Raw genomic sequence first — 57,671 nt, 5'->3', positions numbered from 1 at the left:
AAAATGTCCGACAGCACAGCAAAACGCTCACCTTCTTTGACCAGTCCCATGGCGATGCCTGCAACAGGGGCTTTTAGGGGTACGCCTGCATCCATCAAAGATAACGACGCACCGCAGACAGACGCCATAGATGATGAACCATTTGACTCGGTGATTTCAGAGACCACACGAATGGTATATGGGAAGCGTTCAGCGGCTGGAAGCATAGCCTGAACGCCACGGCGTGCTAAGCGACCATGTCCAATTTCACGGCGTTTTGGTGCACCTTCACGACCTGTCTCACCCACTGAATAATGTGGGAAATTATAGTGTAGCATAAAATGGTCTTGCTTCGTGCCTGCCAGCGTATCCACAAGGTTCACATCCCGTGTTGTACCCAAAGTGGTTACAACCAACGCTTGAGTTTCACCACGAGTAAATAGTGCCGAGCCGTGTGTATAAGGCAACACGCCCACTTGAATATCCAAGGCACGCACGGTTTCTAGGTCTCGTCCGTCAATACGAGGCTTGCCTGATAAGATATTATCACGCACGGTACGATATTTTAGGGTTTCAAACAGCTCTTTGATTTGGGCAACCTTGTCGGCATAGTCATCGCTTGTCTCATCGCCTGCCAGTGCCAAAGCTTCTGCGGCAAGCTCATCTAAGCGTGCGTAGCGGTCTTGTTTGACGGTAATCGTGTAGGCTTCACTGACCTTAGCGGTGAACTGCTCTTTTAATTGGGTGTTTAGCTCTTCATTGATGGCAGGGGCGACAAATTCTTGCTTGGCATTACCTACCGCTTGGGCGAATGTATTGATATTATCAATCACCACCTGCTGCTGACCATGCCCATAAAGCACCGCCCCCAGCATTTGGTCTTCTGACAGCTCTTTAGCTTCAGACTCAACCATCAGTACCGCTGATTTGGTACCTGCCACGACCAAATCCAAATCACTTTGCTTCATCTCAGCCAAAGTTGGGTTGAGTACATACTCACCATTGATAAAGCCAACACGAGCAGCACCGATAGGACCATTAAATGGTGCTGGTGAAATTGCTAACGCTGCTGATGCCCCAATCATCGCTGCAATGTCAGCATCTTGGGTTTTATCTGATGAAATGACTGTTGCTGTTACCTGAATTTCGTTAAAGTAACCCTCTGGAAATAGCGGACGGATTGGGCGATCAATCAAGCGAGAAGTCAGCGTCTCAAACTCTGACGCACGACCTTCACGCTTGCCATAACCGCCTGGGATTTTTCCCGAAGCGTACATTTTTTCTTGATAATTCACCGTCAAAGGAAAAAAGTTTTGACCAGCAATGGCTTCAGGACGCACGACCACAGCAACCAAGACAGACACCCCGCCCATATGCACAAGCACACTATTGGCTTGGCGAGCAATGCGACCTGTTTCTAAAACAACTTGTTGGTTGCCATATTGAAATTCTTGACGAATGGGATTAAACATAAATTGATCCTTTTATATAATAGGCATTGATTGGCATAATCTAAAGCCCTAAGGCATAACATCGTTTCATGTCATGCCTTAGAGTTCTAAATTCATGCTCAATGCGATTGATGATTTAAATAATGAATAAACAAATAATTAATAAAAAACGGCACGCAAAAGCACGCCGTTTTCGGTATCGTATACAGGTTAAAAACCCAATGCCACAAGGACAAATTAACGGCGTAGACCCAATGAACCGATTAAGTCAGTATAGCGGTTCAAATCTTTACCTTTTAGGTAGTCCAATAGCTTACGGCGTTGGTTTACCATACGGATTAGACCACGGCGGCTGTGATGGTCGGCTTTGTGTGCTTTGAAGTGATCTTGCAAGTCATTAATACGAGCGGTCAATAAAGCCACTTGCACCTCTGGGCTACCAGTATCATTCTCGCCACGCTGATATTTTGCAATTACCGCTTCACGATCTTTATTAGTTAACATCATTCATTCCTTACTAAGCAATGCAAATAAATTCAGGCAAGCATCGCATTGCTAAAGCTTACCTACGCCATTTGGCATCTAAAAATAAATTATAACAGTTTTTTAAACCGCTGTCAGCTGTTTTACTGATTTTTATCACTTTTTACAAAAAACCCGTCGGTGTGGAGTGCCGGCGGGTTTGGTTTAAGTAAGTTTAAAATCAACGATTTTGCTTAGAAGTTATAGCGAAGACCTACTTTTGCACCATATTGATGAACTTTAGTTTCTTCAAATTTACCCAAGTAATTATATTCCACGCCAGCATCAACGGCAAGCTGCGGATTGATGGCGTACTGTGCGCCAGCCAAAACACCAAAACCAACTTTGGTTTTCTTTTCACTATCGTAATAGGTTTCTTGAGTAATGCTAAGCGGAGCTGTTGTTGTAACAACCTCTGAGTCTTCAACTTTTACTTGATTAATTCCCAAGCGACCGCCCACATAAGGTGTGAATCCAGATACTGTCTCAGAATCATAGATAGCAGACAAACCCAAAGAATGTGCTTTTAGTTCACCCCAGTAGACTTCTTTCTTAACAGCTCCATTAGGCAATTCCGTAACATCAGTACCAGACCCTTTGATTTTACCAAAATTAGTATAATCTAAAGCGTAACGAACCATACCTGTATCTTTACCCACAGCCACGGTATAGCTGACATCATCATCTTTGATCTTTTCGTCATCAAATTTGAAGTTCAGTTTAGAATAACCGACATCACCCTGAACATAATAACCGTTATTAACCAAAACATTGGCTGCAGCGGCAGTTGAAAGACCTGCCAAAACTGTTGCTAAAATTAATTTTTTCATTATCTGACCTTTTTATTACAAAGTAAGCTTATTTAAGCAAAGTTATTATACGATTTAAATAGTACATGTGTCAATGCGTATTGTCATAAAACAGTCACAATGTTACAAAAATTTTGCCAAAGTAGCGAAATCTTTAAACCGTTCACCATACCAAAAACTGATGCGTAATGACTGATTATGCGACCAATTTTTTAGGCTGTAATCGTCCGCTTTTGGATACTTCTGCCAGCCCAATAAATACATCTTGGGCATACAGTCGCACCAGCAACACATCATCAAACCCAAGCAAACTATCTAGACGGTCTTTGACATTTAATCGTTGCCCCATTTTTAGTCGCTCAGCTTCCAAACCATCAATGCTTAAAATGGGTATATGCGTCATCAAAGCATCCACAGGTAATAGTCGATTGATTTTATCAGGCAATGATAACTGGCTTAACACATCAAGACCGACCGCATCAGCCACATCAAAACCGCTTGTGGCCGTGCGACGCAAATCCGTTAAATGCCCCACACAGTCCAAATGCTCTGCCACACTTTCGCCCAGCACACGCACATAAGTCCCCTTTGAGCAAGAGACAATCAGTTTAATTGTGGTATTATCCAGTTTTGTGAGTGTCAAATCATGTATGATAATAGGTCTGGCATCACGCTCGACCACCTCGCCTAATCGTGCATATTCATACAGTTTTTTACCATCTTTTTTTAAGGCGGAATACATAGGCGGCACTTGCATTTGTTTGCCCATTAAAGCATTGGCAATCCCATTAAGTGTTTGCTGATTAAAGCTTGGTACATCAGTGCGTTGTATCACCTGACCATATCTATCAGCAGTATCTGTTTTCACGCCTAAGCTTAACAGTGCGACATAACTTTTATCTGCATTAAGCCCATACTGTGCAAATTTGGTTGCCTCACCAAAACATATCGGCAAAAGTCCTGTTGCCATAGGGTCAAGCGTGCCTGTATGACCTGCTTTTTTAGAATCATGCAACTCGGATTGATATAAATACTTAGCTTTTGCCAAAGCACTGTGCGAGCTGATATCAGCAGGCTTATCTAATAATAAAATGCCTGAAATCACCACTTTTTTGGTCGATTGATTCATCATTATTTATCATCATCCAACTGATGCTCTTCATCCAAATAGTTTTTTTCACTTTCTTGGGTTTTTTGCATGGCTTGACCAACCAAGCTCATCATGCGATTACCATGAGCGGTCACCTCATCATAATGAAATCTTAAGCGTGGTGTGGTGCGTGTTTTCATAGTGCGTGCCAGCTCAGTTCGCAAAAATCCAGCAGCAGTATTAAGTACTTTTAAGCTTTGAGCATGTGCCTCACTATTCATACCACCATCTTGACTTGGCTCTAAAATGGTTACATAAACATCAGCATAGCCCAAATCAGGGCTAACCTTCACACCAGAAATGGTCACAAATCCTGTCAGGCGTGGGTCATTAATCTCATCTCGGATTAAAATGGCTAAAGTACGCTGAATTTGGTCAGCAAGTCGCTGTAATCGTTGATTCATAAGTCCTCTAAATAGATATGTTATTAAAATATTGTTAAAAATTTAAATTTCATGATAGTAGTATAGCCCATTTTTTTAATAAAACCAATGAATTGCATTTGTGCTGATTTATCCTATTATCTGCTTTTATATTTGATTATCTTACTTATTAAACATACTCGTTAAAAGTAGCACTGATTTTAAAATCAAAGGCATGATAAAACAGTGAATTCCACCAATCAGCTTGCCCACAGTCACCGATAATCAACACAATTTTCAAAAAATCATGAAATTTACTTAAAGTTACATTGGGTTACTTTGGTTTATAAATAGTTAATTGAACCATAATAATTATTGACAAAAAACGCTTAGTACAAAATTTTAAATTCTTTATACTAAAAGTATCGCTAGACATCAAGAAGTAGCTAACAGATAAATAGATAAATCATTTTATCGTTTTGATGATATTAGGTTACCTCGATAGTTTAAATTTGTATCTTAAATTTAAGCGGTATATAAAAAGATTAAAAATCCTGATTGAGCCATCAATCAGATCAACAAAACAAAGGGAGAAGTATGATGAGTAAGTTAGTACGATTGTATGACATTGAAGCCACCAACCGTGAAGTATTGGGAGATGACTATTATAACCCAATCGGCAAAACTGCTTATGGCATCGGTCAAGAAAAACTTGGTAAAGTACAAGATGTATTGGTTGAGGTAGACACAGGTAAGATTCGCTACCTAGTGGTTGATGCTGGTGGTTGGTTCTTCTCAAAAGAGGTTTTGGTTCCAGCAGGATTGTCTCGCATTGTTGGCGATGAGGTATATTTTGACAGTCTGACCAAAGAGCAAGTAGAAGCAATGGAAGGCTATGATCAAAATTATAGCTATACCTATGAAGAACAATATAATAAAGACCGTGAATTTTATGCAGCAGAGACACTGCCTGCAGAAAGCCGTCTTGAGTTAGATGAAAGCCATTATCATGCTCCAAATACGCTAGAGCTGTTAGAAGAACGCTTAACAGTCAATAAAGATCGTATCGTAGCAGGCATTGTTAGCCTTGGTAAGCATGTGGTTACCGAAGAACGCCGTGTTGAGGTGGATTTAGAAGAAGAGCATGCTCACATTGAGCGTACCGCTGTAGATCGCCCAACAGATCGCCGTATTAATGATTCGGGTGCAGACACCATCAGCGTTGAGCTAGAAGCTGAGCGAGCCAATGTGACCAAACAAACTTATGTCACCGAAGAGGTCACCTTAGGCAAAACTTCAGAAACTCGCACAGAGACCATTTTAGAAACCATTCAGCGTGAAGAGCTTAATGTTGATGATTTAGGCAATGTGGTTGATAAAAATGGCAATGTGGTCAACTATGAAGGCATTACCGCTGATGAAGTACGCCGTGCTCGTGGTCTATAATCTGACCCAACCCAAACTTTGACTTGAATGAGTAAATCGCATCAGTCAAACATCCAAAAAGTCAGGGCAATGCTCTGGCTTTTTTTAAATTTAATCAATACTTAAAAGCTGGCTTTGGTTAATCCAAACCAAATCTCAAAGAAATTTTTAAAGACCTAAAAATTTTAAGGAAATAATATAATGAAAACACCACATACAATTGATGATACTCAAACCTTAGAGCTTTTGGAAGAAAGGGCTGAAGTTCAAAAACAGCGTGTTAATACAGGTAAGGTGATTTTATCCAAAAAGATACACACACGCACCGTTAATATTCCCATCACCTTAACTGAAGAGCATCTTGTCATCACCTATCAACAAGATGATACTTCTTTGGCAGGTCACGAAAGACCATCAAATGATGATGACTTGGTCAATATTATTGACAACACAAAAGCCACACACGCTAAAATTACCATCAACGGTCAGGTGTGTTCATTAACACCAGATACACCAATTGAGATGTTGTTGTATTGTGAGACTGCGACAGTCACAAAAACAGCTCACGCCATTGAAGATATTCACCTAAACACCCAAACCATTCAGCGTGAGCATGTTTTTACCACCAAACTACAAAAAGAAGTGCTGGATATACAAGAAGGTGAAAATTTAGTGATTCAAAATGATGACCTAGATTATACCAAATAATTCATTTGGTAGATTTATCAGATAAAAGTTTGTTTCGTGCATGCAGCGGTATATCATAGATTCTATCAATAAAAAAGATTGGTGCATTAACACCAATCTTTTTGAACTATCAGACCAATAATTTATTAAAAATTCAATTAAAATTTATTAAATCAAATCAATAATTAAATGGAGTGACTAAATGCTAACTTTTGGGCGTATCATTTGCATGATTTTAAACAATACACCCAAACGCCATCATCACAATTATAGCTCTCGTTTCACTTCATGGATCTCAAAGACCTCAATCTTATCACCCACGGCAACCTCATAGCCCTTGACCGCAAGACCACATTCCATACCTGCTTTTACCTCATTGACATCGTCTTTGTAGCGACGCAAAGATTGCAAATGGCCTGTAAAGATGACTTTATCATCACGCAAGACTCGGATTGGCTTATTGCGATAAATGGTACCTTCTTGAACCATACAGCCTGCTGCTGCACCAAATTTACTTGAGCGAAAGACATCACGAACCTCGGCGATACCTAAAATCTGCTCACGATGCTCTGGTGCAAGCATGCCACTCATTGCCGCTTTGACATCATCAATAAGACCGTAGATAACGCTATAATAACGAATATCTATGCCCGCTTCATCTGCCTTGCGTTTACCTGCATTATCAGCACGGACATTAAAGCCAAGCAATACCGCTTCACTTGATTCTGCCAAGATAACATCAGATTCGGTAATCGCACCAACGCCTGAGCTAATCACACGCACTTTAACTTCATCAGTTGAAAGCTCATCTAATGCATTTAATAACGCTTCTAATGAACCACGGACATCTGTTTTTAAGATGATATTTAAAGTTGCAACTTCTGCCGATCCCATGCTTTCAAATAAGGTATCAAGTCGCATTTTATTTTGACGATCAAGCGTGCGTTCACGCTCCCGTGCTGCCCGAAAATCAGCAACTTCACGGGCTTTTTTCTCATCAGATACCACTAAAAATTCACTGCCTGCTGCGGGTGCTTCTGGTAGACCCAAAATCTCAACAGGAATCGAAGGGCCTGCGGTCTTGATGCGCTGACCATTTTCATCGGTCATGGCACGAACCTTACCATAGTATTCGCCCGCCAAAACCAAATCACCTTGATTGAGCGTACCGCGCTTGACCAACAAGCTTGCCACAGCACCTCGTCCTTTATCCAAGCGTGACTCGATGACCACACCTTGGGCCGCACCATCAACTGGCGCTTCAAGCTCCATCAGCTCAGCTTGGATGCTGATGACTTCTAAGAGCTCATCAATGCCCATGCCTGATTTGGCAGAGACTTTGACCATAGGTGTATCGCCGCCCCACTCTTCTGGGATCACTTCTTTGACTGATAGCTCATTGATCACACGGTCAGGATCGGCGGTATCTTTATCCATCTTGTTAATCGCAACAATCAGGGGCGTACCTGCCGCACGCGCATGGTCAATGGCTTCTTCAGTTTGTGGCATCATGCCATCATCTGCCGCAACGACTAGCACCACGATATCTGTCGCCTGTGCACCGCGCGAACGCATGGCAGTAAAGGCGGCGTGACCTGGCGTATCCAAGAAAGTAATAACGCCGCGGTCTGTAGTGACATGATACGCACCGATATGCTGCGTAATGCCGCCCGCTTCACCGCTGGCAACCTTGGTGGCACGAATTTTATCCAATAGCGACGTCTTACCATGGTCAACATGACCCATGATAGTTACCACAGGTGGGCGTGTTTGTACATTACCTGATTTTTCATCAACCGCCACTTGCAAATCATCTTCAAGCTGGGTATCGCTGACTGGAATGAAATTATGTCCAAATTCCTCAATCACCAGTGCGGCTGTCATCTGATCGATAGTGTCAGACTCACGTACCATCTCGCCCATTTTCATCAATGATTTGATGACTTCACGCACTTTGACTGCCATTTTTTGAGCCAAATCAGACAAAACGATACTCTCGCCTACCTCGACATTATGGACAATTTTTTCAACAGGCATCTCAAACTTATGCTTATTGGCTTGAGACGATTTCAAACCTTTTGAGCGAGTTTTGATTTCACGCTCTTCTTGCTGACCTTTGCGACCTTTTTTGGCGCCTCTGCCAGCAGTACCTGCCGCGCCTCGTTTGATTTCGCGGCGCTCTTTTTCAAATGATTCTTCTAGAGCAGCGCCCACCAAGCCATCAGCCAGCGGCGCATCATCTTTGGTGCGAACAATGGCGGCAGTAGCACCATCATCAGTCTCGCTATAGCGAGATGCCATTTGTTTCATCTGCTCTAGCGTGCGTTTTTGGGCTTCTTCAGCAGCCTTACGGCGTGTTTCTGCCTCCATCTGACGCAAGCGCTCTTCTTCAGCCTCACGTGCTTCGCGCGCTTTTTTATCAGCGGCAGATTCTTGCTTAACTGGCTTGATGGTCTTTTTCTTCTCGGTTTTTTCTACTTTGTCAGCAGGCTTGGCATCTTCTGGCTTTTTCACCTTTTTGATGACGACTGTGGCGTTAGCTTCACTATTTTTTGCAGGCTCGCTGCTTGCACGCATCGCAGCCAAAGTTGCTGCTTGACGCTCGGCGGCTTCTTGCTTGCTACGCTCGGCGGCTTGTTTTTCTTCAGCGGCTTTTAGGCGTGCTTCTTCGGCAGCCTTGGCTTGAGCGGCGATTTCTGCTTCGATCTTAGCAGGATCTGGTTTTTCGTAGACTACTTTTTTTGTGCGCACGACATTGACCGTTTTTGCTTTGCCTGACGTTCCTGTGACTTGAGCGGTTGAAGTGGTTTTAGATTTTAGGCTGATGCGAGATTTTGGCTGCTCGCCGTGGCTTTGCTTTAAAAAAGCCACTAATTTATCTTGCTCGGTATCGGTGACAAGATCGTCTTCACCGCGACTTGGTAGACCAGCATCAGCAAGCTGTTTTAGGATGGTTTCAGTTGTTGTGTTTGAAATTTGTGCAAGTTGTTTAACTGTTTTTGCCATTCATATCACCTAGTTGTTTTGGTTTGGCAAGTGGGCTTGGCATCGCTGCCAAACATTGCCCACTTTGTGTATTGTCTGCCAAACCTTTAGGCTTGGCAAAATTATTTTAATGGCTGCACGCTCATTGCTGTGCGCCTACGACTGCTGCGCCCATGATTACTCGAACCATGATTGGCGCGCTGCCATAATGAATTTACCAGCGCTTTGGCTATCCAAGCCTTCGATATCTTCGATATCAAAAATGGCTTGCTCTGCCAAATCATCCAGCGTAATGATATCGCGCTCGGCCAATTTATAAGCAATCGCAGGCGTCATGTCTTCTAAAGCCAAAAGTTCTGCGCTTGGTTCTTTGATATTTTGCTGTTTGGCAATCTCATCACTGATGATCACTTCTTTGGCGCGCTCTTGGATGGCGGCGATGGTTTCATCATCCAAGCCATCAATGTCATAGAACTCTTCTACTGGTGCGTATGCCACGGTTTCGATGTCGGCAAAACCCACTTCCGCCAACACTTCCGCCAAATCGTGATCAAGCTCCAAGCGCTCATAAAACAGGTCAATCACTGCTTGATTTTCAGAAGCTTGGCGTTCGCTGTATTCAGACTCCAAAATCATGTTCAGCTTATAGCCAGTCAGTTCAGAAGCCAAGCGAACATTTTGACCTTGAGAGCCAATAGCACGTGCTAATTGATCATTGGTCGCAAAAATCACTTCAGCAGTTTTGGCATCTTCATCAAGCACAAGACCACTGACATCAGCAGGCTCAAGCGCACTGATGATATATTGTGCTGGATCTTCATTCCAAACAATCACATCAATGCGTTCACCATCTAGCTCCTGTTGTACTGCTTGAATACGCGTACCACGCATACCAATACACGCACCCACAGGATCAATACGGTGATCATTGGTTTTTACCGAAATTTTAGCGCGTAAACCAGGTAAGCGAGCCACATCACGAATCTCAATAATCTGCTCACTAATCTCTGGCACTTCTTTATTCATCAAAGCAATCAGCATCTCATTATTAGTGCGTGAAAGCATCAGCTGTGGGCTACGACCATCACGATTGACCTGAGATAAGATGGCAGAAACTCGGCTTTTAACACGCAATGTCTCACGCGGCAATGTCTGATCTTTTGCCAAATAACCTTCACCACCTTCACCCAAATCCACAATATAAGCATCACGGCTTTGTTTTTTAATTTCGCCACTGATTAAATCACCAATACGCGACTCAAACGCATCAGCCACCAAAGCTCTTTCAGCTTCACGGATTTTTTGGATGATCACTTGTTTGGCTTGCGTGGCAGCGATACGACCAAATTCAATCGACTCAATTTGTTCTTCTTTGACATCGCCAATTTGCCATTCGTTTTCGTCCAAATCACTGATCGCAAGCTGACACGCTGGCATCTCATGATCTTCATCAGCAACCACTGTCCAATAACGAAATGTATCATAATTGCCCGTTTTGCGATCAATATGTACACGGATGGCAACTTCAGGCTGCTCGGTATAGACTTTTTTCTTGGTTGAGACGACAAGCGCTTGCTCAATCGCCTCAAAAATATCTTCAGGATTTAGTCCTTTTTCGTTACTGACGGTCTCAACCACAGTCAAAATTTCACGACTCATCTGTAGATCCTTTGGGTTCATTGATATTGATTAATTTTTATGCAATGATTGCACCATTTCACCATGCAATCTCATATGACAGGCACAAGACCAAATAAATCAGTCTTCGTACACCAAATGTGCTTTATCCACGCTATCAAATGCAATATTAAATTCAAGCTTATCTTCGGTGACAACTGTCATAGTGTCTTCGCCCACATTCATCAAGCGGCCCACTACTTTGCGGCGTTTTGTATCACCGCTACCAATGGCATGAATCAGACGTAGATTAATTATCTCGCCCACATATGCCGCTACCTGCTCACGCGTAAATAAAGGACGATCAAAACCCGGACTTGACACCTCTAGGACATATTCGCCCGCAATTGGATCGTGAACATCTAAGACACCAGAAACCTGATGATTAACCGCTGAACAATCCTCAATGGTCACATGCTCGCCTGCCGCTCGATTTTCGGGCAGTGATTCAATATAAATACGCAGTAATGATTTACGACCTTGAGGCATAAATTCAATGCCCCACAAATCAACACCGCAGGCAGCCACCGCAGGGGCAATCAATTCGGTCAGCTCAGCAATTTTGCTTGATGGTTTCATGATTGAATGATAATTCCTAAAATAATATTTACAAAACGGCGGTACTTATCACAACAGTCTATAAAGCACTATTATAACATCGTATAACCCATCATGAGTGATAAGCGTTATTTTAGTGATGAATTTGTTTTAGATACAAAAAAACCCACATAACACAAGGTTGGTGGGCAATCATAATACCAGCCGACAGCTTAATTTAATATATTAAGCTACCTAAGATTGCAATTTGGCAACGCTTAGGATTTTAAAAAATGGTAGCGGGGGCTGGATTTGAACCAACGACCTTCGGGTTATGAGCCCGACGAGCTACCAGACTGCTCCACCCCGCATCAATTTAGAATACCTATTATATAGAATATTTTTTTAATGTCAAGCGATTTTTAAAAATTTTTAGCTAAGTAATCTGGCTACCAGTCAAGTCTATGAGTTATTTATATCTATCGGCAGTGATTGATGCCTAATTCAAGCAAAAAATCCCTAAAGATAAGCCAGAAATTGAATTTGGTGCGATCGGAGGGACTTGAACCCTCACGCCGTGAAGCACTACCCCCTCAAGATAGCGTGTCTACCAATTCCACCACGATCGCAAAATAAAATATCGGAGTATTCTACCCAAAAAATCTGTCAATTGCAAGCAAAATCATTACTTAGTTGGCGGGGGTATTCGGTGTCTCGCTGACAACGGCTGGCACATCCAAGCGTAACTGATCTTCGGCTTGTTTTTGGGCGAAGTGAGCCAGTGCAAGGCTTGTTGCAAAAAAGATTGTCGCAAGCACTGCGGTTGTGCGTGTTAGAAAGTTTGCCGACCCTGCCGCACCAAAAACTGTACCTGCTGCACCTGAGCCAAAAGATGCACCTGCATCGGCACCTTTACCATGTTGAATCAAAATAAAACCCACCATGACAATGGCAATAATAATATGAATGGCTAAAAGAATTGTAAGCATAAATTTCCCAATCGTATGGTATGCAAAAATAAAACAAGCTACGATGCTGACTCAAATGCAGCAATAATCTGTGTAAAGGTATCTAATTTTAAAGAAGCACCTCCGACCAATGCCCCATCAACACCTTCAGCTTGAGCAAATTCAGCAGCATTTTGCTCATTCACCGAGCCACCATAAAGCACACTGACGCCTTCAAAGTGATACGATGCTAAGACTGACTTAATATGTGCATGAGTTGCGATGACTTCTTGAGTGGTGGGTGTCAGACCTGTGCCAATCGCCCAAATAGGTTCATAAGCAATGATAAGCTTGCCCCGTGGCACACGAAAGGTTTGTAATACTGATAACTGATCATCAAGTACTGATAAGGTCTGATTGGCTTGATATTGCTCTTTGGTCTCACCAATACAAAACACAACGCTCAAATCTGCAGCAAATGCGTGCTTCATTTTCTCAACCAATAAGCTGTGATCTTCACGATAATAGTTGCGACGCTCAGAATGCCCAATAATGACAAAGCCTACGCCCAAATCACTCAGCTGCTCAGCAGACACATCGCCCGTATACGCCCCCGTACTTTGGGTATACGCACAAATATCTTGAGCACCCACCCAAATTGGCGTACCTGCCAAGACATCTGCCACAGTCGATACATGGGTAAAACTTGGTGTACAGCCAACCCTGACCGCATCACAAGCTATACCGCTCAAGCCCTGTGCCAGCTCATGTGCCGCCGACTTGGTTGCTGGGTTTAATTTCCAATTGCCGATGACGCATCTTTGTACATTCATAGTCGTTATCCCTATAAAGCTTTAAAGTTCAGACAGTCGATGAGCAAATACACCCAAACGAACCTGCTATTATAGCCCAACTTGGTCAATTTCCCTAAAAGTTTTTAAAATTTTATCAACCAATCTGCCATTAAAATCACCTTAGCGCACTCACCAAAAGGACACAAGGCTCATCGGTGAATTGATGGCAAATTTAGCGTAATTTTAAGGTCATCAGTCCAAGCACCACCAAAATAATACACACAATATAAAAACGCGCGACTACTTTGGTTTCTTTGAGTCCAAGCTCTTCAAAATGATGATGTAAAGGTGCCATCAAAAAAATGCGTTGTTTACGCAGACGATAAGAACCAACCTGTAAAATCACCGATACTGCTTCAGCCACAAAGATACCGCCCATGATCGCAAATGCCAACTCTTGGCGAGTCATCACAGCAATGGTACCAAGCATACCCCCAAGACTCAATGCACCTACATCGCCCATAAATACATCAGCAGGTGCCGCATTATACCAAAGAAAGCCCAAGCCTGCACCAATCATGGCAGCACATACAATGGTAACCTCAGCATTATAAGCAATATAAGGTACATGCATATAATCAGCAAAATGTGGCGAGCCAGAAATATAAGCAAAAACGCCCAAGCCTGCTGCGACCAAAACTACGGGTAAAATCACCAATCCATCCAAACCATCTGTCAGGTTCACCGCATTAGATGAGCCTGCCAACACAAAATAAGTCGCAATAATAAATCCCAAACCCAATGGAATCGCTGAAAACGGAATCACAATGTCTTTAAACAGTGGGATTAGCATGTCTTGCATGGCGATCATGGTATTGGTATCTTGCTGTGTGGCGATGTAATACATGGAACAGCCAGCAAATAGCGAGCCGACCGATAGCCAAAAATATTTTTTGCGAGCAATCAGTCCTTGGGGGTTTTTGTGCTTGATTTTTAGCCAATCATCTGCCCAGCCAACTGCACCAAAAATGACCATGACCACCATTAAAATCCAAACATAAGGATTGCCTAAATCCGCCCATGCCAAGGTAGCAATACCAATCGCCACCAAAATCAGCACCCCGCCCATCGTAGGCGTGCCTTGTTTGGCAAGGTGAGTTTTTGGTCCATCATCACGCACGGCTTGACCGTATTTTAAGGTACGCAGATAATGAATCACAGGCTTACCACCAATGATAACAATAAGCAGCGATGTAATCACCGCAAGCAGTGCCCGCAAAGTCAATGAACCGATGGCAATGTCTGTTTGCTGTAATAGCCAATACAACATGAAGCATCCTTAATTTGTTAATGGTTACAAGCGGTCAAATCAGCAATCAGGCTCTCCATTGCCATGCCACGAGACCCTTTAAATAACACGGTGGCAGAACCATGTGATAATAATTGACGCAAATCCTTTAAAAGACTTGGCTTATCTGTATAATGTCTGGCAATGGATTTTTGTTCATTGATGGCAGTGGCAGTATGTGCCATGTGATTACCCAAAGTCAATACATGATCAATCTCAAGTAAAGCCAACCGATGCCCCAGTTTGGTATGCTCATCATCTGCCGCATCTCCCAGCTCAAAGATATCACCAAGCACCAATATCTTAGTGTCCAATTCAGCTTCAAGCACTTTTGCTGCAGCGAGCATGGAAGTTGGGTTGGCATTATAAGTATCATCAATAATGTGATATCCATCCATTGACAGACGCATCAAACGACCCTTTGGGGGTGTCGCACGCAGAAGCCCTTTGGCGATTTGTTCAAGTGGTACGCCCAGTGCAAAAGTCGCCGAAGCTGCCGCCAACGCATTCGCCACATTATGCTCACCAATGAACGGTAAATGAACAGGCAAGCTGTCAATTTGATCAATATCAATATTGGTATTTAGAGTAAATGTGCTGTGCGTGGCAAAAGTTTCGATATCATCAGCAAATAAATCCCCCATCATCAGCACCGAGCTGATCCCTTCGGCTTTAAGCATAGCTTGATCCGTCACTTCAAGCCCCGCTTGCTCAATCGGCACGGCACGCTCACCAAATGATAAATGCAGCTTTGTAAATTTAGACGCTTGTTTTAAAAGCTCTGGATAAAAGTCATCTGAAAAAGGTAAAATTGCCACACCCTGACTCGTCAGTGCCGAATAAATCTCTGATTTAGCACACGCAATATTAGCCCGCCCACCAAACTCGCCCAAGTGCGCTGTACCGATATTTAATATCAATGCCACATCAGGACGCACCATTGACGCTGTATAGGCAATCTCACCCAAATGATTTGCCCCAAGCTCTATCACCAAAAAACGATGCTCATCAGTCAGCTCAAGCAACATCATCGGCACGCCAAGATCATTATTTAAATTACCACGAGTGATGAGCGTCGGTGCAATTTGGCTTAAAATAGCACCAATCATCTCTTTGGTCGTCGTCTTACCGCTTGAGCCGGTCAAGGCAATGACCGTCAAATCAGGGTGCGCCTCTCGCCGAAACCTGCCCAAATCCCCCAAAGCAAGCTTAGTATCTGCCACCAAAAGCTGCGGCATATCACATTTAACAACACGCTCAACAATCGCTGCAGATGCACCTTGCTGATACGCATTTTTTATAAAATCATGCGCATCAAATCGCTCGCCTTTGATCGCCAAAAACACATCGCCTGCTTGGATTTGGCGTGTATCAGTCACAATACGATGGGCGTAAATCTCAGCCTTATCATTGTGATGCCACTGCCCCTGTGTGGCTTGTTTTAGGTTATCTTGGTGCCAAACATACACACTTGAATTTGTCATGCGATCGCCTTTTATCACTTTTTATTTTTGATATTTTTGTAAAAACTCGCCCAATACTGCCAAATCATCAAAATCATAACGCACGCCTTGGATTTCTTGATAAGTTTCATGCCCCTTACCTGCAATCACAACGATATCAGTTTTGCCTGCGGTTTTAACCGCCAATTCGATGGCATTTTTTCGATCAGGCTCGATGATGATTTTATAATGATCCTCACAAGACAGCCCTTTTTGCATATCTGCTAAGATGGCAGATGGCGATTCAGAACGCGGATTATCAGCAGTCAAAATCACTTGATCTGCATACGCCAAACCTGCCTGGGTCATCTGCGGACGCTTGCCTCGATCGCGATCACCGCCGCACCCAAAGACTGCAATCAGCCGGCCTGTACAGTGGCGACGCAGGCTTGATAAGACCTGCTTGAGTGCGTCGGGCGTGTGTGCATAATCAACAATAAAAGCACCCGTCTGAGATGACGCGCGCTGCATACGCCCTCTTGCGCCTTGTAATTGAGTAATCAAATTTGGCAAATCTGCTGTCCTTGCAGGGTTTAAAGCCGTAAATGCTGCCATACTGGCAAGCAAATTATCCACATTAAATAGCCCAAGCAAAGGACTTATAGCCGTCATCTCACCTTGGGGTGTTTGTACCTCAATCTCAACACAATCAAGGCTTGGGCGTACTGCTTTGGCATAAAAATCAGCGTTTGGCTTTTGTTGGCTATATCCAATCATCTGAAAATCTGCAGCCTCATAATCAAATAAAGTAGACTCATCGTCTAAATTCACCACACCAAATCTTAGTGTTGGGAACAATGATTGATCAAAAAGCTTGGCTTTAGCATCACGATAAGACGTCATATCAGCATGATAATCCAAATGATCTCGGGATAAATTGGTATAAACAGCACCGATAATTGGTATGCCTTGTAAGCGATACTGATCAAGCCCATGTGAGCTTGCCTCAAGTGCAATCATTTGTACGCCTTCTTGTGCCATTTGATGGATAAATGTATGTGTCAATAGCACATCGCCTGTGGTGTTGGCGGACTGCATCAGTTGACCCAGTCGCCCATTACCTGCCGTCCCCATCACAGCAGAGCTGATGCCAGACGCTTGACAAAGCTGTGCGATCAGCTGACTGACCGTGGTTTTGCCATTGGTGCCTGTTACCGCAATAATCTTGGGCAATGCCACGGCATGATGTAGCTGAAGGTGAGCAGCAATCAAATCACCCAAATAGGTGCGAATATTTGGCACACTAATGATAGGAATTTGTATGTCATCTAAATCCAGCCCCGCCAAATCAAACTCACTGATGACAAATGCCGCACTGTCTTTGACCGACATAAGATAACGATTGGCATTATTTAGGTTTGTTTGAGCATCTTGACTGCTACTTTTTAAAAGTACAAAACCATCATCTACGCCAATCTTACGACTATCCAAGCAAAATTGGTCAAATTGACACTCCAAAATGGGCGCAAATAACGACTCAAGTGCCGTCAAACCCAGTTCCGCCGTCACGGTATGGGGAGTAGCAACCGCTTTTTGGATCACTTCACGAAAACTTATTGGCGTCATCACATATCCTCAATCAGCTAAATGGGTCGGTCAATTCAGGGCGCCGAAACCCGTAACGGCTTATCATAAGGCACATTATATAAGCGTAGCGCCTCTTTCATCACTTGGTGGAATACCGGTGCTGATACTTGTCCTGCATACGATTGGCGGCGCGGATCTTCAACCAAGATCGCCACCGCAAAGCGCGGATCTGACGCAGGTGCCAAGCCCACAAAGATCGCACGATGCTGATCGGTATAATAACCACCTTGTGGGTTGGTACGCCGACTGGTACCTGTTTTACCAGCCACACGATAGCCATTAATGGCGGCGGCTTGACCTGTGCCACCTGGTCCTGTCACAAGCTCCATCATACGCACAATGGCTTCGGCATGACCTGCACTAATAACCTGAGTGGGTTTGGGTATTGTTTGATCTTTGACAAGTTTTAACGGCTGCATCAGCCCCTGATTGCCAAGTGCTGCATAAGCTTGGGTCAACTGTGCTAATGTGACTTGCTGACCATAGCCATAACTTAGTGTTGCACGGCGTGACAGCTCACGCTCTTTTGGAATGCTAACTCGTCCCGATGCCTCAGCAGGGAAATCCAGTGCCGTCTTACTACCAAAGCCAAATTTAAGCTGTGTATTAGCGATGGCGTCAGTCGGTAGATTTAACGCAATTTTTGTTGAGGCAACATTACTGGATTTTTGGATCAGCTTATCTAGCGTGATGACGCCATAATTACCGCCGTCGCGGATCGTATATCCGCCCACCGACACGCTGCCTGGACTGGTATCGATGACAGAATTGGTGGTGTATTTGCCCGATTCAAGCGCGGCTGCCACTGTGAACGGCTTCATCACCGAGCCTGGCTCAAACACATCAAACACAGGACGGTTTCTTTCGTTAGCGCCATCGCGTTCGGACAAATTATTAGAATTAAACGATGGCCATGATCCCATCGCCAGCACTTCGCCCGTCTTGACATCCACCACCATGCCTGAGCTTGAACGCGCCGACTGCAAGCGCCCAACCTGCTCAAGCTCTTTATAAAGCACATATTGTAAGCGCGAGTCAATCGTTAGGCGAATGTTTTCGCCTTCGATGAGCGGTTCGATTTGCTCAATCTCTTGAATTGGCTGCCTGCCAGTACCGCGCAAAATCCGCACCACGCCATCTTTACCTGCCAAGCGCTCGTTATATTTGGCCTCGATGCCTGCGCGCCCAATATAGCCGCCTTGAGCTTTGTCACTTGACTGAGCCATATAGCCCAAAAGCTGTGCGTTCGGCTCGGCTTGTAAATAATAGCGCTGAAAATACTGCTCACGACCAATGGCGAACAGTCCCAAATCCGTGACAGACTTGGCGACTTCGGGTGAGACACGGTTTAATAGCACTAAGCGGCGTGAGCTTGCGCCTTTTGGCAAAGCGTCTTTGACTTTTTGGCTGTTAGACGTATCAAGTGTATGATCGATGCCGACGGCTGCTTCGAGTTTTTCAAGCGGGTAATTTGCCGCTGCTGCCAGTCTGACCAAGTCCATTTCTTTGAGCTTTTCAAGCGCTTTTTGTTTGACGGCGTCGCTTTTGGTGGTTTTGATTTCTTTGTCTAAGCGATAGTATTCCTCAGCATAGGCATAAGGATCAAAAAAGACCGTATACAGTGGGGCGTTGGCAGCCAAAGGCGCGCCCTCGCGATCTGTGATCACGCCGCGATAAGCAGGCTCGGTGCGTTTGCCTGTGATCAGCTCATCGCCTTTATCAATAAAAAACTGCGGATTGATGATCTGCAAATAAAATGCGCGCGCAAAAATCGCCACAAAGATGCACAGCATCAGCCCCCCAATGATCAAATATCGCCAAGCATCCTGCTTGCCACCAGCCAAATTAGCGCCAGATTTTTTGATGCGTTTTTTGGTCAAAATCCCAAAAGTCTTGGCAGAAGTCTTTGGACGGCGTAAAGGAGCTGTCACCGTCGCTGAGCCAGTTTTTGGATTTTTTCTTTGTTTGGTCATGCTTTACTCGCTATCTTGGCTTGGCTCAGGGTCAGGCTTAGTGCCTGGTGTGATGACGCGGCGGCTTTCATTGGTCGGAAAAAACATCCCAAGCTCACTGACGGCGCGCTGAGCGACTTGCGGCGTGGCACTGAAGGTCTGCTGCTCAATCATCAACCTTTGCTCTTCAATTTTTAGCTCATTTAATTCACGACTGCGTTTTTGTAATTCAATGTAGGTTTCATGTCGCTCTTGGGTTTGGGTGACGATACCCAAAGCGGTTGCAAAAATCATCACAACCAAAACCGCCAACACCAAACGCAAAACCCAAGTCATGCTTGAGTTGAGTGTTGTTATCAAAGGAGTGTTGCTCATGAAAATCGCCGCCTGTCAAAATAAAATGTATCAATCTTCGTCTTGTACTTTGTCTTGTGCCAAAGCGACATCACTACGCTCAGCGCCGCGCAGCCAAGCGCTGCGAGCTCTTGGGTTGGCTTTGACCTCCTGATCGCTGGGTCCGACGCGCTTTGGCTTACCAAAATATTTTGGACGCTTAGGGATGATCGGCAAATGTGCGTCTTCTTCATACTGCCCACGGCTGTGGCGCTGCAAAAACTGCTTAATCAAACGATCTTCAAGCGAATGAAAGCTGATCACCGCAAGCATGCCACCTGCTTTTAGAGCCCCGATGCTTTGCGCCAAAAACGCTTCCACATCCCCAAGCTCATTATTAATAAAAATGCGCATCGCTTGAAAACTTTGGGTAGCAGGATGTTTGCCTTTTTGCCATGCAGGGTGCGCCTGTTTGATGACTTCTGCCAATTGTAGCGTGGACGTATAACTTTCCATCGCTTTGATCGCCCGAGCGATTTTTCGTGAATGTCGCTCCTCGCCATACTGATATAACACATCAGCCAGCTCATCTGCCGAGACGCGCTGCAGCCACTCAGATACCGGCTCACCTCGCGTGGTATCCATGCGCATATCCACCGCGCCATCTCGCATAAAACTAAATCCGCGCGCGCCATCGTCCAGCTGCGGGCTTGAGACGCCCAAATCCGCCATCAGACCATCGACCTGATCGATACCGAGCGCCTGTAGATTGTTTGTTAAATTAGCAAAGCTGTCATGCACGACTTTGATGCGCGCATCTTGAGCCGCCAAAGCTTCAGCGGCAGCGATCGCCTGCGGGTCTTTATCAAAGACCACCAAGGTAGCTTCAGGCGCCAAATATTCAAGTAAAAGCCGACTGTGCCCACCGCGCCCAAACGTTGCGTCCACATACACGCCTGAAACTTTTGCAGTCAAATCCTCCAACCGTTTGACGCCAAGCACCATCGCAACCGTTTCATGTAACAAAACCGTCGTATGGCTAAATTCAGCAGAAGTGGAAGGGGTGTTTGACATGGCGCTCACTGTGGTTATTTAGCAAAAATGATAACTGCATTAGAATATTTGCTCATGATATCTGGTCACCGAACAAAATATCATCAGATGGGAACATAACCTTACTATTTTAGCAGTAAATCAAAGGCTTTTGGGAAGTTTGTCAAGGTTTTTTGTGTGCTTTTGTTGCATATCTCACCGTTTTGACGATATTTTTGACAATTCCATGAAGCTTGACATCATCGTCTACCAAAAATTGTGGCAATTTGTTATCATAGCATAAACCAATTATCACCCCCATTGACACCTTTAGAGAAAATTATGACACGATCTGTACGCACCCGAATCGCACCAAGCCCAACTGGCTTTCCTCATGTGGGCACCGCTTATATCGCCTTATTTAATTTAGCCTTCGCCAAATCCATGGGCGGAGAGTTTATCCTACGCATTGAAGATACCGACCAAGCTCGCTCCACCGAACAATCTGAAAAAATGATTTTGGATGCACTAAAGTGGGTTGGGCTATCTTGGGCAGAAGGTCCAGATGTGGGCGGTCCACACGCGCCCTATCGTCAGTCTGAGCGCTCCGATATTTATAAAAAATATGCCGAAAAGCTTCTAGATGATGGTCATGCGTTTCGCTGCTTTTGTACACCCGAAGAGCTTGACGCCATGCGAGAAGCACAGATGGCAGCAGGCTTGCCGGTCAGATATGACGGACGCTATGCCAATTTATCCCGAGAAGAATCAGATGCGTTGGTCGCCCAAGGCAAACCGTATGTGATTCGTATGCGCGTCCCTTCTGAAGGTGTGTGCGTTATCCATGATATGCTGCGCGGTGAAGTCATCATCCCTTGGGAGCAGGTGGACATGCAAGTACTCCTAAAAACAGATGGCTTGCCAACTTATCACCTTGCCAATGTGGTTGATGATCATTTGATGGAGATCACTCATGTGCTGCGCGGTGAAGAGTGGTTGCCTTCGGCGCCCAAGCATCAGCTGTTATATGAGTATTTTGGCTGGCAAATGCCAGAGCTTTGCCATATGCCGCTACTGAGAAACCCTGATAAATCTAAGCTGTCCAAGCGCAAAAACCCAACTTCAATCACCTACTACCGCGATGCTGGTGTACTGCCAGAAGCATTGATGAATTATCTGGGTCGCATGGGCTACAGCTTGCCAAATGAGCAAGAAAAATTCACTCTAGATGAGATGATTGAAAGCTTTGACATTCAGCGCGTATCGCTAGGTGGGCCGGTATTTGATATCGAAAAGTTGTATTGGCTAAACGGCGAATACCTGCGCGCTATGAGCGTTGATGATCTCAAGGCGAAGATTTTGACTTGGGCAAGCGATGATGACAAGCTCACCGCCATCGCTCGCGCCATTCAGCCGCGCATTAATCTGCTATCCGATGCGGTCAATTGGGCAGGTTTTTATTTCCAAAATCTGCCTGCCATCACAGCCGAAGATTTTGTGCATAAAAGCCTAGATCATGAGCAGCTATTGGAAATTCTATACTTGGCAACTTGGCAACTAGAAAGCCTGCCCGTTTGGAGCGAAGAGAACATTTACCAAACCCTAAAAGGCTTGGCGGCGCATTTTGACATCAAATTAAAAGACTTTATGCAGCCGTTCTTTGTGGCGATCGCAGGCTCAACTTCAAGCACGCCCGTCATGAATTCCATGTACATCATCGGCGCAGATATGACTTTGGCGCGTCTGCGTCATGCGTGTGAGGTGCTCGGCGGACTTGGCAAGAAAAAGCTCAAAAAATTAGAAGAGAAAAATCAATCTTTGCCAGATTTTTTAGCCTAAACGCTTAAGCCTGTGCCGTAGCAATGATTTGACCGATTTTATGCCGCAGCACAGGCGGCGATATTTTTTGAAAATTTTTCAAAAAAAATGCTTGACGGCTAAAATTTATTCTGTATAATACGCTGTCATTAGCACGGGGCTATAGCTCAGTTGGTAGAGCACTTGCATGGCATGCAAGGGGTCAGCGGTTCGACTCCGCTTAGCTCCACCAAATTTCTGACGTCAAGAACATCAGAAAGTGTTAATACAAGAATGTAAGCACCTAGGCATTTTCTTACATTCTATTTTGCAAAAGCAAAACCCTTTGCGTCCCATTCGTCTAGAGGCCTAGGACACCGCCCTTTCACGGCGGTAACAGGGGTTCGAATCCCCTATGGGATGCCAATCTTTTTCTTGAAAAAGAAGCAAATAGCCAGTCTGATCGCATGACTGGCTTTTTTGTTGATCTATTTTTGCTTTATAATTTTGCTTAAAGCACTGTTTATATTAAACTATGGCAAATTTTCACACACATCTCACCGCTGGGGTTGTTGGCAGCGCCATCATCGCAGCGGCTGGTTTTTATTTTGAGCTATATGGCTTGACGACCGCCGTGCTTTGTCTGGCTGTTGGGACATTGGGTAGCCTGCTGCCTGACATTGATCTTGATCACTCAAAGCCTGCCTCTCAAGGCTTTTTGATCGCCTCATTGGTCATCTCAACGTTGATCACCATTTTATATGCCAATCGCTATCACGCCGACAAGCTTTTGATTGATTCTTTGATTTTGTGGGCAGGTGCATTTTTGCTGTTGCGTCTTGGGCTGTTTGAGACGTTTAGCCGCTTGACGGTGCATCGTGGCATGGTGCATTCGGTGCCTTATATGGCTATCTTTGCGCTCATGGTAGTTTGTGGGGCGTTTTATGGGCTCAAATTGACGGCATTTGTCAGCTGGCTGTTTGGCGCTGTGCTGTTCATTGGCGCGCTGATTCATTTGATCTTGGATGAAATTTATAGCGTCAATATTTACGGCTTAAAGCTCAAAAAATCCTCAGGCACCGCCTTTAAATTTTTTGAAATGAAAAAACCTGTGGGCTATGCGTGCTTGTATATGACCATCTTGGCGCTGATTTATCTGGCGCCGCCATCAACTGACTTTGTGCGAGTGCTGATGCGCGTGGGCAGCACTTGGTGATCGGTGCCCACATTGCCTAACTTATGAACCAGATGCTCGTCAGCGCTTAGAGTTTTTGCGCCCTGTACGAAAAACAAAGGCATCTTGATAAAAACCTGGATCGGCATTATCCCAAAAATGCGGCACACCTAAGATGGGTAAAGGGTGTAGCTGCCTTGGGGTCACACCTGCCACCAAAAAGTCATTGAGTTGTTCACAAAGCATCTCGTCAATATGATTTAACTGCTCAAGCTGCGATAGCCCAAAAAACGCCTGCGGCACATGTAAGATGAGCGTGTGAGCACATAAAGATTTATAAGGCGATATCAGCTGTTCAAGCAGCGCATGCCCAAAGATGAACACTTTGGCATGCGTATCTTTCGATGCCAGATGATCCCAATATTGGCGCGTCTTGACCAAGCAGTTTTGCCAATCAAATGCCGCCAAAGCACTGCCAATCTGCGCGCCGATGGCATCTTGGCTCACCACCACGATGGCACCATTTTCATCAAAAACGGTGATGGTATCACGCACACGGCTACGACCATTGCCACTGTTTTGATCGTCATCATAGGCGATGTGCTTGGCATTAAGTAGCGCCTTTGACTTGGCAAATACCGACCATACACACGCCCCAAACCAGTCATGCAGATTATCACGCGTGGGGATTTTGGTGGTCTGGTGGATATATGCTTCGTACGCCGTGCCGTGTGGCAGATCGTCTTGAGCGGTGAATTGAAGCGGCGTATTTGTGCCATGCAAATATGGCACAATGCCGTTTGAAGAAAAATACTCGTTGAGCCATGCCGACAGATGACCGCCTTGATAACTCTTGGCAAATGCTGTATGGATCTCACGATAAGGCGCAAGATGGGGCGCTGCTTGGTTGATTTGTTGAAAACTTTGCCAAAAACCCGAATCAGCTTGAGCAATGTCTTGGGCGTCTTTCACACACTGGCTCCCACACTGCGCGCGAGCGCCACACCTTCTTCAATGCTTAGATAAGTTTTTTTGCTTGGGGTGTCTTTGAAAACCACTTCACCATCTTGAAAAACCAGACACTCATCCACCGCCATCTGCTGCCATTTTTCATTATCAGTGAGAGGAATGGTCACTAAAATCGTCACTTTGTCCTTATCGGTGGTCACATCGCTAAAATTCACCGTCATCTCACCATCTGACAGCTTAGCTTCGCCAAATGGCGCTTTGCGTGTCAAATAAAATAGCAAGCTGCCTGCATACGCCAATTGCCAATTGCCATTAGAAATCAGGCAGTTAAACAGCCCATTTGCCGCCAAATATCGGCACTGCGCCGTCAAAAACGCAAACAACATCTCATCAGTTGGGCGGGTTTTAAAGGTTGCTTTTAGGCGGTTTAAGAGATAACAAAATGCAAGCTCGCTGTCTGTGGTGCCGACAGGCGCATAGTGCTCTGCATTGCCATTATTCATAAGCCTTTGGGTACGACGAATAAAGCCATCGCTCATCTGCCCATTATGGGCAAATGCCCACTGCTCGCCCCAAACTTCACGTACAAATGGATGAATATTGGCAAGCCCATGACCGCCTGTGGTTGCCTTGCGAATATGGGCAATCACATTCATCGCTTCAATGGGATAATGATTCACCAAATCCGCCACAGGCGATAAATGGCTTGGCTTATCATCATGAAACTGACGAAGTCCAATATCGCCTGACGCCGTCCGCTCAAAAAACGCAATCCCAAAGCCATCTTCGTGATGGTCGGTAAGTCCGCCGCGCTTTCTAAATCCTGCAAAGCTAAAGCCAATGTCAGTGGGCGTATTACAGTTCATTCCAAGCAGTTGACACATGAGAATCTCTTCATAAATCGATGATAAAATAAGTCGGCATTATAGCACAAGCCACAAAATCACAGGCAAGCTTAGCATCGCAAGCAGCGTCTGCATACTGATGATGTTGGCCATCAGCAAGTGATTACCGCCCAAAGCTTGGGTCAGTGAATACGCCGTCGGTGCGGTGGGTAGCGCAAAAAACAGCGTGATAATTTGCCGATCAATCCCATCAAGCCCCACCAAAGCCCATACGCAAGCAGTGGCACACCAATCAAGCGAATCAGGCTATTTGCCACAATGATGCTAAATTCGCCTGCATTTAATCTAAACTGAAGCGCCGCCCCAATGCACAAAAGCCCCAAAGGCAAGCTTGCCGATGCCAATTGACGCAAAAACTGCTCAATCCCCACCACCAAATTGAGCGGCGAGACATTAAAAGCCATCGCCAATATACAAGCGATAATCAATGGATTTTTGAGCAAATTCATCATCAGCACACGCACATCAAAGCCTTGTTTGAGCGTGAGCGAAATCACTGAGATGACATTAATCAGTGGAATAAACAGCGCAATGATGAGCGAAAATAGCACCATCCTAAGCTCATCAAATAGTGATGCCACCAGCGCCAAACCCACATAAGTATTAAAACGAATGGCGCTTTGAATATAGACGCCAATATGATCGCTGTGAATTTTAAACACCACATAAGCGATAAAAATAGCAGCACTCACCCCAAGCAGCACCGAGAGCACCACTGTAATCGCCAGCGAAAATTGAGCCAAATCCATCTGCGCAGTTGCAAGATTTAAAAATAGCAGCGTAGGAAAGAGCACATAATAATTCAGCTTATCTAACTGCTGCCAAGTTTTTAGACTCAAAAACTTGCGCGTATTCATCAGATAGCCTGTCGCAATGCACAAGCTAAGTGGTATCAGACTGTTAATAATGGGTGCAAACATCTTTTAGTTATCCATCACCACTGCCGCCATCCTTGCCTACTTATAATCAAGCCACCCTGCCCCAGTGATACGCCGCCAAGCGCTTCATCAGATCAGGATTTTTGACCATGATGTCATCGCCTGTGCGCCCTTGCTCTCGGTTATAGTGAATGACATTAAGGCGCAAAAGCCAAAAAATCGTCGCGCTATAAGCCAACATGACAGGCAAGGCATCTTTTTCTGCTGAGGTCAAAGCACGCACGCTTTGATAGCCTTCGATAAAGGCGGTCATTTTTTGGGTATCAAAATTCACGCTCTCGCCATCATTAGCAGTGCCCCATGTGGTACAAAAATCGTTGATCGTGATGGCAATGTCCATCAAATAATACTCGGTGGAGACTTCGGTAAAGTCCAAAAGCCCTGTCAATTTGGCGACATCCCCTGAAAAATCCCACAGCGTATTATCGGCAAATAAATCCAAATGGCATAAGCCTTTGGGCAACTCTTGGGGCAGATTTGCGTGCGCTTCCCAAATGTCATGCATGAGTTTGGCTTCATCGGTTGGCATAAATGCCGTCTCGCGCGCCTTGACACGCGCCCAGTCATACAGCGGCACGCCGTAGTCTTCGCTCGGCTGTAAGGTTGTCAAGGTGTCGTGCAAAGTGGCTAAAGCCTTGCCCATCTCATAACACATGGCGGCGTCTGTCAGCGTCGGATGGCTGCCTGACAGCTTTGGGACGATTAAGATGGCTTTATTTTCATAGCGCATCACGCAGTCTTCGCCGATGTGATTGCCCTTGGCGGTCATCTTGATGAGCGGGGCTGCGATGGGCAGTCTATCCTTGAGCGTGTGCATGATGGTCGCCATCTTGATGATATCATCAGGGACGCGCTCTTCGTACAGGGTGAACACATAGCTAAACTCATCGCCTTCATCACTGTCAGTTTGGATGAACCAATTTGAGTTTTTGATGCCTTGGACAATCGGAATGGCGCGGCGAAATTTGACCCCAAACAGACCACAAAAAGCAAAAAATTCATCATCGGATAAGTGAGTATAGACAGACATGAGCAATCCTAACGCAAAATAAAAACTGTATTGTAATGGATTTTAAGGCAATTGCGATAAAATTTTTCTCATTTTATTAAAGAATGATGACGGCATTTTTCGATCTTTGACAAGCTTGGTGCGCCCAAATCATGCACAAAACTTTGGTAAAACTTGCTATAATGCTTGGCATCTTGCTTAGCTTACAGTAAAGGATACTCATGTTAGCCAAACGCCTCATCCCCTGCCTAGATGTCGAAAATGGTCGCGTCGTCAAAGGCGTGAATTTTGTGGACATCAAAGACGCAGGCGACCCTGTTGAAGTCTCTAAGCGCTACAATGACCAAGGCGCCGATGAGATTACTTTTTTGGACATCACAGCGACCTCAGATGGCAGAGATACCACCTATGATATGGTCGAAAAAATCGCTCGCTCAATTTTTATTCCACTGACGGTCGGCGGTGGGGTGCGTAAGATCGAAGACATCCGCAATCTACTCAATGCAGGCGCCGATAAGGTTGGTATCAACTCTGCCGCCATCACCAATCCTGACTTGGTCAATGATGCCGCCGCACGGTTTGGCAGTCAGTGCATCGTGGTGTCGATTGACGCCAAACGCGTTACCAAAGCTGATGGCAGTATTGGTTTTGAGATTTTTACGCACGGCGGACGCAAAGCCACAGGCATCGACGCCATCGAGTGGGCGGTGCAGATGACCGAGCGCGGTGCAGGCGAGCTGTTGGTGACGAGCATGGACGGCGATGGGACGCGCCAAGGCTATGATTTGTTATTGACACGCACCATCAGTGATTTGGTCAATATCCCTGTCATCGCCTCAGGTGGCGTGGGTAATTTACAGCACTTAGCCGACGGTGTCCTAAAAGGCAAAGCCGATGCGGTGCTCGCAGCGAGCATTTTTCACTTTGGTGATTATGCCATTCAAGAAGCCAAAGCATATATGGCAGCCCAAGGCATTCCTATCCGCCCAATTTAAGCCGACCGTATAGTGATCACGAAGTATTTTATAAACTGGGCAAATTTTTGGGTAAATTGTGGTAAAATAGGCGGAATAACAAGCAAAATACACCGTTTATTTAAGGGCATCTTATGACAACTTATACCGCACAAAAAGCCGCCATCACCCATATCGAAGGCGCATTAGACAGTAATAAAAAAGTACGTATCGGCATCGCTGTCGGTCGCTTTAATGGCTTTTTGGTTGAAAGCTTGGTTGAAGGCGCACTAGACGCCTTGGTGCGCCACGGCGTCGCCGGCGAGAACATTGATGTGGTGCGTGTGCCTGGCGCCTTTGAGCTACCATTGGTCGCCAAGCGTTTGGCGCTGTCTGAAAAATATGACGCCATCGTGGTGCTCGGTGCCATCATCCGCGGTGCGACGCCCCATTTTGACATCGTCGCCAGTGAGTCTGCTAAGGGCTTAAGTCATGTGGCGCTACATCACAATATCCCTGTGATTAATGGCATCTTGACCACCGAAAACATCGAGCAAACCATTGAGCGCGCCGGTACAAAAGCAGGTAATAAAGGCTATGAAGCAGCGATGACTGCGCTTGAGATGGTCTCCGTGCTAAAAGCACTATGATCATCAAACGCCATGACTGATTGAGCGTTTATGGCATTCACTATTTAGCTGACCACTGAAGCACACTTATGCGGTGTGCTTTTGGATTTTTCCAATACTATTTAACAATCAATTCATCTTGGACTTTGGCAAGTTTTATTTTATGATATGACTATCTTTGCCAAAGTACTCTAAAGCTAGGAACATTATGACCGATCATGACATTCTTCTTGCCGAACAAGGCTACAAAACCTCTCACACTGCTGTACGTAAGGCACGCAGATTTGCCCTTCAAGGTCTGTATGAGTGGCTCACGACAGACTATCGCCTAAACAAAATCGATCGTGCGCTTGCCGGCGGTAATGAGCCGCACGCCATCGTGGCACGCACTCGCGCTGACAATGCCATGCACACGGTGCATTTGGGCTATTATCATGAAATGATGCGCCGCATTCCTGAGCTTGTGGATGAATTGATTGCTGATATCTCAAGCCATCTTGACCGTGATTTTGGATCGCTGGACACTGTCGAACAAGCAATCTTATTGATCGGCGCTTATGAGCTTAAACACAGCCTACACATTCCTTATAAAGTCGTCCTTGATGAAGCGATGCAGCTGAACACGCATTTTGGCGCAACCGATGCTCATAAGCTGATTAATGCGGTGTTGGATAAATACGCCAAACAAGCGCGCAGTTTAGAAGTCAATGCCAACAAGGGTAAAAGCTCAGCATTAGCAGACACCCAATAGCTCAAAATGTCTGAATTTTCCTTAATCTATCGTCATTTTGGCAGCGCCACACCGCCCCACGCCAATACCATCTTAGGCATTGGTGATGATTGTGCCATCAGCCAACCCCCCAAAGGTAATGAATTGGTCAGCTGTTTGGATACTTTGGTGGCAGGCAGGCATTTTCCGCACATGACCTCGCCCCACGCCATTGGCTATAAATCGGTAGCGGTCAATTTATCCGATCTTGCAGCAATGGGGGCAACGCCTTATGCGATTTTGATGGGCATCTCTTTGCCAGATCATCTTGCTAATGATGCATTTTGTCACGACTTTGCTCAAGGCATCAAAGCAGCATGTCAGCCATTTGGGGTAGAGCTGATTGGCGGTGACACCACTGGCAGTGATATTTTGACGTTGACGGTGACGGCGCTTGGATTTATCCCCCAAGGTCAGGCGATCAGAAGACAAGGGGCAAAATCCGGCGATCTCATCTGCGTTAGCGGTAAGATTGGCTTGGCAAGTTTTGCTTTGTCAGACATTTTAAAAGGTAATGATACGCCCTTACGATCAGCGCTTGACTATCCGACACCGCAAGTGCTTCTTGGGCAGGCGCTGCGTGGCTATGCCTCGGCGATGATAGATATCTCAGATGGGCTTGGGCAAGATCTTGGGCACATTCTGAGTGCCAGCGGCGTGGGTGCAAGGCTGGATTTGGATCAAATTCCCACTGATGCGCTCTTACATGAGTTGCCCAATCAGTCAAAATGGCAGCATATATTAAATGGCGGCGATGATTATCAGCTGTGCTTTACCCTATCGCCTGATCGTTTTATGGCATTTCAAGCAGATTTTCCTGACTTGGCGATTTATCCGATTGGTAAGATTATTGACGCTCAAGGTCTAACCTTGATGCATCATGATGAGCCGGTCGAAATCCCCATCAAAGGTTGGCAGCATTTTTAGATCAATTAGCAGTCAATCACTCATATCAACTCATTAAATAACTACACTCATGACACAGCAAAAGCCCGATATCCATCAAGCCAATCCCTGCCCGCCCTGCCCGCCAAGCGCAAACAGCCAAGAAAAATTGATCTACTGGCTTGGCATTGGTCTTGGTTCTGGACTGCCGCAGCGTGCGCCTGGCACATGGGGCACTGTTGGCGGCTTGGTGGTCGCCCTGCTACTGCTGTCAGTTGGGGCTTGGGCGCTGGTACTGGCTACCGCATTAGGCTTGCTGCTTGGGCATTATATTTGTGAGACAACTTCCAAGCTGATGAATGTGCATGACGATCCACACATTGTGTGGGATGAATGGGTAGGCATATGGCTGACACTTTTGCCGACCGTATTTGTGCTGCATCACATAGACTTATTAAAGGATTTATATGGTGATACCTCACTGATGGCTTGGATGTTTGGGCTTGGATTTGTGTTGTTTCGCCTGTTTGATGTTATCAAGCCTTTTCCGATTTCTTGGGCAGATAAGCAAGTGTCTGGCGGCTTTGGTATCATGCTGGATGATATTTTGGCAGGCGTGATGGCAGGGATCATCACGGTGATTGTGATTTATAGCTTTATTTTATAAACCGACACCCACGCAATTTGTGGGTGTCGGTTTAGGATCTTTGAAAGTTGAGCACTTAAGCTTGAGTATCGGCAAATAAGCGATCCACCGCTTGATCATCAAATCGATACGTCCTACCACAAAAACCGCAGTCAAGCGTCAGCTCTCCGCCATGTGCCGCCACTGCCTGTTTGGCTTCGTCATAGCCCAGCTGCAAGATAGCGCCTTCGCTTTTTTCGCTTGAGCAAGTACATGCAAAATGCAGCGGCGCAAGACTTGGCAACACCACTTCTTCTTCATGATACAGCCGATACAAAATTTCGTTGGCATCCAAATCGGTGATCTCATCCGCCTTTAGCGTATCGGTGAGCGCCGTCAAGCGATCCCACAAATCAGGGTCAGCCTCTTTGTCAGCATCGCTTTGGGGCAGCAGCTGCACCAAAACACCGCCTGCGGTCGTATCATTGGTGGCAAGCTTAATGATGGTTGGGATTTGGGCAGACTGCTTTTGGTAATGCGCCAAACATTCCCCCAAATTATCACTGACTCGCTCAACAATGCCTTGATACGCCTCGCCTTTTTCAGGATGGATGCTGATGAAGAGCACGCCTTTGCCAAGCTCACCGAATGCTTCATCACTGGTTGTCAGGTGCTGCCACACTGCATCATGATCACCTGTGGCATCAAAGCCGGCTAAGCCTCGCACAGCGCCAGTGTGATCACACTCCGCCATCGCCCAACTAAGGCGAGCGTTCGGATCAGAGCTTTGTAGCTGAATGGATAATTTGCCGTCTATCTTTAGCGTGCTGATCAGTAAGCTTGCCGAAACAATCATCTCGCCAAGCAGTGCTTTGATAGCAGTAGGATACTCTTTTTGGGCGATGACTGTCTGATAAGCGTCGGTGAGCTTCACCACATCGCCACGCACCACCGAGTCATCAATAAAAAACCGTTGGCGGTAGTCGTTCAAAGTTTGGGCTGTCATATTATGTCCGTTTTTGGTGTATTTAGGCTAATATGGGGATCAATTGATCATTTGCAATTGCCGCATCGCCCAAACCATTGATCCAGAATATCCGCCAGATTATTTATCAACAATCAACATCTTAACCCCATCTGATGTGCTATAATTTATCAGATTGATGACAATTTTCATCTACTGTTTTGCCTAACGATTTGGGGCATGGCAGCGTCATTGATTGCTAATTTTTAATTTGATACTAAGGAACAGCTTATGTGCGGTATCGTTGGTGCCATTCGTACGCATCACAATGTGGTAGATTTTTTGACAGACGGGCTTAAACGCCTAGAGTATCGCGGCTATGACTCATCAGGCATCGCTGTGCAGACAGATGAAGGCATTCGCCGCGTACGCCGTGTGGGGCGGGTGGCACTCATGGAAGAAGCCGCCAAGAAAAAAGAAATTTATGGTCTGACTGGCATCGGTCACACGCGCTGGGCGACACATGGCGGTGTGACTGAACCCAATGCGCATCCGCATATCTCTGCAGGGCTGATCTCAGTGGTGCATAATGGCATCATTGAAAATTTTGAGTCAGAGCGCAGTCGTCTTGAAGGCTTAGGCTATGAATTTGAATCCCAAACCGATACCGAAGTGATCGCTCATAGCATCCATCAAGAATACACCACCAATGGCGGCGATCTGTATCGAGCGGTGCAAACAGCGTGTTCACGCTTTCATGGCGCTTATGCCATCGCCGTGATCGCCAATGATGCACCAGATCAGATGGTGGTTGCACGCATGGGCTGTCCATTATTAGTGGCATTCGGTGATGATGAAGTATTCATCGCATCTGATGTCTCAGCAGTCATTGCCTTTACACGCCGTGTGACGTATCTAGAAGATGGCGACATCGCTCTACTCCACGCCGACGGCATCCAAAAGCTGCTTGACAAAGACGGCAATGAAGCTGACCGTACCATCAAGACTTCAGAGATGTCTTTGGCGTCGCTTGAGCTTGGTCCATACAGCCACTTCATGCAAAAAGAAATTAACGAGCAGCCACGCGCAGTTTCTGATACCGCTGAGATTTTCTTAGAAGGTGGATTTATTGCTGATAACTTCGGTAAAGACGCGCCTGAAATTTTTGCCAAAATCCAAAGCATCAAAATTTTGGCGTGCGGCACATCATATTATGCAGCACTCACTGGCAAACATTATCTTGAAAGTATTGCCAAGATTCGTTGCGATGTCGAGATCGCAAGTGAATACCGCTACCGTGATGTGATCGCAGATCCCAATGAGCTGATTATCACCATCAGTCAGTCAGGAGAGACGCTGGATACCATGGAAGCGCTCAAATATGCCATGGCACAAGGTCATCGCTACAGCTTATCGATCTGCAATGTGATGGAATCTGCCCTGCCGCGCGCAAGCACGCTTGCCATCTTCACTCGTGCCGGTGCTGAGATCGGTGTGGCATCCACCAAGGCATTTACCACGCAGTTGGTGGTGTTATTTGGTCTTGCGGTAACCTTGGGTATCATGCGCGGTCATATCAATGAATCACAAGCGCAAAACTACGCCGAAGATTTGCGTCTACTGCCAGGCAGTATCCAACATGCCCTAAATCTAGAGCCGCAGCTTGCGTCATGGGCACAAAGCTTTGCCAATAAACCCAGTGCCTTATTTTTGGGTCGTGGTATTCATTATCCGATTGCCCTTGAAGGTGCATTAAAATTAAAAGAACTCACCTATATCCACGCTGAGGCTTATCCTGCTGGGGAGCTCAAGCACGGTCCTTTGGCACTGGTTGATGAAAACATGCCCGTCGTCGTCATATCACCCAATGATGGACTACTTGATAAAGTCAAAGCCAATATGCAAGAGGTCTCTGCTCGTGGCGGCGAGCTGTTCGTATTGTCAGATTTAGACAGCGATTACACCGCAAGCGAAGGCATCCACGTGATTCGCACGCCGCGTCATATCGGCATTTTATCGCCGATTGTGCATACGATCGCTGTGCAGCTGCTGTCTTATCATGTGGCGCTTGTACGTGGCACGGATGTTGATAAGCCAAGAAACCTTGCCAAATCCGTGACAGTTGAGTGATTAAACCAGCTCAAGTAGCGATTGAGTATGATACCTAATTACTCACCTACACTTGAGCTTTAGTGTTAAATCATCTTATTGTTAATCAAGCTTCCTTGCTAAAGAGATCGCCTTTAGCAAGGTTGGCTTTTTTATATCACCAACAAAATTTTTAATATATCAATGATATTTTAAACCATCAAAAGACGATAAATTCAACTTTTAAATATACTTCATCAAGATGATCTAGGTCAATCATCCCAAATATTCTAAGTCAATGCGATCAACCGTATAACAATATAACCCTTACCAAGATAAAGAATATTTTATTTTTACTACATTTTTGATACAATGGCGAAATATTATCATTTTAAAAATCATTTGTATCATGACTCACACCACGCCCCCACCACTTAATCCTCATCACTCTTATCAGCAAGCACCTGACGTGCATGATTTTTATTTTCATGGTACGGGCATGGGGTATTTTAAAATTTGGATTGTCAATTTGGTGCTGACCATCATCACGCTTGGGTTTTATTCACCTTGGGCAAAAGTACGCAGGCTTCGTTATTTTTATGGTCATACACAGATTAATGGGCAAGTGTTTGATTTTACTGCAAATCCTAAGCGTATCTTGGTTGGGCGTCTCATCGCCCTTGGCATTTATTTGGTGATTACTGTGTTTGGGCAGTTTTCGCCTGAAATCGCAGCGATGGGCTCTTTGATTATCTTTGTGGTCATGCCTTGGATTGTGCGTTCTACCATGCGATTTCGGGCAAGAAACAGCCAGTACAACAATGTTCGCTTTGCCTTTGAAGGCTCGCTAGGCTCGGCGTATCTGATTTTACTTGCTGGTGTCATACTCATTCCCATCAGCGGCGGTCTGCTTGCGCCTTTGGTATGGTGGCTGTTCAAACGCTATCAATTTGACAACACCTATTTTGGGCAATTAAATTTTGGGTTTCATGCCAGCATTTGGGATTTTTATAAAGCGACGCTGCTGCCGATATTGTTGCTACTTATCATTGTCATCGTGGGCGGGGTGTTTTTTGCGGGGGCAGGCACAGTTAGTCAAGACAACGATGTGGTCATGGGCTCTGCTTTTTTAGTGGTGGTTGGGGCGTTCTACCTCTTTATGCTGCTGATAGTGCCACTCATGCAAGGCTATGTCCATCAGGCAATTTGGCGTCATCTGACCTTGGGGAATAACAAATTTGAGCTGATAGATTTTAGCCCCTTAAAATTTGCACTCATCCAACTGACCAACTACATCGCCATCATCGTTAGCCTTGGGCTGCTTCATCCTTGGGCAGCAGTACGCATTCACCGTTATAAAACCCACACACTTCGCTTGATTGCTTATGACGACTTTACACAGATGACCACGCCTAGCCCAGACAATGTCTCACCGCTTGGAGAAGAAATTGGCGATGTGTTTGATTTTGACATTTCATGGTAATCACAATGATGGCAATACCGATAAAAGTTCGCTATTTTGATGGCAAAATCAGCACCGCTCACACAGCTGAAATCATGCCCCTGTCTCATCAGGGCAAGACAGACGGCTTCACCGTAAGCTACGGCGGTCATGAGCTGCGTTATTGTAGCGACGATGGCGAATACCTGCCTGCGGTAGGCGGTTCGCCCCATGCATTGATGATGAAAGATGGGTCTAGGATAGAATTCGTCCATGGTGTGCCTGAATGGCTGACGCTTGAAAAGCAGTCTTTGTTTGCCAAAATCGCTCACATGGAGAGCCGCTGGGTATGGATTGGCACAAGCGTGGTCATCATGTGCGTGTTGGTATTTGGCATGTTTAAATTTGCCATCCCCCTAGCGGCACATCACATCGCTCAAAGACTGCCTGCAGATATCATGATGGCGGTGGGCGACCAAGCCGAAAGTTATGTGATGGACATGACCACGCCCAGCACCTTGCCCAAATCTCGCCAAGATGACATCGTCGCTTTGTATGATAAGCTAGATGGCAACCCAAAAGCCAAAATCATCGTACGAGGCGGTGGCGATGTCGGTGCAAACGCCCTTGCCATACCCAATAACACCATCATCATTACCGACGAGCTCATTCACCTGACGGACGATGATAACCAAATCCTAGCCGTACTGGCTCATGAACAAGGGCATTTGGTACATCGCCACAGCCTAGAACAAGCCATCAACAGTCTAGGGATAAGCGTGCTCATCGTGGTCATCACAGGCGATACGTCTGACATGCTGCTGATCTTGCCTGCCCTACTGACTGCCGCCGACTATTCACAAAAAGCAGAACTGCAAGCCGACAGATTCGCCATTAATGAGCTAAAACGCCTGAATGTCCCTGCGATACATCTTGCTGATTTTTTTGAAAAAATGAAACAAGAGCAAGGCAATGGGCATGGACACTGGTCATTATTGTCCACTCACCCCAAAACAGACAAGCGAATTGAGCAAGTTTATCAATACCAATAAACCATCTTTATGGTGGCTTATTGGTTATGATTTGCGATACCCCTCAGGATTGCTTGACTGCCATCGCCATGTATCCACGCACATACGTTCAATGTCCAACTCAGCCGCCCAATTAAGCACAGCTTTGGCTTTATCGGCACTGGCATAACACATCGCAATGTCCCCAGCTCGTCTTGGCGCAATCACATAAGGCACCTGTTGACCGGTGGTACTGACAAAGGCACGAACCAGCTCCAACACACTGGTGCCCTGCCCTGTGCCCAAATTTATCGGCTCAAAGCCGAAAGCAGACGCTTGCTTGGCAATATATTCTAGTGCCTTGACATGACCTTTTGCCAAATCCACCACATGAATATAATCACGCACCCCCGTACCGTCTGGCGTGTCATAATCATCCCCAAAGACTGACAATGTTTCAAGTTTGCCCACCGCCACTTGTGAGATATAAGGCATCAAATTATTCGGAATATCGCTTGGGTCTTCGCCAATCAAGCCTGACACATCCGCGCCAATAGGATTAAAATAACGCAAACTAATAATGTTCCATGACGGCACGTTTTCTGACTTTGCCAAGTCTTCCAAAACATACTCCACCATAAGCTTGGACTGCCCATAAGGGTTGGTGCAAGAGCGCCTGGCAGTCTCCACAATCGGCAACATCTCAGGCGTGCCATACACGGTGGCGGACGATGAAAAGATGAAGTTTTTGACCCCAAATGCCGTCATCACTTCCAAAAGATTGAGCGTGCCTGCCACGTTATTTTGGTAGTATTTTAAAGGCTTTGCCACGCTTTCGCCCACCGCCTTTAAACCAGCAAAATGTATCACCCCAAAAAACTCATGCTCAGTAAAGACTTGGCTTAGGTGGTCTTTATCCAACACATCGCCCTGAATAAAGGTGATTGCTTGACCGACAATCTGCTCCACCCGCTCAATCGCCACAGGGCTTGAATTGGATAAATTGTCATACACCACTGGCTCAAAGCCTGATTTAACCAGCTCAATCAGCGTGTGCGAGCCGATATAACCCGCCCCGCCGGTGACTAAAATTTTTTTAACTGTGTGATTTTGCATGGCACCCCCCTGTAATGAACTACTCTCGTTTTTCTCGTCCGATGCCATAATAGGGCACTGTGAGCGCCACAACACTGTCATCGTCCAAAATATTTTTGGCATCAAAAATCGGAATATTCACCTGATTGAGCGTATGAACGTCTGGCTGAGTCAGCAAAGACCAGTTGACAATAAACAGCGCATCCACCTTTGATAGATCCTGATATGGATCATGGGTCAAAGTCAACATCGGATGCCCGCCATAAATCGACTGCATCTCAAAGGCGGTGTTACGCGTAAAAACACGAGTATGAATCCCATAAGACCACAAAAGCTTCAGCAGTGGATGAATGGCAGAATGAGTCATGCGAGAGGCACCCTTGCGATAGCCAGTACCCCAAATCATCACTGCCTTTTGCTCAATAAAGCCATTAAAATATCGCCAAAACTTGCGAAAAATCAGCTCTTTTTGGTCGTCATTAATGTGATTGACGGCGCTGATGAGCGAGGTATCGACACGATTTTGTTTAAACTTATCCATCAAAAGCTCAAGCTCATGCGGTAGTGTTTTACCGCCAAAACCCCACCCTGCTGACAGATACGCAGGACCGATACGGCTATCTTGGGCGATGATTCGCTCAACTGACTTGATATTGACCCCTTGCTTATCAGCCAGTCTTGCCATTTCATTCATAAAGGACAGGCGAGTTGCAAGCATCGCCATCATAGTACTTCGGGCAAATTCTATCGTGACGATATCAGCGATTTGGCAGTTTTGGGCGTGCTGCTTGAGTCTTAATAACACCTCACAATGCGCCACACTGTCCTTGGTTTTTTCGCCAATCATGACCAAATCTGAATGATAAAACGCATTAAAATTCGCCCCATCTTTCATAAAGCTGATGGGCAAATAATACACCCAAGATGACTTAATTCGCTGTGCCAGTGCCCCAATATTACCAATTGAGCGCACACCGCTTAAGATCACTTGACTGTGCGGACTGTCCACTGCATTGACGACTTGATCAATCAGATATTCACCGACATCATCCAAAAACAGCCACAAAAGCTTGGCCTGTACAGATGCTAAAAATGCCTGTATTTGACTATCGCTAATGATGATTTTATGTTGGGCAAGGTACAGTTGCCACAGCGCTGACATTTGATGGTCAAATTGATAATGCTCAAGTGTCGCTTGGATATCTTGCTCATCTGCAAGCAAACGAACTTCATAATCCAAACTTGCCAACCACAAGCAAGCATTGATGGCTTCGTGCTGATGACCGATCACGTAGATATGTTTCATAAATTATCCTTGAGCGCGCTTAATGACAGACAAAAGCGTATTGGTAGAGCTGTCAAATTGATCTGCATCATGCACGTTTGATAGCTCATCATAGACACGGTTTGCCATGACCTTACCGACTTCAACGCCCCATTGATCAAAGGGATTAATTTGCCAAAGCACACTCATCACATAGACTTTATGCTCATATAAGGCAATCAAAGCACCCAAAGTCTTGGGGTTCAGATCGCTTAATAACATCGTGGTTGAGGGCTGATTGCCCCGATATTCTTTAAATTTAGCAAAATCATCGGTACTATTTATCATACTAGAAGGCAACGCGGCATTGCCAAAAGCAAGCACTTGCGACTGCGCCAGACAGTTTGCCAAAGATAATTTGTGCTGATCAGCCAAGTAAGCATTTGCCACTTGTGCATCATTATAGCGGCGAATCGGCGTGATAAAATCACAAGATACCCGCTGCGTACCCTGATGCAAAAGCTGATAAAATGCGTGCTGTGCATTTGAGCCGATATCACCCCACAAAATCGGGCAAGTGCCATAGTCCACCGACTCGCCGCATCGTTTGACCGATTTGCCGTTAGACTCCATCTCAAGCTGCGTCAAATAATTGGGAAAATACTCAAGTCTGCCATCATAAGGCAGTACGGTATGTGCATTAATGCCTAAAAAAGTGGCATTCCACACCCCAATCAGCCCCATGAGCACTGGTAAATTTTTTGAAAAATCGGCCTTAGCAAAATGCCGATCCATCTCATGTGCGCCTGCCAATAGTGACCGAAAGTTAGCCATACCGATACGCACTGCGATCGCAAGCCCAATCACTGACCACATACTAAATCTGCCGCCAACCCAGTCCCACAAAAGCAGCTGATTATCGGGATGGATGCCCCAGTCGCTCATCTTATCAGGTCGCGTGGAGATGCCAATAAAATGACGGCGTAAAATCGTCGGCTTATGATCATGAGCAGCCAGCAGCCAGCTTAAGGCAGTTTTGGCATTGGATAAAGTGTCTATCGTCCCAAAAGACTTAGACGAGATGATAAATAAAGTCGTCTGCGGATTGAGTACTTTTAATAGGCTATCTAACTGCGTGCCGTCCATATTAGACACAAAGTGAACGCAAATATCCGTATCCGCCCACTCAGACAGCGCTGTGGATGCCATCAAAGGACCCAAATCCGAACCGCCCACACCGATATTAACCACATCGCGTATCGCCTTGCCCGAGTAGCCACGCCACACGCCGCTACGAATGCGATTGACCAACACCTCGCATTTATCTAGGCTGTTATGCACCTGCTGCCCTACATCGACGCCATCGACGACGAGCGTCTCGCCTTTAGGTAGTCGAAGCGCGGTATGAAGCGCTGCCCTTTGCTCGGTGTCATTGACCTTTTCGCCACTGATAAGATCACTGATTTTTTGGGATAAATTAAATGTATCGGCAAGCTGAATGAGCTTTGCCAAAATTTCATCATCGATCGCCTGCTTGCTAAAATCCATATAAATATCGCAAGCAAAAGCAGATAGCCTTTGACCGCGTGTCTCATCGTCAGCAAATCGCTGCTGCAACTCGATCGGTGTGCGTGCCAGTGCCTGTAAATCATGCCAAGTCGTCATCAGCCGTCCTCATTTTATGGTTTGATAAAAATTAAAACGACTTGCCCATTTGACTGGCAAAATAAGCAAATGCCTGTACATAGGTCGTCATATCGCCAGCATCAAAGCTTGGACCTTTCATCGTAACCACATCCATGCCCTGCTGGCTGATGAGTGCGTCAATGGCATCGGTCAGCTGAATCTCACCACCCACGCTTGGCTTGGTTTTGGCCAAATACTCAAAAATCTCAGGACTAAACACATACCGCCCCACCACCGCCAAATTGGACGGTGCCACATCCAGACTGGGTTTTTCTACAAAACCCAGCACATCAAATGATTGATTGGTACTTGATTTTTGGACGCTTAATTTATCACTGAGCCGTGCGATGCCGTATTTATGCACATCGCTGTCCGCCACAGGGTCAACCAAAATCTGACTGCGGCCCGTTTGGGCAAATTGTGTCATCATATACGCCAAATTATCCGCCCCAAAATCCGTGGTAAATGGGTCTAACACGACATCAGGCAGCAGCACGGCAAAGGGATTATCGCCCACCACCGCACGCCCTTGTAGCACCGCATGACCCAGCCCCAATGGTCTGCCTTGGCGTACACTCACCACACGCACATCCTCAGGCAAAAAGTTTAGGCTGTCTGCCAAACCGTCTTTGCCTTTTTGGCGTAGCTGACTGTCAAGCTCAGCGTTGATGTCAAAGTAGTTTTCAATGGCGGACTTTTGGGCGTGGTTGACCAGCACGATGTTTTTGATGCCAGCACGCACCGCTTCTGTGACGACATAATGAATGGCAGGCTTGTCCCCTAAGGGTAAAAGCTCTTTGGGCACCGCCTTAGATAAAGGCAGCATACGCGTCCCAAAGCCTGCGGTGGGGATAATGGCGTGGGTGGGGGTGTTCATCATAATATTAAATCTAACGAATTGGTTAAAATTTCAAAATAAAATAAGTTTAGGCACTAGCCAATCACCTGAGCATAAGCCGCCGGTCCAAGTGATAGTTCATCCACTTGTTAATATACAAAAGTTAAGACAAAATGTGGATAAGCAGGTATTGATATTTGTTAATATCTGCTTAAGATTTATTCATGGCTACTCTCTTGAATTTAATAAATTAAATAAAATTATGCTGCCACTACTATTCTACCCCCGCCCAAACTTCCTTTTTTTCTCCATGCTTGCCATGGCTAGGCTAAGCTCATCATCAGAAAGGCTTGCGGTATGTGTCAGCACCTGCATCACATCTGGCTGGAGCACAAATTTTGCAAACTCTGCAATGCGATCAATGCGCTCATCAAAGGATAATAGGTTTGTGTCTGTATCGATGCTGACATAACCGACACGCACCAAAGTATCAATAAAACTTGTAAATAATGCCTTATCAAACATATCTGGCAAGTCGTCAGCGTGCAGCACTGACACCCGCTGACCGACGACATAGCACAGATTGACCACTTGCTCGGTCGTCAGGCGCTCTGAGCCTTGCTTAGACAGCAGTGTCAGCGCCATAAAATAACGCTCAAGACTTTGCTGCGCGGGGCTTGCCAGCACGATGAGCTTTTGATAGGCTTGAGAATTGCCCTCAGGGCTACCGACCACACCTTGCCCCAAGTCCACGATCACACCTTGTTCGATCAGCAGATTGAGTACCTGATGCACATGATCGGCGATATTTCTAAGCGCCATTTTTAAGAACAGCTCGCTTTGCAAAAATGGATACAAAAGCTCGGTGATCCCATCAAGTCTATCACGATGAATTCGACCATTTCTTTGGACAAGCGCCGCCAAAAAGCTTGCAATGATAAACACATGCAAAATATTATTTCTAAAATAAGACAAAAGCGGCGCTTGCTTATCCGCCACACGGATCATGTCGCCCAAGATATGCGGGGTGCGCTCGATGAGCTTTAGCTGCACGCCATAGTCCAAAATCTGCCTTGGCGTCATATCAGTCACATGAGTGTCCGCATCGTATGGCAGCGCTTGGGCGATGTGCTGATACAGGCGGATCTGCTCAAGGCATTGCGCTTCATCAAGCGCGGCGTTTGGCGTTGATAGGAGCGCAAGCGCAAGCAGCGAGACAGGATTGACCACGGCGGCTTTATTGATGTTTTGCATCACCTTGACGCCTAAGTTTTGGACCATGGCGTGCGTGTTTTTGACATTGTCATCACTGGCGTCGGTAGGATTGACGTTAAATTTCGCCATGAAATCGGTCAAATACAAAGGATCGCCAAACGCCAAATGCACTGTCCCAAAGATACGCTCAATCTTACGTGCGGTTTTTAGTAGACCTAATAAATTTTCGCTTTCTTTGGGTTTGCCTTTGAGTTCACCGACATATGTGGCGCCTTCCATAATGCGCTCATAGCTGATATAAGTTGGGATGAACGCGACCGGCTTGGCAGGCTCACGCAAATAGCTGTTCACTGTCATCGCAAGCATACCAAGCTTAGGCGGTAGCAGGCGACCTGTGCGTGAGCGCCCCCCTTCGATGAAATACTCAATCGGAGCCTGACGCTGCATGAGGCTGTGTACATATTCTTTAAAGACGGTACTATAAAGCGCATTGCCCTTGAAGCTGCGGCGCATAAAAAACCCCCCACCGCTTCTTAACAGATCGCCAAGCACTGGAATGTTTAAATTCTCACCGGCTGCCACATGCGGAATGCGCAACCCTCGCTTATAAATCACATAAGACAGCAGCAGATAATCCACATGGCTGCGATGGCACGGCACATAAACGATCTGATAATCTGGGGCAAGCGCACGCACGCGCTCGAAGTGGCGCACCTCAACGCCGTCATACAGCCGCGTCCACAGCCAAGTTAAAAAATGATCAAAAAAGCGCACCACTGAATGAGAATAATTGCTTGCAATCTCGCTCAGATAGCCTTGGGCTTCGGCTTTGACGGCGGCGATGGGCTTGCCAGTTTCTGCTGCTTGTTTTTCAATAGCACGCATCACTTCAGGCGATGATAAGATCGCGCCTGCCACATTACGCTTATCAGACAAATCAGGTCCGACGATACTGGTGCGCTGCTTGTCTAAATAACCCTGAAGGCGCGCGGTGATGGTTGGCGTGATGCGATCTGGTGACTGGGCTTTAGCTTCGTTGATCAACACTTGTAGATCCTTAGGCTCTGAAAAACGCACAAAGGTATCTCGTCCCATCACGCCGATATTAAATAGCTGCTTGGCTTTAGAAGGCGACTCCCATTCATCTGCCATCAGCAAGCGAAATAACGACTCTTCTTTGTCCGGCGCGCGTCCCCATAGGATCGTGACAGGCACAAGATTGATTTTTAGTTCAGGATTTTCAAGGCATGCTTGAATCAGCCTTTCAAGGCGTGGCACATGTCCATTGGCAGACTCTGTGCGACGATCCTTTAAAAAAATCATCGCTGAGGTTTCGTGGATGTCTTTGGTATCGACTTCTGCAAGCGCCGAAGGTAAGCCAAGCGCATCTGTCTGCATCCCAACCAACAAACTGTTCGAGCGTGAATAAGCGCGGATCACATAAAAGGTGGGCACGGCATCATCAAGCGTTGGCACTTCGCCGATCAAGGTCGGCTTGACTGCAAGCGACAATCCTTTGGCTGAAGCCCGGCGATATGGGCTTGGTAAGCGGGCAGGGCTGTCTTTTTGTGGGTGGGCTGTCGAGCTTTGTTCGGGTTGGCTGCTGGCTTTCTTGAGCAAATTTACAAGTTTTCGCATAAATCCATCAATACAAAGAAGTGAATTTTTATTTTATCATTGTTTGGGTTTTTTGCCTAAAAAATTGATAAAAAAAGTGGTATAATTTTAGCATTTTCACATTTATATCAAAGGCGATGCAGCCTTTTGGGTTTAGCTTGATAACCTGGATGATTGGCCATGTGATTAGCCAAGCTATTTGTGTCTTAGCATCGCTTTACGACTATGTTTTGAGCGGATTATGAAATACTCTCTTGACCGTTATGCCTTGCCGCCTGAAGCGGCGCATGCCGATATCGCAGATTTATTAGATACACTAAAACTCAAAGAAATTGCCGACAATGTCTATGAAGGACCTAGCTATGACTATGTCGGACCTAGGGTTTTTGGTGGGCAAGTGCTCGCCCAAGCCCTGATGGCTGCTGCCAATACATTGACCATTGATAAGCCTTGTCATAGCCTGCATGGATATTTTTTGCGCGGCGGTGATATTCGCCTACCAATCGTCTATCAGGTGCGCCGCCTGCGTGATGGTCGCAGCCTATCAGCCCGTGAAGTCATCGCGGTGCAATATGTGCCAACCACCGACAAAGATGGCAAAGACACCACCAGTGAGCAGGTGATTTTTTCGATGATTGCTTCATTCTCGCCAATGGAAGGTGGGCTAGATTATCAAGAGTCCATGCCCGAATATCCGCCGCCAACCAGTGTCAAAACCGAACAAGAACTAAAAACTCAATATCTGCACAAGATCCCAGAGCCGCTCAGAGCACGCTATATGCGTCCGCGTCATGTTGAGATTCGCCCCATCATGCCCAGAGATCCAGTGGCACCTGAGCCTCAGCGCCCGCGCCAAGCCAGTTGGGTGCGCGTTAATGACATCGGCGAGCAGCCAGTTGCCATTCATCAAGCTCTGCTTGCGTTTGTGTCCGATTATTATTTGGCAGGGACGGGTCTGATGAGCCATGGTTTGAGCTTTATGACGCGCGGCTTACAGATGGCAAGTATCGATCACTCCATGCACTTTCATCGCCCGTTTGATATCACCGAATATTTACTTTATGACATGTGGAGCGACACCACCAGTCACGCCAAAGGACTTAATCACGGTCAATTTTGGCAAGATGGTAAGCTCATCGCTTCAGCTCAGCAAGAAGGCTTGATGCGCCTGCATGATGATCCAAGCATCTTTACTAATAGCTAAATTGCCTTAAGCATTGCTTGAACGTATGCGCCAAAGTCGTTTTTATCAAAATTGGCGCAAACTTCTTGCGCGATGGTGTATTTTTGTGTCAGCGCTTGACGAAAATCAGCTGTAGAATTACTATAAGCTGCCTTTAGCGATGTTGCCTTTTTGAGCATCATCCGCCTCACCGTCTTTATGGTTTCTTGAGTAAATCGTTTGGAATGTAGATCAGATGCGTAAAATGTATCCTACTAGTATTTTATTGTGTGCCGTGGTTTTGTCAGGCTGTGATGCAGTCAAGCAGACCATCACAGACAAGCCTACGCTCAGCGATGCCCAAATCACCAAATTAATCCCCAAGCGTGTCAATAACGCCAAGCTATGGGCAGCTGATATTAGCGATATTTTTGATGAATTGTCCTTACCCAAGACCACCCAAAATATCTGCACCGCCATCGCTGTGATCGACCAAGAATCCAATTTTCATGCCGACCCAAGCGTGCCCAATCTAGGCAATGCCGCTCTAAAAGCGATTGATGATAAGCTAGAAGACAAGCTTGGCAAAAATATGGCGAGCGTGTTTCGCACTATGCTTGAGACGCGCCCGACACCTGAAAATAATTTTATCAAACAAATCAAAGCCGTCAAAACCGAAAAGCAGCTCGATGAGCTGTACCGAGAGATTTTTGATTATTTTGCCAAAACTTATAAAGTCTCGCCCTTGACTAACATCACCAGGCTGTCAGGTCAAGGCATTGATGAGCGCATCAATCCTGTGACCACTTTGGGCTCTATGCAAGTGCACATCGACTACGCGCGAGCGCATCGCCGTGCGAGCATGAGCGATCGTGATCTGCGCGCCGATCTGTACACGCGCTACGGCGGCTTATACTATGGCATACATCGGCTGATGATGTATCGCGCGGAGTATGATAAGCCCTTGTATCGCTTTGCTGATTATAATTCAGGGGTGTATTCAAGCCGAAATGCCGCCTTTCAGCAGCGGATCGCCACTTTGAGCGGCGATACCTTAGCGATTGATGGAGATTTACTGCTGTATAAAGATGGCAGCCCACTGAGCAAAATCTCTGATACAGAAGCGGCTACCATTCGCTTGCTTGCCAATGCTGCCAAGCCTGTGAGCGCTCGCCAAATCCGCGCTGACTTTAAAAAAGAAAAAACAAGCGCCTTTGAACAGACGGCGACTTATCGTGCGGTCGATGAGATGTTTACCGATAAATTTGGGCGCGCGCCTGCTTATGCCATCATGCCTAAGGTCGTGATTTCAGGACCTAAGCTTAGCCAAAACTTTGATACCAACTGGTTTGCCACGCGCGTTGATAAGCGTTATCAGACCTGCATGACCACCGCCAAGCGCCACCGCTTAGGCTAAAGCTTGGCTGTTTTCAAGATTTGGTTTAAGCTTTTGTGCTGATAATGACTTTTTAAAGATCTTTATTCATGCCCTGTGAGCAGCTTAGCTTGATTTACGATTAAGTAGATAGATGCCCGCCACAGCCGATAGCACAATCGGCACCAGCGCCATCAACAGTGGCGATAGCCCAGTCGCCAAAGCCACAAAACCCGCCAAATCGGTCAAATAACTGAACAAAAGTCCCGTCAAAAGTGCCAAGACCACTCGCAGTCCCAAGCCTTGGGAGCGTAGCGAACCAAAGACAAAGGATGATGCCACCAACACCAGTGACAGCACCGCAAAAGGCGAAAGTAGCTTTTGCCAAAATGCCAATTCATGACGCAGTGAGCGTGTGCCTTGGTGGGTCATGAGCTGCCTGTGCGCATACAAATCGCTGAGCGATAGATCTTCAGGCTCTTTGGTCAATAAATACACATCCGTCGGTGCAATCGGTAAGGTCAGTATTTTGCCTTCACTGTGTGCTTGTTGCACTTGTGATGTGCCGATACTAATCTCATCAATGCCTGATAACTGCCAAGTATAGCGGGCTTTTTGTGCATTTATCACATCATCAGACTGTGGCAAATATACGCCTGTCTGTGCCTTAAGTGCAGCGATCAGCTGACCGTCTTTGAGCTGATAGCGCTTAACTTCCCCAAGCCTGCCTTCATTATCAGCATAACTGATATACACCACATCTTGATTACCGCCATCATTATTCACCGACCAATAGCCATTAATGGTGATAAGCTTATCATACATGGTATCTGCTCGGATGGCGGCAGCGTGCTGGTTGGCGGCAGGCAGCACAAATTGATTCACGCCCAGTGAGATCACAACAAAAATGACCGCAGGTAGCATCGCCCAGCTGATGACGCGATAGATACTCATGCCTGCAGCTCGCATCACGATCAGTTCGCTGTGATTGGCAAGCAGCCCAAGCCCAATGACCGCACCCAAGAGCGCGCCAGTGGGGATAAATTGCACCAAAAAATAAGGTGAGCGATATAAAATGAACAGCAGCGCATCAGTCAGCGTATAGGTCTCACTGATATTATCAAGTTCAGCCAAATAGGCAAATATCATCTGTAAAAGCCATAAGCCCACCACAGCGCCTGTCATAGCAAGTAGTGCCGAGCGGATGACATATTTTGGTAAAATCCACGATTTCATGCCACATCTCCACCTTGACGCTCAAGACGAAGACGCGCCATCACTCGCCCATGATAATTCAGATACATCGCAACCGCCATCATCATCAGCAGAGCAGCCGCATAGATCACTGGTGGTAATTTGCCTTTGATGATGGTATCTTTTAAAGAAATCACCACAAGCACGCCTGCAACATAAATCAAAATCGCTGGCACTAATTTGTACCATCTGCCTTGACGCGGTCGCACATAAGATAAAGGGGTCGCCAATAAGATCGCCAATAAGATCAGCCAAGGCATGCTCAGACGATAACCGAGCTCGGCATATGCTTCTTGCGGATTATCACGCTTGGAGCGCCCTTGAATGATTGATAAAAGCTCAGCAGTACTCACGCCTTCGATGCGCATGTGATTGGTGCCTTCGGGGCGCTCTGCCGATAAGGTAATGCGATAGCGCTCAAAGCCAATTTGACTGTACTGGCGGCTGGTCGGATCCACTTCATAGCGTCGACCTTGTTGCAAGTCTAGCTGAATTTGCCCATTGGCATTCTCAACATGTGTGGCAGATTTGGCAAAAATGATGGAATCTCTTTGAGCGGTCTGGCTTGGCTTAGCACTATTTGTTTGGGCAGGATTCATCTGAATGATGATGACATCTTTTAAAAATTCACGATTGGCACCCATCTCACCCACATACAGGTGATAATCGCCACTACTGATGAATTCTTGGGGGCGAATCAAGTCAAACACCTGAGCCACCGACTGCTCTTGCCAAATATTGGTAGCACGCTCCACACCCCAAGGCTTAGCCACCATAGAAACCCAGCCCTCAACACACATCAGCACCGCCACCAGCGGAATGAGTAGGCGCGCCACTCGCCCTCGGCTGATACCACTGGCATTCATCACCGCCATTTCATGATCTGCATACAGCCGCCCGAACACCAACATCAAACCAATAAAAAAAGACAACGGTAAAATCAGCTCAAGAAAATAGGGCAAATTATAGCCAATCAGACGAAACAGTACGCCGACATTGAGCCCACCTTCTGCCGCCATCCCAAAATAGCGAATCAGACGACCACCAAGCAGCATGATCACCAAAAAACCCAAAACCAAGGCAGTGGTTGAAGCGACTTGTGTGGTGATATAGCGACGTAAAATCACAAAGCTTGATTTCCAAAAATTAAGTGGCAAATAGCTTATAATAGCAAAAATTCATGGCGGTTTTAAGCGGTTTGCTAGGTTTATTTTGTTGCCAAGTTTTGCAGCAGCGAAGCTTAGGTGACTGCTTGGATTTAATCACAATTTGATCAGATAAAGCAAATTTGATTTTTTCATGCCTTCATTTATGCTACACTAAGTTTGGGAGCTGATATGGTGCTTGGATCACCTTACAGTTAGCTTCACTCATTCACTCAATATAATAAGGAAAAGATATGCCAGCACACACATTTCATATCAGTGTCAAAGACGCACTGTCGCTCAAAAAAGCCACAAAAAATAAATCCCTGCCCACCATCGTAGTATTTGCTGATGATCAAGGTCAAATTTTGGGCAATTTGGGCGATGCAGAATATCTATCGCGCGCCGCTGATTTGATCAAACAAAGTCATTTTAAGGGCGGTATGGGCGATAGCGTGACTGATTATGCCATCCATGCCAAAGATTTTCCTGTGGTGACTGTGGTTGGTATTGGTAAATTAGATAAATTGGCTGACAATATCGCCAAAGCTGCTCAAGCTGTCTATACAGCCATCAAAAATACCCCAGCTGCGGCAATTTTATGGGGCGATACCATTTGCCAAATTCACTTTACTCAATTTGTTACCGCATTGATTGGTGCAGGATATCGTTTTGAGCATCATAAAGCCAAGCCAAAAGATGCCGATTTGCTCGAAGAAGTGATCATCATCAGCAATAAAGATGCTCAAGATGACTATGACAATGCCTTAACCTTCGCCAAGGCAACAGCGGCTGGTATGACTACCGCGCGTGATGTTGCCAATGAAGCGCCAAATTTGCTAAATCCAAGCGAACTTGCCCAAAAAGCAAAGCAGCTCGCCAAAGATTACGAAGACACCATCTCAGTCAGCGTACTTGGCGAAAAAGACATGCAAAAGCTTGGTATGGGATGTTTTCTCGCCGTATCACAAGGCTCAGATGCAGAAGGAAAACTCGCCGTCATCGAATATTATGGCAAATCCAGCAAAAGCGGCAAGAAATCCAAGCTTGAGCGTCCGTTTGCTTTGGTTGGCAAGGGCTTGACCTTTGACAGTGGCGGCATCTCTTTGAAACCTGCTGCTGGCATGGAAGAGATGAAATTTGATATGGGCGGTGCAGCATCCATCTTAGGCACGGTTCGTGCGGTTGCCGAAGCTGGACTTGAGATTGATTTGGTGGCGGTGCTTGCTTGCGCCGAAAATATGCCATCGGCACGTGCTTCTCGCCCTGGTGATGTCGTGACTGCCATGAATGGTACGACTGTTGAAATCTTAAATACCGATGCCGAAGGGCGTTTGGTGCTGTGTGATGCACTATGCTATGTCCAAGAGCATTATGATGCGCGCGTCATCATTGACACTGCCACATTGACAGGTGCTTGTGTGATTGCGCTTGGCAGTGTCCGCTCAGGCATGTATAGTAATGATGAAGATACTTTATTTGCCTTAGAAGCAGCCAGTGAATACACCGGGGATTTGGTGTGGCACATGCCTTTGGATGAGACGTATAATGAGCAGCTGAATTCAAAAGTCGCCGATGTTCAAAATATCGGGGGGCGTGAAGCAGGCTCTGTGACTGCAGCCTGTTTCTTAAAAAGATTTATCAAAGAAGGTCAAGCATGGGCGCACCTTGATATTGCTGGTACCGCTTGGAAAAGTGGCAGCACCGCCAGTGCTTCAGGTCGCCCTGTCGCCCTACTGACTCAGTATCTGCGCAGCCAAGCCTAAGAATATTTGCAAACGTGTAAAACGCTGCCGATGGGCAGCGTTTTATCTTTATGTATAGTTTGATCGTTTCACGTGGAACAGTTTATTATCCACACATAAACTAGACTAATAAACACCAAATCTTTGTGATTTGGTGTTTTTAGATGATGCAAATTATCTCAGCACTTCTGCCATGGCATTGGCGACGTACTCTACATTGGCATTATTCAGACCTGCCACACACATACGACCATTTTCAACCATATATACCGCAAATTCTTCACGCAGACGAATCACTTGCTCTTTGGTCAGACCAGTGAAGCTGAACATACCGCGCTGTTTGGTGAAGTAGCTAAAATCACGCTCTGGCAGCTTAGCACTCAAGGCAGCCTGAAGCTTTTCGCGCATTTCGCGGATGCGATCACGCATCTCATACACCTCACCCACCCACAGTCTAAATAGCCCATCATCATTCATCACGGTATCCACGATATAATTACCATACGCAGGTGGGCTTGAGTAGATACGGCGAACAGTGAATTTTAATTGACCCAGCACCACATCGGCTTCTTGTTTGGTTGGTGCAACGACAGATAAACCACCCACACGCTCACCATATAAAGATAAATTTTTTGAGAATGAATTCGACACAAACACCGTCAAGCCCATCTCTACCGCACGGCGGATGGCGTACGCATCCTCATCCATATCATCGCCAAAGCCTTGATAAGCAATATCCATGAATGGGATCAGCTTTTGATCTTTGACAATTTGTAATAACATATCCCACTGAGAGCGGGTCAAATCCACGCCAGTTGGGTTGTGGCAGCATGGGTGAAGTAGCACCACATCATTTTCATTCAAAGTCTTGAAAAACTCGCACAGCTCATCAAATTTTACACCGATCGTGGCAGGATCATAGTAAGGATATTTTGCCACTTCGATGCCCGCACCTTCAAAGATACCGATGTGGTTTGCCCAAGTTGGATCCGACACATAGCACTTGGCATCAGGGAACCACTCGTGGATAAAGTCAGCGCCAACTTTGAGCGCGCCAGAACCACCCAAGGTTGCGATGGTCGCCACACGACCTTCGACAACTGCTGGGTGGTTTTTACCAAATAACAAGTCTTGGCACGCCTGACGATAACCAGGTAAACCATCCATCGGCAGGTATCCACGGGGACGTGGCGGATTGACGATTTGAGATTCGGCGGTCTTCACGCACTCAAGCACAGGCAATTTGCCATCTTCGGTATAGTACACGCCCACGCCAAGATTGACTTTGATGTCAGCGCGTGGGTCTTGGGCATATTTATCCATCAAACCCAAAATCGGGTCGCCTGCATAGGGGGTCACATGTTCAAACATGGGCTTATCCTTTTCATTGTCAAGTTGATCAAAACACAGTTAGTATAACGCAAATCCAATACATTTTGGATGAAAATTTGGTAAAAGTTTTTTAAACCCTTTAAGACCGTTTAAGGTTGCCAATCAAATGCTTGCGCCTGATCAGATGCCGGCTGCTTTTGAGTGGCTGACCAAAAACTCGTGCGCATTTTGCTCCAAAAACTCCTTAAATGCCAATGCCGCAGGTGACAAAGAGCGGTTTTTATGGATGTATAATAAAAATTTTCGCTCAACCACAGGATCGGCGATCGGTCGCATCACCAAGCCATTTTGTTCGACCCACTCAGCGGCGTATAACAGACACAAGGTCACACCAAGCCCCATACGCGTCATGCCAAGCGCTGTCGATAAAAAATTAACTTCAAAATCAGGATTAAAAATACGGCTTGAAATTTGGGCAGGCAGCTCATTTTGTAGGCTTTTGATAAAAGGACCATTGAGCGTGATCAAGCGTTCATTTAATAAATCCGTCCAGCGCAAAACGTCTTTTTTAGCAAATGGGTGAGTAGCAGGCAGCACCAAATAAAATGGCGAAGAAAACAACACAACCGCTTCTAAATCATCAGAATACGCACGCTCAGGCGCAACGCCCAAATCCGCTTCTAAATTTTCGATATGATCCACCACATCATCGACCGAGCAGTCGGTGAGCGTCACTTGGATATTAGGATGAATGTCACAAAACTTCGCCACAAACTTTGGCATCGCACTGGCGGATAGCTGCTGCGAGACCGCTAGGCGCACATGCCCTTGGTGCAGCGACTTCAGATTACTGACTTTTTCGTTTAAGACCGACATCTCATTGAGCACGCGCCGAGCCTGCGGCAGCAGCCGAACACCAGCATCAGACAGATGTAATTTGCGCGTCGTGCGGTCGAACAGCTTGACGCCCAAATTCTGCTCAAGCTCCTTAATCAGTCCAGACAGCGCCGACTGAGTCAAGCAAAGCGTCTCTGCTGCCTTGGTGAAGCTATTTTGTTCAGCGACAAGCACAAAGGCTCTTAGCTGTCGTAATGTCGTGCTCACGGCAATTCCTTTAATTATAAATAGTAATGAACATATTAGCAGTTATTATAAATTATAATTTTTAGAATGCAAGACAAATCAGCGCTGAGTATTATTTTTTGTAAAAAGATTACTAAGCTTAAGCACGAACGATCAAGGCACGATGATAGTAAAGATATACGCTGCCAAATTGACCAATAGCACGATGCCATACAAGATATTGGTGCGCCCTTGATTGAGCGACAGCATGACAATAAAGGTGGACAAACCAAGCAGCACCATGGATTTGCCATCCAAGCCCAGCACCAGCGGAATGTCATACATCAGACACACGATCGTCACCGCAGGAATGGTCAGACCAATGCTTGCTAAGGCTGACCCCAGCGCTAGGTTTAGGCTGGTCTGAAAACGGTTGCGGCGCGCGGCATTCAAAGCCGCCAAGCCTTCTGGCAACAGCACCACCGCAGCGATAATCACACCCACCAGTGCTGCTGGTGCGCCCATCGCCACCACCGCAGCTTCAATGCTAGGGCTTAGGCTTTTGGCAAGCATCACAACGATGCCCAAACAGATCAACAAAAACACAAAGCTTGCCGCGGTCACTTGAGCGCTCGGCGGCTCGGCATGATGATCCAAATCATCATCAGCTGCCAAAAAATAATCACGATGACGCACTGTCTGAACCATGATGAATGAACCATACAAGACCAAAGATGCCAGCGCCACAAAAATAAGTTGTGCTGATGAATAAGTGCCTTGCGTGGTGGAAGTGGTAAAATTTGGCATAATCAGCGTCATCACCAAAATCGACACCAAGGTGATGAGTGCGGTACTGGCAGATTTTTGCCCAAAAAATTGTTCTCGATGTTTTAGTCCGCCAATCATCAGCGACATCCCAAGGATCCCATTTAAAATCAACATAATTGCTGCAAAAACCGTATCACGAGGTAAATACGCTGCATTATCCCCGCCTGAGACCATCAATGAGATAATCAGCGCCACTTCGATGATGGTAATCGCCAATGCCAAAATGATGGTGCCAAAAGGCTCACCAACCTTATGCGCCACCACTTCAGCATGATAAACTGCCGATAACACGCTGCCAATTAAGAATATGCCGCCCAAAATCTGCAGCCATATATTTGACTTAATCCCAACAAAAAACAATCCCCAAGCCACCAATGGCAACAGCATTGACCAAATGGGCAAACCAAATCGTGCATTTGATGCCATATCAGTTCCTTATTTTTAATTTTTATATTCTAATGGCAAACATCTGATTCAAAGCGCCTTTTAGCTTTCTTCAGACCCCTCGGTCTGTTGTTCTAGGCGCGTGACCAAGAGCTGATCGATTTTATAATGGTCAATATCCACCACTTCAAATTTAAAGCCTTCATGCTCCACCCAATCTGCAGGGCGTGGAATCTTACGCAGGCGATACATGATAAAACCCGCCAAAGTCTCATAATGATCCCAATCGGGAAACTCATTAATATCAAGGGCATGTTTAACATCATCGATCGGCGTAATCCCATCAATCAGCCATGAATTTTCATCACGGCGAATGATTTGTAAGTCTTCAGGCTCAGCAGCTGCCCAATCACCCATGACAGTCATCATAATATCTGATAGTGTAATCAGCCCAACGACCAATGCATATTCATTAATGACTACCGCCATTTTTTCATTACTGGCACGAAATTTATCCAAAAGCTCAGATAAAGTGAGTGTATCTGGAATAATCAGTACATTACGAATGGTAGATTCATTCAGCTGAAAAATTGGCTGTTCGCTTAAAATTCGTACCAAAATATCCTTGGTATCGACATAACCGATGACTTGGTCAATATGTTCATTACAGACCAAAAATTTAGAATAAGGATAATCGGCAATCTTTTGACGAATGCTCTCCTCGCTTTCACTGAGTGCAAAATACACCACATCCTCACGAGCCGTCATCGATGATGGTACGGTGCGTTCTTCAAGCTCAAACACATTTTCGATAAAATGTTGTTCTTGTTCCATCAGAACGCCAGCCTCTGCCCCAGCATCAACAATGGCAGAAATATCATCAAAGGTAATGCTGTCATCACGAGCCGTATCAAATTTAAAAAGCCGAAAAGTCACATCTGCGATGGTATTGATGATCCATGCCAAAGGCTTGACCACACGAATTGTCCATAAAATCGGATTGATGACCACCAAAGCCACTCGCTCAGGATTAATCATTGCAATGCGTTTGGGAATCAGGTCAGCATATAAAATAAATAGCAGTGTTACCAAAACAAAAGACGAAAAAAAAGCGATGGTATCAAGCCAAATCCCTTGATATACCAAGCCAAGCCACTCAGCAAAATAAGGGCGTAGCGCGCTTTCGCCGACCGAACCGCCCAAGATGGCAACGGCATTGAGCCCGATTTGAGAAGTGGCAAAAAAATCAGCCGAATTTTCTTGCAAAGCTAGTACTTTATCAGCGCGATCATCGCCTGATTCTGCCAATAATTTGAGTTTGATTTTTCTTGAGCCTGCCAAGGCGATTTCAGAAATCGAGAAAAAACTCGATGTCAAAATCAGCACCAAAATGATCAAGAAGTTTTGAAATAAGCTCACGATAGCACCTATTTGGTGAATTTTAAAAATCAGATAACAGCCGCCCAACACCAAGGCTTAATGGGCTTTGTGGTTAGTTTTTGACTTCCTCCCCTCCCTATCGTTCGGGGATTCCTGCTCCCAGACGGTCAAGCTAGGCCGCAAGAATGTTCTTAGCGGCATTAATATCTCTATCATGCCATGTACTACACTTTGCACAAGTCCATTCTCTTATTGCCAAACCTGCTCTACCTTTCGGACTGCTGTTGTCAATTTGACGGCAACATGAGCAAGTTTGGGTAGTGTATCGTTCATTTACGATTTCTAAACGGCAACCTGCATACTTGCATTTATAGTCCAGTTGTCGCTTTAATTCAAACCAACCAGCATCATAGACGCTTTTAGCCAGTTTGCCTTTTTTGCTGTTAAATTGATTGGATTTAACATCACCAACAACAATCAGTGCATTTTGCTTGATCAGTCCTGTGGTGAATTTATGGATTAAGTCTAACCTTGTGTTTTTAATTTTGGCATGAATTGCTTTGACACGTTGTTTGTTTTTGGCTCTTTGGGCAATGGCTAAGTCTTTGGCGTATTTGAGTGTTTGTTTGATTTGTAGTTTATCACCGTTTGAGGTGGTGGCACTGTCTTTTAAACCACTGTCTTTTAAACCTAAGGCAATGCCAACACTACCTGCTCCACATTGTGTTTTAGGATAGTCTTTGACGGTGATACACGCATACCAGCGGTTACGGCTATCTTGGACGATTTGGCAGGTGTTGATTTGATATAGTGATAGGTTGTAGCTATCCCATAGGTCAAGGATTAGTTTTTGTCCTTTGGCTAGGGATAGTTGCAAGGTGGATTTTAAGCCCTTTTTACCAGTTTGGTGGGTGGCAATATGTTTGATTGCAGCTTTTTTAAAGGGTATCCAGCCTAGGCTCTTGTGTTTGGCATTGGGTCGGTTGGTTCGCCAGTTTAATTTTGCTTTTTTAAATTGCTTTCGGCTTTTGGCGTGGGTTTCATTGATGGCTTG

The 57,671-nt window shown here is 45.8% G+C and carries 49 protein-coding genes and 4 tRNA genes (1 of these 53 running past the window's edge); 17 read left to right on the top strand and 36 right to left on the bottom strand.

What is annotated here, in order from left to right; all coding sequences use genetic code 11:
• The 5 genes from pnp to AO382_RS05705 all read right to left on the bottom strand — a co-directional run.
• Positions 1-1,451 carry the 5' portion of a polyribonucleotide nucleotidyltransferase gene (pnp, locus tag AO382_RS05725; protein ID WP_064602595.1) on the bottom strand. Its footprint begins 637 nt before the window's first position, so 1,451 of the gene's 2,088 nt are visible here — the first part of the coding sequence; the start codon lies at positions 1,449-1,451; its stop codon lies off the left edge, out of view.
• 216 nt (positions 1,452-1,667) lie between these two features.
• Positions 1,668-1,937 (bottom strand): 30S ribosomal protein S15, encoded by a 270-nt coding sequence (gene rpsO / locus AO382_RS05720; RefSeq protein ID WP_036331213.1) that lies wholly within the window; start codon positions 1,935-1,937, stop codon positions 1,668-1,670.
• Between the two features lie 209 nt (positions 1,938-2,146).
• Positions 2,147-2,782 carry an opacity family porin gene (locus AO382_RS05715; RefSeq protein WP_064618913.1) on the bottom strand — a complete coding sequence of 212 codons (636 nt, stop codon included), beginning with the start codon at positions 2,780-2,782 and terminating at the stop codon, positions 2,147-2,149.
• A 175-nt stretch (positions 2,783-2,957) separates the two neighbouring features.
• A complete protein-coding gene (gene truB, locus AO382_RS05710) occupies positions 2,958-3,890 on the bottom strand; it encodes a tRNA pseudouridine(55) synthase TruB (RefSeq protein WP_064618910.1) in 933 nt (310 codons plus the stop codon).
• Between the two features lie 2 nt (positions 3,891-3,892).
• Positions 3,893-4,315: a ribosome-binding factor A gene (locus AO382_RS05705; RefSeq protein WP_064602598.1), complete on the bottom strand. Its 423-nt coding sequence runs from the start codon at positions 4,313-4,315 to the stop codon at positions 3,893-3,895.
• A gap of 555 nt (positions 4,316-4,870) precedes the next feature.
• Here AO382_RS05705 and AO382_RS05700 point away from each other — a divergent pair.
• Together AO382_RS05700 and AO382_RS05695 are read left to right on the top strand one after the other, a co-directional pair.
• Positions 4,871-5,719: a DUF2382 domain-containing protein gene (locus tag AO382_RS05700; protein ID WP_081258239.1), complete on the top strand. Its 849-nt coding sequence runs from the start codon at positions 4,871-4,873 to the stop codon at positions 5,717-5,719.
• Positions 5,720-5,899: 180 nt separating this feature from the next.
• Positions 5,900-6,406 (top strand): YsnF/AvaK domain-containing protein, encoded by a 507-nt coding sequence (locus AO382_RS05695; protein ID WP_064618907.1) that lies wholly within the window; start codon positions 5,900-5,902, stop codon positions 6,404-6,406.
• A 246-nt stretch (positions 6,407-6,652) separates the two neighbouring features.
• Here AO382_RS05695 and infB read toward each other — a convergent pair whose 3' ends face one another.
• The 13 genes from infB to rsmH all read right to left on the bottom strand — a co-directional run bounded on the left by infB (position 6,653) and on the right by rsmH (position 21,121).
• Positions 6,653-9,391: a translation initiation factor IF-2 gene (infB, locus tag AO382_RS05690; protein ID WP_064618904.1), complete on the bottom strand. Its 2,739-nt coding sequence runs from the start codon at positions 9,389-9,391 to the stop codon at positions 6,653-6,655.
• Between the two features lie 156 nt (positions 9,392-9,547).
• Entirely contained in the window at positions 9,548-11,029 is a 1,482-nt protein-coding gene (nusA, locus tag AO382_RS05685) for a transcription termination factor NusA (RefSeq protein ID WP_064618901.1), read from the bottom strand.
• A 99-nt stretch (positions 11,030-11,128) separates the two neighbouring features.
• Positions 11,129-11,626: a ribosome maturation factor RimP gene (rimP, locus tag AO382_RS05680; protein ID WP_064618899.1), complete on the bottom strand. Its 498-nt coding sequence runs from the start codon at positions 11,624-11,626 to the stop codon at positions 11,129-11,131.
• A 252-nt stretch (positions 11,627-11,878) separates the two neighbouring features.
• A tRNA-Met gene (locus tag AO382_RS05675) sits at positions 11,879-11,955 on the bottom strand.
• A 173-nt stretch (positions 11,956-12,128) separates the two neighbouring features.
• Positions 12,129-12,213 (bottom strand) — tRNA-Leu (locus AO382_RS05670).
• A 60-nt stretch (positions 12,214-12,273) separates the two neighbouring features.
• The gene (gene secG / locus AO382_RS05665; RefSeq protein ID WP_064618896.1) at positions 12,274-12,573 is read right to left on the bottom strand and encodes a preprotein translocase subunit SecG; all 300 of its coding nucleotides are present in this window, start codon (positions 12,571-12,573) and stop codon (positions 12,274-12,276) included.
• 38 nt (positions 12,574-12,611) lie between these two features.
• Positions 12,612-13,364 carry a triose-phosphate isomerase gene (tpiA, locus tag AO382_RS05660; protein ID WP_064618893.1) on the bottom strand — a complete coding sequence of 251 codons (753 nt, stop codon included), beginning with the start codon at positions 13,362-13,364 and terminating at the stop codon, positions 12,612-12,614.
• A 193-nt stretch (positions 13,365-13,557) separates the two neighbouring features.
• Positions 13,558-14,655, bottom strand: a complete 1,098-nt coding sequence (gene mraY, locus AO382_RS05655; RefSeq protein WP_003657308.1) for a phospho-N-acetylmuramoyl-pentapeptide-transferase — start codon at positions 14,653-14,655, stop codon at positions 13,558-13,560.
• 17 nt (positions 14,656-14,672) lie between these two features.
• Positions 14,673-16,157, bottom strand: coding sequence for a UDP-N-acetylmuramoyl-tripeptide--D-alanyl-D-alanine ligase (locus AO382_RS05650; RefSeq protein WP_064618890.1), 1,485 nt, complete (start codon positions 16,155-16,157; stop codon positions 14,673-14,675).
• Positions 16,158-16,178: 21 nt separating this feature from the next.
• On the bottom strand, positions 16,179-17,741 hold the full coding sequence (locus AO382_RS05645) for a UDP-N-acetylmuramoyl-L-alanyl-D-glutamate--2,6-diaminopimelate ligase (protein WP_064618887.1): 1,563 nt from the start codon (positions 17,739-17,741) through the stop codon (positions 16,179-16,181).
• A 35-nt stretch (positions 17,742-17,776) separates the two neighbouring features.
• Positions 17,777-19,735: a peptidoglycan D,D-transpeptidase FtsI family protein gene (locus tag AO382_RS05640; RefSeq protein ID WP_064618885.1), complete on the bottom strand. Its 1,959-nt coding sequence runs from the start codon at positions 19,733-19,735 to the stop codon at positions 17,777-17,779.
• A 3-nt stretch (positions 19,736-19,738) separates the two neighbouring features.
• The gene (locus tag AO382_RS05635) at positions 19,739-20,089 is read right to left on the bottom strand and encodes a cell division protein FtsL (protein ID WP_049237203.1); all 351 of its coding nucleotides are present in this window, start codon (positions 20,087-20,089) and stop codon (positions 19,739-19,741) included.
• A gap of 30 nt (positions 20,090-20,119) precedes the next feature.
• On the bottom strand, positions 20,120-21,121 hold the full coding sequence (gene rsmH / locus AO382_RS05630; RefSeq protein ID WP_064618882.1) for a 16S rRNA (cytosine(1402)-N(4))-methyltransferase RsmH: 1,002 nt from the start codon (positions 21,119-21,121) through the stop codon (positions 20,120-20,122).
• Between the two features lie 300 nt (positions 21,122-21,421).
• Between rsmH and gltX the strand changes: the two genes are divergently transcribed.
• The 4 genes from gltX to AO382_RS05610 all read left to right on the top strand — a co-directional run bounded on the left by gltX (position 21,422) and on the right by AO382_RS05610 (position 24,092).
• Positions 21,422-22,918 (top strand): glutamate--tRNA ligase, encoded by a 1,497-nt coding sequence (gene gltX / locus AO382_RS05625; RefSeq protein ID WP_064618880.1) that lies wholly within the window; start codon positions 21,422-21,424, stop codon positions 22,916-22,918.
• 135 nt (positions 22,919-23,053) lie between these two features.
• Positions 23,054-23,129 (top strand) — tRNA-Ala (locus AO382_RS05620).
• A gap of 97 nt (positions 23,130-23,226) precedes the next feature.
• Positions 23,227-23,302 (top strand) — tRNA-Glu (locus AO382_RS05615).
• A gap of 109 nt (positions 23,303-23,411) precedes the next feature.
• The gene (locus tag AO382_RS05610; protein ID WP_064618878.1) at positions 23,412-24,092 is read left to right on the top strand and encodes a metal-dependent hydrolase; all 681 of its coding nucleotides are present in this window, start codon (positions 23,412-23,414) and stop codon (positions 24,090-24,092) included.
• A 39-nt stretch (positions 24,093-24,131) separates the two neighbouring features.
• Here AO382_RS05610 and AO382_RS05605 read toward each other — a convergent pair whose 3' ends face one another.
• The 4 genes from AO382_RS05605 to AO382_RS05590 form a co-directional block, all read right to left on the bottom strand.
• Positions 24,132-25,022: a DUF3025 domain-containing protein gene (locus AO382_RS05605; RefSeq protein WP_064618875.1), complete on the bottom strand. Its 891-nt coding sequence runs from the start codon at positions 25,020-25,022 to the stop codon at positions 24,132-24,134.
• The gene (locus AO382_RS05600; protein WP_064618872.1) at positions 25,019-25,903 is read right to left on the bottom strand and encodes a class II glutamine amidotransferase; all 885 of its coding nucleotides are present in this window, start codon (positions 25,901-25,903) and stop codon (positions 25,019-25,021) included. Before AO382_RS05600 ends, AO382_RS05605 begins: the two co-directional genes overlap by 4 nt.
• 143 nt (positions 25,904-26,046) lie before the next feature.
• Positions 26,047-26,844, bottom strand: a complete 798-nt coding sequence (locus tag AO382_RS05595) for an AEC family transporter (RefSeq protein WP_081261374.1) — start codon at positions 26,842-26,844, stop codon at positions 26,047-26,049.
• 46 nt (positions 26,845-26,890) lie between these two features.
• On the bottom strand, positions 26,891-27,892 hold the full coding sequence (locus AO382_RS05590; protein ID WP_064618869.1) for a homoserine kinase: 1,002 nt from the start codon (positions 27,890-27,892) through the stop codon (positions 26,891-26,893).
• Positions 27,893-28,092: 200 nt separating this feature from the next.
• Here AO382_RS05590 and hisF point away from each other — a divergent pair, with 200 nt between their 5' ends.
• The 5 genes from hisF (at position 28,093) to AO382_RS05565 (ending at position 31,774) form a co-directional block, all read left to right on the top strand.
• A complete protein-coding gene (gene hisF, locus AO382_RS05585; protein ID WP_064618866.1) occupies positions 28,093-28,866 on the top strand; it encodes an imidazole glycerol phosphate synthase subunit HisF in 774 nt (257 codons plus the stop codon).
• A 113-nt stretch (positions 28,867-28,979) separates the two neighbouring features.
• Positions 28,980-29,474, top strand: a complete 495-nt coding sequence (gene ribE / locus AO382_RS05580; protein WP_049235667.1) for a 6,7-dimethyl-8-ribityllumazine synthase — start codon at positions 28,980-28,982, stop codon at positions 29,472-29,474.
• Positions 29,475-29,661: 187 nt separating this feature from the next.
• A complete protein-coding gene (gene nusB, locus AO382_RS05575) occupies positions 29,662-30,204 on the top strand; it encodes a transcription antitermination factor NusB (protein ID WP_064611065.1) in 543 nt (180 codons plus the stop codon).
• A gap of 6 nt (positions 30,205-30,210) precedes the next feature.
• Positions 30,211-31,149, top strand: a complete 939-nt coding sequence (gene thiL / locus AO382_RS05570) for a thiamine-phosphate kinase (RefSeq protein WP_064618863.1) — start codon at positions 30,211-30,213, stop codon at positions 31,147-31,149.
• Positions 31,150-31,198: 49 nt separating this feature from the next.
• Positions 31,199-31,774, top strand: a complete 576-nt coding sequence (locus AO382_RS05565; protein WP_064618860.1) for a phosphatidylglycerophosphatase A — start codon at positions 31,199-31,201, stop codon at positions 31,772-31,774.
• A 55-nt stretch (positions 31,775-31,829) separates the two neighbouring features.
• Here AO382_RS05565 and AO382_RS05560 read toward each other — a convergent pair whose 3' ends face one another.
• Entirely contained in the window at positions 31,830-32,738 is a 909-nt protein-coding gene (locus tag AO382_RS05560; protein ID WP_064618857.1) for an Hsp33 family molecular chaperone HslO, read from the bottom strand.
• A 249-nt stretch (positions 32,739-32,987) separates the two neighbouring features.
• Here AO382_RS05560 and glmS point away from each other — a divergent pair, with 249 nt between their 5' ends.
• From glmS to AO382_RS05545, 3 genes are all read left to right on the top strand, one after another.
• Positions 32,988-34,826: a glutamine--fructose-6-phosphate transaminase (isomerizing) gene (glmS, locus tag AO382_RS05555; protein WP_064618854.1), complete on the top strand. Its 1,839-nt coding sequence runs from the start codon at positions 32,988-32,990 to the stop codon at positions 34,824-34,826.
• A gap of 367 nt (positions 34,827-35,193) precedes the next feature.
• Positions 35,194-36,267 (top strand): YjgN family protein, encoded by a 1,074-nt coding sequence (locus AO382_RS05550; RefSeq protein WP_064618851.1) that lies wholly within the window; start codon positions 35,194-35,196, stop codon positions 36,265-36,267.
• Positions 36,268-36,275: 8 nt separating this feature from the next.
• Complete coding sequence (locus tag AO382_RS05545; protein ID WP_162270575.1) at positions 36,276-37,277, top strand: M48 family metallopeptidase; 1,002 nt, start codon at positions 36,276-36,278, stop codon at positions 37,275-37,277.
• Between the two features lie 24 nt (positions 37,278-37,301).
• Here the strand turns inward: AO382_RS05545 and galE are convergent, their stop codons facing one another.
• The 5 genes from galE to plsB all read right to left on the bottom strand — a co-directional run bounded on the left by galE (position 37,302) and on the right by plsB (position 44,971).
• On the bottom strand, positions 37,302-38,351 hold the full coding sequence (galE, locus tag AO382_RS05540; protein WP_115346520.1) for a UDP-glucose 4-epimerase GalE: 1,050 nt from the start codon (positions 38,349-38,351) through the stop codon (positions 37,302-37,304).
• A 19-nt stretch (positions 38,352-38,370) separates the two neighbouring features.
• Positions 38,371-39,636 carry a UDP-glucose/GDP-mannose dehydrogenase family protein gene (locus tag AO382_RS05535; RefSeq protein ID WP_064618845.1) on the bottom strand — a complete coding sequence of 422 codons (1,266 nt, stop codon included), beginning with the start codon at positions 39,634-39,636 and terminating at the stop codon, positions 38,371-38,373.
• 3 nt (positions 39,637-39,639) lie between these two features.
• A complete protein-coding gene (gene pgi, locus AO382_RS05530) occupies positions 39,640-41,259 on the bottom strand; it encodes a glucose-6-phosphate isomerase (protein WP_064618842.1) in 1,620 nt (539 codons plus the stop codon).
• 31 nt (positions 41,260-41,290) lie between these two features.
• Positions 41,291-42,157 (bottom strand): UTP--glucose-1-phosphate uridylyltransferase, encoded by an 867-nt coding sequence (locus AO382_RS05525; protein ID WP_064610612.1) that lies wholly within the window; start codon positions 42,155-42,157, stop codon positions 41,291-41,293.
• A 240-nt stretch (positions 42,158-42,397) separates the two neighbouring features.
• Complete coding sequence (gene plsB / locus AO382_RS05520; protein WP_064618839.1) at positions 42,398-44,971, bottom strand: glycerol-3-phosphate 1-O-acyltransferase PlsB; 2,574 nt, start codon at positions 44,969-44,971, stop codon at positions 42,398-42,400.
• 220 nt (positions 44,972-45,191) lie between these two features.
• Here plsB and AO382_RS05515 point away from each other — a divergent pair, with 220 nt between their 5' ends.
• A complete protein-coding gene (locus AO382_RS05515) occupies positions 45,192-46,154 on the top strand; it encodes an acyl-CoA thioesterase (protein WP_064610615.1) in 963 nt (320 codons plus the stop codon).
• On the opposite strand, the gene AO382_RS10800 is transcribed toward AO382_RS05515, so the two are convergent.
• A complete protein-coding gene (locus AO382_RS10800; RefSeq protein ID WP_162270574.1) occupies positions 46,151-46,312 on the bottom strand; it encodes a hypothetical protein in 162 nt (53 codons plus the stop codon). The genes AO382_RS05515 and AO382_RS10800 overlap by 4 nt on opposite strands.
• Before the next feature lie 56 nt (positions 46,313-46,368).
• Here AO382_RS10800 and AO382_RS05510 point away from each other — a divergent pair, with 56 nt between their 5' ends.
• Positions 46,369-47,529 (top strand): DUF1615 domain-containing protein, encoded by a 1,161-nt coding sequence (locus AO382_RS05510; RefSeq protein ID WP_064618837.1) that lies wholly within the window; start codon positions 46,369-46,371, stop codon positions 47,527-47,529.
• An 84-nt stretch (positions 47,530-47,613) separates the two neighbouring features.
• On the opposite strand, the gene lptG is transcribed toward AO382_RS05510, so the two are convergent.
• The gene (gene lptG / locus AO382_RS05505; RefSeq protein ID WP_064618835.1) at positions 47,614-48,723 is read right to left on the bottom strand and encodes an LPS export ABC transporter permease LptG; all 1,110 of its coding nucleotides are present in this window, start codon (positions 48,721-48,723) and stop codon (positions 47,614-47,616) included.
• Complete coding sequence (lptF, locus tag AO382_RS05500; RefSeq protein ID WP_081261372.1) at positions 48,720-49,919, bottom strand: LPS export ABC transporter permease LptF; 1,200 nt, start codon at positions 49,917-49,919, stop codon at positions 48,720-48,722. Before lptF ends, lptG begins: the two co-directional genes overlap by 4 nt.
• Positions 49,920-50,140: 221 nt before the next feature.
• Here lptF and AO382_RS05495 point away from each other — a divergent pair, with 221 nt between their 5' ends.
• Positions 50,141-51,652: a leucyl aminopeptidase gene (locus AO382_RS05495; RefSeq protein ID WP_064610619.1), complete on the top strand. Its 1,512-nt coding sequence runs from the start codon at positions 50,141-50,143 to the stop codon at positions 51,650-51,652.
• A 153-nt stretch (positions 51,653-51,805) separates the two neighbouring features.
• Here AO382_RS05495 and AO382_RS05490 read toward each other — a convergent pair whose 3' ends face one another.
• From AO382_RS05490 to AO382_RS05470, 5 genes are all read right to left on the bottom strand, one after another.
• Positions 51,806-53,002: an aromatic amino acid transaminase gene (locus AO382_RS05490; RefSeq protein ID WP_064618831.1), complete on the bottom strand. Its 1,197-nt coding sequence runs from the start codon at positions 53,000-53,002 to the stop codon at positions 51,806-51,808.
• A gap of 141 nt (positions 53,003-53,143) precedes the next feature.
• Positions 53,144-54,067 (bottom strand): LysR family transcriptional regulator, encoded by a 924-nt coding sequence (locus tag AO382_RS05485; RefSeq protein ID WP_064610621.1) that lies wholly within the window; start codon positions 54,065-54,067, stop codon positions 53,144-53,146.
• A 132-nt stretch (positions 54,068-54,199) separates the two neighbouring features.
• Positions 54,200-55,279 (bottom strand): calcium:proton antiporter, encoded by a 1,080-nt coding sequence (locus AO382_RS05480; RefSeq protein WP_064618829.1) that lies wholly within the window; start codon positions 55,277-55,279, stop codon positions 54,200-54,202.
• A gap of 60 nt (positions 55,280-55,339) precedes the next feature.
• A complete protein-coding gene (locus tag AO382_RS05475) occupies positions 55,340-56,656 on the bottom strand; it encodes a hemolysin family protein (protein ID WP_064618826.1) in 1,317 nt (438 codons plus the stop codon).
• 133 nt (positions 56,657-56,789) lie between these two features.
• Positions 56,790-57,671, bottom strand: an 882-nt coding sequence (locus AO382_RS05470) for an RNA-guided endonuclease InsQ/TnpB family protein (protein WP_064618824.1), incomplete at its 5' end; no start/stop codon positions are given.

This window comes from Moraxella catarrhalis, assembly GCF_001656295.1.
Lineage (GTDB): Bacteria > Pseudomonadota > Gammaproteobacteria > Pseudomonadales > Moraxellaceae > Moraxella > Moraxella veridica.
Note: the sequence above shows the minus strand (reverse complement) of the source record. Positions and strands in the feature narration are given on the sequence as shown.

Coding starts and splice junctions, on each gene's coding strand:
- rpsO (WP_036331213.1), bottom strand. CDS start 1,937: ATGATGTTAACTAATAAAGATCGTGAAGCGGTAATTGCAAAATATCAG.
- AO382_RS05715 (WP_064618913.1), bottom strand. CDS start 2,782: ATGAAAAAATTAATTTTAGCAACAGTTTTGGCAGGTCTTTCAACTGCC.
- truB (WP_064618910.1), bottom strand. CDS start 3,890: ATGAATCAATCGACCAAAAAAGTGGTGATTTCAGGCATTTTATTATTA.
- AO382_RS05705 (WP_064602598.1), bottom strand. CDS start 4,315: ATGAATCAACGATTACAGCGACTTGCTGACCAAATTCAGCGTACTTTA.
- AO382_RS05700 (WP_081258239.1), top strand. CDS start 4,871: ATGATGAGTAAGTTAGTACGATTGTATGACATTGAAGCCACCAACCGT.
- AO382_RS05695 (WP_064618907.1), top strand. CDS start 5,900: ATGAAAACACCACATACAATTGATGATACTCAAACCTTAGAGCTTTTG.
- infB (WP_064618904.1), bottom strand. CDS start 9,391: ATGGCAAAAACAGTTAAACAACTTGCACAAATTTCAAACACAACAACT.
- nusA (WP_064618901.1), bottom strand. CDS start 11,029: ATGAGTCGTGAAATTTTGACTGTGGTTGAGACCGTCAGTAACGAAAAA.
- rimP (WP_064618899.1), bottom strand. CDS start 11,626: ATGAAACCATCAAGCAAAATTGCTGAGCTGACCGAATTGATTGCCCCT.
- secG (WP_064618896.1), bottom strand. CDS start 12,573: ATGCTTACAATTCTTTTAGCCATTCATATTATTATTGCCATTGTCATG.
- tpiA (WP_064618893.1), bottom strand. CDS start 13,364: ATGAATGTACAAAGATGCGTCATCGGCAATTGGAAATTAAACCCAGCA.
- mraY (WP_003657308.1), bottom strand. CDS start 14,655: ATGTTGTATTGGCTATTACAGCAAACAGACATTGCCATCGGTTCATTG.
- AO382_RS05650 (WP_064618890.1), bottom strand. CDS start 16,157: ATGACAAATTCAAGTGTGTATGTTTGGCACCAAGATAACCTAAAACAA.
- AO382_RS05645 (WP_064618887.1), bottom strand. CDS start 17,741: ATGACGCCAATAAGTTTTCGTGAAGTGATCCAAAAAGCGGTTGCTACT.
- AO382_RS05640 (WP_064618885.1), bottom strand. CDS start 19,735: ATGACCAAACAAAGAAAAAATCCAAAAACTGGCTCAGCGACGGTGACA.
- AO382_RS05635 (WP_049237203.1), bottom strand. CDS start 20,089: ATGAGCAACACTCCTTTGATAACAACACTCAACTCAAGCATGACTTGG.
- rsmH (WP_064618882.1), bottom strand. CDS start 21,121: ATGTCAAACACCCCTTCCACTTCTGCTGAATTTAGCCATACGACGGTT.
- gltX (WP_064618880.1), top strand. CDS start 21,422: ATGACACGATCTGTACGCACCCGAATCGCACCAAGCCCAACTGGCTTT.
- AO382_RS05610 (WP_064618878.1), top strand. CDS start 23,412: ATGGCAAATTTTCACACACATCTCACCGCTGGGGTTGTTGGCAGCGCC.
- AO382_RS05600 (WP_064618872.1), bottom strand. CDS start 25,903: ATGTGTCAACTGCTTGGAATGAACTGTAATACGCCCACTGACATTGGC.
- AO382_RS05595 (WP_081261374.1), bottom strand. CDS start 26,844: ATGTTTGCACCCATTATTAACAGTCTGATACCACTTAGCTTGTGCATT.
- AO382_RS05590 (WP_064618869.1), bottom strand. CDS start 27,892: ATGTCTGTCTATACTCACTTATCCGATGATGAATTTTTTGCTTTTTGT.
- hisF (WP_064618866.1), top strand. CDS start 28,093: ATGTTAGCCAAACGCCTCATCCCCTGCCTAGATGTCGAAAATGGTCGC.
- ribE (WP_049235667.1), top strand. CDS start 28,980: ATGACAACTTATACCGCACAAAAAGCCGCCATCACCCATATCGAAGGC.
- nusB (WP_064611065.1), top strand. CDS start 29,662: ATGACCGATCATGACATTCTTCTTGCCGAACAAGGCTACAAAACCTCT.
- thiL (WP_064618863.1), top strand. CDS start 30,211: ATGTCTGAATTTTCCTTAATCTATCGTCATTTTGGCAGCGCCACACCG.
- AO382_RS05565 (WP_064618860.1), top strand. CDS start 31,199: ATGACACAGCAAAAGCCCGATATCCATCAAGCCAATCCCTGCCCGCCC.
- AO382_RS05560 (WP_064618857.1), bottom strand. CDS start 32,738: ATGACAGCCCAAACTTTGAACGACTACCGCCAACGGTTTTTTATTGAT.
- glmS (WP_064618854.1), top strand. CDS start 32,988: ATGTGCGGTATCGTTGGTGCCATTCGTACGCATCACAATGTGGTAGAT.
- AO382_RS05550 (WP_064618851.1), top strand. CDS start 35,194: ATGACTCACACCACGCCCCCACCACTTAATCCTCATCACTCTTATCAG.
- AO382_RS05545 (WP_162270575.1), top strand. CDS start 36,276: ATGGCAATACCGATAAAAGTTCGCTATTTTGATGGCAAAATCAGCACC.
- galE (WP_115346520.1), bottom strand. CDS start 38,351: ATGCAAAATCACACAGTTAAAAAAATTTTAGTCACCGGCGGGGCGGGT.
- AO382_RS05535 (WP_064618845.1), bottom strand. CDS start 39,636: ATGAAACATATCTACGTGATCGGTCATCAGCACGAAGCCATCAATGCT.
- pgi (WP_064618842.1), bottom strand. CDS start 41,259: ATGACGACTTGGCATGATTTACAGGCACTGGCACGCACACCGATCGAG.
- AO382_RS05525 (WP_064610612.1), bottom strand. CDS start 42,157: ATGAACACCCCCACCCACGCCATTATCCCCACCGCAGGCTTTGGGACG.
- plsB (WP_064618839.1), bottom strand. CDS start 44,971: ATGCGAAAACTTGTAAATTTGCTCAAGAAAGCCAGCAGCCAACCCGAA.
- AO382_RS05515 (WP_064610615.1), top strand. CDS start 45,192: ATGAAATACTCTCTTGACCGTTATGCCTTGCCGCCTGAAGCGGCGCAT.
- AO382_RS10800 (WP_162270574.1), bottom strand. CDS start 46,312: ATGCTCAAAAAGGCAACATCGCTAAAGGCAGCTTATAGTAATTCTACA.
- AO382_RS05510 (WP_064618837.1), top strand. CDS start 46,369: ATGCGTAAAATGTATCCTACTAGTATTTTATTGTGTGCCGTGGTTTTG.
- lptG (WP_064618835.1), bottom strand. CDS start 48,723: ATGAAATCGTGGATTTTACCAAAATATGTCATCCGCTCGGCACTACTT.
- AO382_RS05495 (WP_064610619.1), top strand. CDS start 50,141: ATGCCAGCACACACATTTCATATCAGTGTCAAAGACGCACTGTCGCTC.
- AO382_RS05490 (WP_064618831.1), bottom strand. CDS start 53,002: ATGTTTGAACATGTGACCCCCTATGCAGGCGACCCGATTTTGGGTTTG.
- AO382_RS05480 (WP_064618829.1), bottom strand. CDS start 55,279: ATGGCATCAAATGCACGATTTGGTTTGCCCATTTGGTCAATGCTGTTG.